The following is a 43,173-nucleotide window of genomic DNA, read 5'->3' as shown; positions in this document are numbered from 1 at the left end:
GGTCCGCCGGTCCCGCCGGCGCGGCGGGGGGGCCGCGCTGCTGGCGAACAAGGCGACGGTGCGCTTCGATATCCTGGAATCCGAAAAGCGCCCGGTGAACGCCGCCGCCGACCACACCGAAGTCAAGGCGGTGACCTCCGTGACGGTGCGGGAATCGCCGACCAAAACCGCGACGTTGCTGTTCGATCCCAACCATTCCTGGAACGAGCGTATCCTTGCAGAGCAGTTCCGCTATTGAGCCGGCACAGCGAAATTGTTTCGATTAAAGCGTGTCGCGCTGAAACGAATTCAGGCGACACGCTTTAAGTCTCTGTTTTGATGCATGTCGTTGTCCCAGAACCGCTGCACACTTCTGGGCGACATGCTTTAAGTCACTGTTTTGATGCATGTCGTTGTCCCAGAACCGCTGCACACTTCTGGGCGACATGCATTAAGCATCGCGATTAAGGTTACGTGCTCACAATCGCCGGTTTTCCGGCCGTTTCTGTTGACAAATCGCGGACTTGCGCCTAACTGCAAGCCCGATCTTGCAGACGCGCGGCGCCTGCCGCAACACGTGTTGCGATTTTCCTAAACCAGCCAAAGACATCAAACACTTGTCCTCAGACGCCACGACCGCTCAAGAAGCGTTGACCTTTTCGGACCTCGGCCTTTCGCCGAAGGTCCTTTCCGCAGTCACCGATGCCGGCTACACCAAGCCGACGCCGATCCAGGCTGGCGCGATCCCGCATGCGCTGCTCGGCAAGGATGTGCTGGGCATTGCCCAGACCGGCACGGGCAAAACCGCCTCCTTCGTGCTGCCGATGTTGACGCGGCTGGAAAAGGGCCGGGCACGGGCTCGCATGCCGCGCACGCTGATCCTCGAGCCGACGCGCGAGCTCGCCGCCCAGGTCGAAGAAAACTTCGTCAAATACGGCAAGAACCACAAGCTCAACATCGCATTGCTTATCGGCGGCGTCTCCTTCGACGAGCAGGACAAGAAGCTCGAGCGCGGCGCCGATGTGCTGATTGCCACGCCGGGCCGTCTGCTTGACCACCGCGAACGCGGCAAGCTCTTGCTCAACGGCGTCGAGATCCTGGTCATCGACGAGGCCGACCGCATGCTCGACATGGGCTTCATCCCCGATATCGAGCGCATCTGCGAGATGATCCCGTTCACGCGCCAGACGCTGTTCTTCTCGGCGACGATGCCGCCGGAGATCACCAAGCTGACGGAAAAATTCCTGCATGCGCCGGTGCGCGTCGAGGTATCCAAGGCTGCCTCCACCGCCACCAGCATCACGCAGCGGCTGGTGAAGTCCGGGTCCAAGCCGTGGGAGAAGCGTGAGACGCTGCGCAGCCTGATGAAGGCCGAAGACGCCGATCTGAAGAACGCCATTATCTTCTGCAACCGCAAGGTCGAAGTGTCGGAGCTTTTCCGCTCGCTCTTGAAATATGACTTCGACGCCGGCGCGTTGCATGGCGACATGGACCAGCGCGCACGCATGCAGATGCTCGCCAATTTCCGCGACGGCAAGCTGCGCTACCTCGTGGCCTCCGACGTCGCCGCGCGCGGCCTCGACATTCCCGATGTCAGCCACGTCTTCAACTACGACGTGCCGATCCACGCCGAGGACTATGTCCACCGCATCGGTCGCACCGGCCGCGCCGGGCGCTCCGGCAAGTCGTTCACCATCGCCACCCGCTCCGACACCAAATATGTCGATGCCATCGAAAGGCTGATCGGCGCCAAGATCGAGTGGCATGACGGCGACCTGTCGACGGTGACCGAAAGCGAGGGCGAGGATTCGCCGCGCCGCGGCCGTGGCGCGCCGCGCCGGGCCGGCCGCAAGGACGAGGACCGCAAGGGCCGCGGCAAGAGAGACCGCCACACCAAGCCAGACACGGACGTAGCGCCGGAGGCGATCGCCGACGCGCAGCCGGCGGCCGAAGTCGCCGACATTGCAGAGCGGCGCGCCCGCAAGGATGCGATCCGCTCCGAGAACGAGCGCAAGGGCACAAGCAGTCGAAACGATTTTGGCAATCGCAACGACTCCAGCAATCGCAACGAGCAGCGTGGCGATGCCCGTCCGCCGCGCGACCAGAACCGCCCTGCCCGTCATCGCCGAGAAGAGGACGACGGCACCGTCGGCTTCGGCGACGATGTGCCTGCCTTCATGCGGATCGTCGCAAAGGTCTGAACTCCGATCGATGCAGCAGACATGAAAACGGCCCCTTGAGGGCCGTTTCTTTTTTCACTGCTTCGCCCGAGGGATCAGCCTCCTACATCGGTCCGGGCATCATCTTGGTCGGTTTTTCCAGCATCGGAAACTCGGCCTTGCTGCATTTCACGTTCGGATTGGTCGGGCTGAACATGCCGTTGGGGTTGTCCCTGAAAAGCCAGGCGTGCAGATCGTAGTGGACGAACTCCCTCGGGATGAGCGGATAGTGCCCTTCCATCGGACCCATGAATTTCTGCCCGAACAAGGATGGAGCCTCCTTGGTGTCCGGCGTCAGCGGCATCAGCCACTCCACGCCGACAAGTTTCAGGCCCTTCTTGGTCGGCTCGTAGATGAGGACGTTGGGTTTCATCGGGTCGAGCGGCTTGCCGATGCTGGGCACGTTGACGAAATGGATGCCCATGGCGCCCTTCGGATAATACATCGCTCCGGCGACCTTCTCGCCCGCGTAGTGGACGCAGCCGACGGTCGACAGATAAAGGTCGCGGACCGCCGCGGTATAGTCTTCATACTTGGCCAATGATTTCTTCAAGGCCTCGATGTCGGCCTTGTTTGCGTCTTCAGCCCGGGCCGTGCCGGCGCCGAACGACGCGCCGAGAAGGCCAGCCAAAACAAGGACGCCGCAACGCCCAAGGCGAACTGCTCTTGTCATGCATTCCTCCCAGATATTTCATCTGGCCGTGCAAGACCGAGGCGGGAAATGCTGATTGCGCGGCCAGTTGTACCGCCTCATCCCCTCTGGAACGGCACTGATGCTAGTCCTTTCGATCACTGCGGGAAAGCAGTGATTTAGACCTAGCTAATTTTCTTTTGAAAACGACACGCTGGCCCGTGTTCGCACAAACGAAAACGGCCCCGCGCGGGGCCGTCTTGCAACTCCATTCGCCGACCTGATCAGGTGAGCGGCGAGAGCTGGATCTCGACGCGCCGGTTCTGCTCGCGGCCCTGGGCCGTCGCATTGGAGGCGATCGGGCGCGTCTTGCCGAAACCGGTAACGGCGAAGCGGCGCTGATCGACGCCCTGGCCGGCCAGGTAATTGGCAACGGCGAGCGCGCGGCGCTGCGACAGATCGAAATTGTGCTGGTCGCCACCGGTCGAATCGGTGTGGCCGAAGACGTCGACGGTGGTCTGGCGGAACTTCTTCAGCACCAGCGCCACCGAGTTCAGCACCGGATAGAAGCCAGGCTTCACCGCATCCTGGTCGACATTGAAGGTGATGTCGGACGGCATGTTGAGGATGATCTGGTCGCCGCTGCGGGTGACGCTGACGCCGGTGCCCTGCAACTGACGGCGCAGCTCGGCCTCGTTCTGGTCCATGGTCGCGCCGATCGCGCCGCCGGCCAGCGCGCCGATGCCGGCGCCGATCAAGGCGTTGCGGCGGTCGTTGCCGCCGGCGAGCAGACCGAGGCTGGCGCCTGCCAGCGCGCCGAGGCCGGCGCCGGCCGCCGTGTTCGAGATCTTCTGGTCGCCGGTATAGGGGTCGGTGGTGGTGCAGGCGCTCACCAGCAGAGCCGTCGCCACGGCGACGAGCACGGTCTTCTTCATGAAATTGATCCCTCTCAATTCGCGGCCGCGCGGCCGCGCCAAATCAGCCCTTCCGGAAGCCTTGTAGCACGAAATGCGGCGAAAAACGGAACAGGAAAACGGCGGAAAAATGCTTCATCTGCAATGGTTGCGGCCGGCATCCCTCGCACCGATGCCGGCTACCAAAGATTCTTGCCGTCGATCACCACCACCTCAACCTTGTCGAGGTCGAAATCATCGAACAGGCGGGAATTGACGCTGATCTTGGGATTGTCGAAATCCGGCTTGCCGGTCGACCAGTCCGGCGTTTCGGTGAAGGTGCCGCAGCCACAGGTGGCGCAAAAGCCGTGTTTGACGGTTTTTGAACCCCATTGGTAGAAGGCCACGTTTCCGGGCGGGCTGGTTAGCTTGAATTGCGAAGGCACATAGTAGGCCCAGAGCGACCCGCGCTTGGAGCAGAACGAACATGTGCATTGCGTCACCGTCTGCGGCGCTTCAGAAACCTCGAACGTCGTCGCCTTGCAGTGGCAGCTTCCCTTGATGGTCATCGATCACCTCTCCATTGTCCGCCGCCACGCCGGATCCCCTAGCGGCAACGCAACATAAAGAAGCGATCCTGACAACTGTCTGTCAGCAGCTTCGGCAGATATCCTGCCGCGATTTCAGGACCTCGCGCTAGGCCGCCCGGTCCTAGTAAGAAGGCGGCGGCACGAACAGGCAAATGGTCCTGCCGGCATCGAGCCCGGCCTGGTGCGCGCACCAGTGATATTCGCCGTCCGGCGAATTCCTGATGCGCTTGTCGCTGTAGGCGACGACTTCGCCGGTGCCTTGTATGACGTAGCCCTCGGGCCGCTCGCTGATCGACGACTGCGGCACTTCCTTGCAGTCGTAATTGGCGCAGCAGGCAAAGGGATAGCTCCAGCCTTGCGGGAGCGCTGCCGTCGGCTTGGCGTCATGGGCGAAGGCCGGCATGGCCAGCATCGCGACGGCACCGGTCGCAAACAGGGACAATAGCAGTCGGCCAGGCGGTCGAGCGGCTTGGGCCGAACTTAATGTGGCAGAAGACATCGAAGCGTTCCTTTCGAGCATCAAGCGTTTTCGCTTGCCCGTTCCCGGAACGTGTCTTCCCAGTGGCCGGATCGTCTCGCAGTTATGCCGCGTCCGGCCATAAATGCTTTTGTATCACAGCGGCGAGGCTGCGCTGATTCCTTGGTCGGCGCAATAACCCGCCGATTGAGCACTCCAGGCAATCCGCGACCGGTCACAAACGGGATTGCGGCAACGGACGTTCCGGCCACTCAGCCGGGAACATGCTCATCATACTGCGGCAGGTCGTCGGTGATTGTGAACCAGTTCGCCTTGGAGCCGACAAAGATGTGAGCGCTCGGCCGGATGGCCGGCTCGTCCACGAGTGTTCCCATCGGCACATGAACATAGGCGCCGTCGCGCACCAGCGAATAGAGCAGCGAGCCGCATTGCCCGCAATGTGCGTCGTGGCCGCTAGAGTCGCCGTAGATCAGCAGCCGGTCGTCGCCAGCGGTCAGGCGAAATTTGTCACGCTCGATGCCGGCGAAAGGCTTGAAGGCCGAGCCCGTCGTGCGACGGCAGTTGGAGCAATGGCAGTTCGCTGCGTAAGCGAATTCATCCGCCACCTCGTAGGTAACCGCGCCGCAAAAGCATTTTCCGACAAGCTTGCGCGTCACCGGCGCCTCCTTCATGCGACGCCGGGATACTCTAATCGAGGTCCGCCACCGCTTCGCCGGCGCCGCCCTCGATGCGATGCGACAGCGAGGCTTCCATGAACTCGTCGAGGTCGCCGTCGAGCACACTCGATGGCGAGGTGCTTTCGACGCCGGTGCGCAAGTCCTTCACGAGCTGGTAGGGCTGCAGCACATAGGAGCGGATCTGGTGGCCCCAGCCGATGTCGCTCTTCGAGGCCTCGGTGGCGTTGGCGACCGCTTCGCGCTTCTTCAGCTCTTCCTCGTAGAGGCGAGAGCGCAGCATTTCCCAGGCCTTGGCGCGGTTCTTGTGCTGCGACCGCTCGGCCTGGCAGGCCACCGCGATGCCGGTCGCCAGATGGGTGATGCGCACAGCGGAATCGGTGGTGTTGACGTGCTGGCCGCCCGAACCAGACGAGCGATAGGTGTCGATGCGCACGTCGGATTCCGAGACATCGATCTCTATCTTGTCGTCGACGACAGGATAGACCCAGACGCTGGAGAAGGATGTGTGGCGGCGCGCATTGCTGTCATAGGGCGAGATGCGCACCAGGCGGTGCACGCCGGACTCGGTCTTCAGCCAGCCATATGCGTTGTGGCCCTTGATCAGCACCGTGGCCGACTTGATGCCCGCCTCTTCACCGTCATGGACTTCCAGCACCTCGACCTTGAAGCGGCGGCGTTCGGCCCAGCGCGTATACATGCGCAACAGCATCGAGGCCCAGTCCTGGCTTTCGGTGCCGCCGGCGCCGGCATGGATTTCGAGATAGGTGTCGTTGGCGTCGGCCTCGCCCGACAGCAGCGTCTCGACCTGGCGGGCCTTGGCTTCGCCCTGCATCGAACGCAGCGCGGCTTCAGCCTCGGCGATAATGCCGGTGTCGCCCTCTTCCTCGCCAAGTTCGATCAGGCCGATATTGTCTTCCAGTGCCTGCGTCATTCCCTTGACGGCGGCAATGCCGTCTTCAAGCTCCTGGCGCTCGCGCATCAGTTTCTGCGCTTCGATCGGGTCGTTCCAGAGGCTGGAATCCTCGGCGCGCGAGTTCAGGTATTCAAGCCGCTTTACAGCCTGATCCCAGTCAAAGATGCCTCCTCAGCAGGGTTATCGCCTGCCTGATCTCGTCGACAATGTTGAGCGTTTCCGCGCGCATGGCTGTTGGTTCTGTCCTGTTCTTTTCGGTCTTTTCGGATAAGGCGCGATACATAGGCACGGCATCGCCGCCTGTAAAGCGAAATGGGCCGGCGCTTGTTGCCGGCCCATTCCGCGAAATAACGATACGTCAGTAGAGCCCGCCGCCGCCGCTCTGGATGGCCTGGTTGGCTTGTGGCGACAACGGCCCGCCGGCGCCGTTGGAGCCGTCCGCGCCCATGCCGATCACCCAGTAGCTGTCGGCCGGGCCGGTGCCGGGCTTGAACGCCTCGATGATGGTGTTGGGATCGCCTTCGGCGGCGCGCATGCCGGTCTTGCGGTTGATGGCGATGAGCTTCATGCCCTCCGGAACCTGGAAGTCGGTGTTGGGCTTGCCGTCGAGCGCGACGCGCATGAAATCCTTGAAGATCGGGGCCGCGAGGCCGCCACCGGTGGCGCCATGGCCAAGGCCGCGCGGCGTGTCGTAGCCCATGTAGAGGCCGACGACGAGGTTGGGCGTGAAGCCGATGAACCAGGCGTCCTTCTCGTCATTGGTGGTACCGGTCTTGCCGGCGATGTGGCGGCCGAGCTCTCCGATGGTGGCGCCGGTGCCGCGCTGCACGACGCCTTCCATCATCGAAGTGATCTGGTAGGCGGTCATCGGGTCGAGCACCTGCTCGGAATTGTCGACCAGTTCCGGCTCTGGCTGGTTCTTCCATTCGGTGGCGTTGCAGCCTTCGCAGCCGCGCTCGTCCTGCTTGAACACGGTCTTGCCGTAGCGGTCCTGGATGCGGTCGATCAGCGAGGGTTTGATCGACTTGCCGCCGTTGGCCATGATCGAATAGGCCGAGACCATGCGCATGACCGTGGTTTCGCCCGAGCCCAGCGCCATCGGCAGATAAGGCGCCAGATGGTCGTAGACGCCGAAGCGTTCGGCATATTCGACGACCAGCTTCATGCCCATGTCGTTGGCGAGCCGCACCGTCATCAGATTGCGCGACTTTTCGATGCCGGAACGCAGCGTGGCCGGGCCGGCGACCGTGCCGTCATAGTTCTTCGGCGTCCAGGTCGTGTTGCCGCTTTGGATGGTGATCGGACCGTCCATGATCACCGAGGCCGGCGTATAGCCGTTGTCCAGCGCCGCCGAATAGACGATCGGCTTGAACGAGGAGCCGGGCTGGCGCATCGCCTGGGTGGCGCGGTTGAACTCCGACTGGGCGTAGGAGAAGCCGCCAACCATCGCCAGCACGCGACCGGTATGCGGATCCATGGCGACGAGCCCGCCTTCGACCTCCGGCACCTGGCGCAGCATATAGGTGTTGTCGGAACCTTCGTTCTTCTGCACAAAGACGACGTCGCCAGGCTCCAGCACCTCGGCCGGAGACTTCGCCCTGACGGACTTGCCGTTGACGAAGTGGCGCATGGCAAAGCTCATGTCGTCCTTGCTGACGGTGCCCTGGACACGCTCCTTGACGAGATCGCCGGAAATCTGCCGCCCCGGCTGCAGGCCGATGGTCAGGCCGGCATCCGAGCTGTCCAGCACGACGGCCAGCGTCCATTCCGGGACATCCTCGAGGCCTTTGACGTTGCCGAGCGGCACGCCCCAGTCGCCGGAGACGTCGATATGCGTCACCGGTCCACGATAGCCGCGCAGCATGTCGTATTTCAGCAGGCCGTTCTGCAACGACTTGCGGGCGATGAGCTGGATTTTAGGATCGAGCGTCGTGCGCACCGACAGGCCGCCCTCATAGAGCGCGTTCTCGCCGTAGCGGGCAATGATCTGGCGGCGGACTTCCTCGGTGAAATACTCGCCGGCGAACAAATACGACCCATTGCGGCGCGGCTTCACGCCGAGCGGCTCGGCCTTGGCCTTGTCGCCTTCCTCGCGAGTGACGTAGCCGTTCTCGACCATCTGGTCGATGACCCAGTTACGGCGCTCTATGGCGCGGTCGGCATGCTTGAAGGGATGGTAGTTGTTCGGGCCTTTCGGCAACGAGGCGAGATAGGCGGCCTCGGCAACCGTCAGTTCGTTGACCGACTTGTCGAAATAGGTGAGCGCAGCACCCGCGACGCCGTAAGCGCCGAAGCCGAAGAAGATTTCGTTAAGGTAGAGCTCGAGGATGCGGTCCTTGGAATAGGCCTGCTCGATGCGGAAGGCCAGGATCATCTCCTTGATCTTGCGCTCATAGGTCTGGTCCGAGGTGAGCAGGAAGTTCTTCGCCACCTGCTGGGTGATGGTCGAAGCGCCGACCTGGCGCCGGCCGGAACCGAGATTCTGCAAATTGACGATGATGGCGCGGCCGAGGCCGGTGATGTCGATGCCCGGATGGTTGTAGAAATTCTTGTCCTCGGCCGACATGAAAGCGGCCTTGACGCGATCGGGGATCGCCTGGATCGGCAAATAGAGGCGCCGCTCGCGCGCGTATTCGGCCATCAGCGAGCCATCCGAGGCGTGGATGCGCGTCGTTACCGGCGGCTCGTATTTGGCCAGCACCTCATAGTCGGGCAGGTCCTTCGCCACATGGCTGATATAGATGGCAACGCCGGCAGCCACCAGCAGCGCCAGCGTGGTGCCGATGCCGAAGAAATAGCCGATGAGACGAATCATGCCCGCTCCAGTCCGAGGTTCGGGATTTTCCTAAACGAAGCCGCTTGCCGCGCAAGCTTCCCGGAGCGGTCCCAATCCGCAATGGAAGAGCATTGTCGCGACCATGTGGACAAAATACGGCAGCGCCGGATTTCAGGACTCGGTCCTGTCGATAATAGCGCCGTGTGTTGTCGTCGTGCAACGCCTGCTTGTGGTTGTAGGCGGCTGGCGGTTGTAGCCGGCTGCGCTTCGGTCAGCCGCCGGTGGCGGTCCCCGTCTTCGCCGAAGCGAACAGGGCGACCGCATTGGTGATCGACTGGGCGGCCTTGCCGCGCCAATCGGCGTTGAGCAATTGCGCCTCGTCCTTGGCGTTGGACAGATAGCCGAGCTCGACCAGGACCGACGGCACATCCGGCGCCTTGAGCACCCTGAAGCCCGCGGAACGCTGCGGATTGTTGATCAAGCCGACATTGGTCGACAGCTGGCCGACCAGCGTGTGGGCGAAGCTCATCGAGAAATTGTGGGTTTCGCGACGGATCAGGTCGATCAGGATGTCGGTGACTTCCTTGTCGTCGTCCTTGATCTTCATGCCGGCGAACTGGTCGGACAGGTTTTCGCGATCGGCAAGCGCCTGGGCTTCGGGATCGGACGCCTTGTCGGAAAGCGTGTAGACCGTGGCGCCGCGAAGGCCCTTGACGGCAATCGTGTCCGCATGGATCGAGATCAACAGATCGGCCTCATGCTGGCGGGCGATCCGGACGCGGTCGTCGAGTGTGAGATATACATCCGTGTCGCGCGTCATGAACACGTCGTATTTCCCAACCGCGGCCAGCTTGTCGCGAAGTTCCGTGGCAAAAGCGAGCGTGACGTTCTTTTCGATCGTGCCGGCAGCGCTTTCGGCGCCGCCGTCGACGCCGCCATGACCCGGATCGATGACGACTGTGAAGCGGTGGCCGGGCGCCGAGATCGGCCCGGTGCCGACCCGCTCGCCCTTGTCGGTGGACACGGTCGAACCGGTGGTCAGCGACTGGTTGGCCAAAGCTTCGTCGAATTCGCGCTCGGAAGCGGCCGAGATGTCGATGGCGATGCGATAGCCGCTGCCGTCATCGTTCTTGAGCACGTCCAGCTTGTCGACGGCGAACGGTCCCTTGCCGGTGAGGATGATCCGCGATGCCTCCCCCTGATCGCCGTAGCGGACGGCCCGCACCAGACCGCGCGGCTTCACGTCCTTGGCGTCGAGCGCGAATCGCGTGTGCGGGAGATCGACGACAAGGCGATTGGGACCGCGCAGCAGGAACCATTTGAGGTCCGGCTCGCGATCGAAATTGATGACGATGCGCATCTTTGTGGCGTCGCCCGCCATCTTGTAGCCGGTCGCGCCGAGCATGGCATCCGCATGCGAAACAGCGGCAAGACCAAGGAGCAGCGTGAGCGCGAGGAGGGCCGAGGCAATGAACCTGAGCCGCCCTGCGGCGCCACGCCCCTTGTCTGCGCTGCCTGCCAGTCCCATCTCTAATCCGTCGCTCCCGTTTGGCGCATGGCGCCGGGTCTTTTTGCAGTGTGCCTGTAACGCCGCCAATTCGATTAACGATTGGTATGCAGAGAAGGTTAACCAAGCCTTTCAGCGAGTGAATTTGGCAGCCGACCTTCCGTTGCGGAAGCGCTTTTTGCCGGCATCCGAAATCGGGGTTGCCTTCCATTCCGCCAAATCATAAAAGCGACGTTGGATCACTGCAATCCTGGGACCGCCCGCCTCAACAGTTTCCTGTAAAGGTCGGATGCAAAGGCGGGTTCTCGCTTCCGGGCTCAGGTGATCGCGACGATTTTCGCAGGCGTGCTCCCGTGGCGGGGGAATCGCTTGCGTGAGGGAAACGGCCGGGTCGACCCGTGCCGGCTCTGTATGAGCAAACAAGCTGGTCCGGCTCCGCCCGGGCTTTGGTTCAAAAGGTCTGCTGGGTGCCGATGGCTTCAAGCGCAATCATGGGAAGGTCCGCATCAAACCGCGCCACAATGGCTGCGGGCGGCACCTCCATCGCGCTGAAGCGGCGGCCGGCGGACATTCAATTATCCGGCAAGCACTCATTTACAGGCGCACAGCGGCGGGTTTTGCCTCGCCAGCTGCGGCTGTCGGCTGCCGGCAGGAAACAAGATAATGCCGAACAAAATGCTGATAGACGCCTCCCACCAGGAGGAAACACGCGTTGTTGTCGTTCGCGGTAACCGCATCGAAGAATTCGACTTTGAATCCCAGGACAAGAAGCAGCTCAAAGGAAACATCTACCTCGCCCGCGTAACCCGCGTCGAACCTTCCCTCCAGGCAGCCTTTGTCGAATATGGCGGCAACCGTCACGGTTTTCTCGCCTTCAGTGAAATTCACCCCGATTACTACCAGATCCCGGTCGCCGACCGTCAGGCCCTGCTGCGCGCCGAAGCGCAGGAGGCCGAGGATGAGGACGACGAGGAAGCCGCCGAGGCCGGCGAGGAGCAGCAGGCCCGCGATCGCGGCGGCCGGCGCAACCGTCGGCGCGGCGGCAAGAACCGCGACCGCGGCGATCACAAGCGCGACGCGGAAGCCGCCGCTTCCGCTGGGAACAGCGAAGGGCCGGCCGAAGCGGCCGCGGCGGACGAAACCGCCGATGAAGCTGCCGACGGCTCGCAAGTAGCCGTCGAAGCCGTTGACGTCGAAGCCGCATCGGATGCGGCTGACGAAGGCCAGCCGGCCGTGGTTCAGTCGGACAACGAGACCCTTGCCGAAGATCACGATGCCAGCGAAGGCGACGAGGACAAAGGCTCCGAAGGCGGTCCGACCTCGATCGCCGCCAGCATCGAGGGCGATGTGATTTCCGAGGCCGTGCCGCAGGCCGAGGCCGCCAGCGAAGCCCCCGCCGGCGATGAAGCCGCGCCCAGCGACAACGATCGCGGCATGCTGGAGGAGGTCTCGTCCTCGCATTCCGACGAGCACGAGGTCGAATCCGTCGGCGCCGAGGACGCGCTGGAAGAAATCCGCAACCGCCGCAAGCCGGTGCGCCGCCAGTACAAGATCCAGGAGGTCATCAAGCGCCGGCAGATCCTGCTGGTGCAGGTGGTCAAGGAAGAGCGCGGCAACAAGGGCGCGGCGCTTACCACCTATCTGTCGCTTGCCGGCCGCTATTCGGTACTGATGCCGAACACGGCGCGCGGCGGCGGCATTTCGCGAAAGATCACCAACGCGCAGGACCGCAAGCGGCTGAAGGAAGTGGTCGCCGACCTCGAAGTGCCGCAAGGCATGGGCGTCATCCTGCGCACCGCCGGCGAAAGCCGCACCAAGGCCGAGATCAAGCGCGACTACGAATATCTGATGCGGCTTTGGGAGAATGTCCGCAACCTGACGCTGCAGTCGACGGCCCCTGCCCTGGTCTATGAGGAAGGCAGCCTGATCAAGCGCTCGGTGCGCGACCTCTACAACAAGGACATCGACGAGATCCTGGTCTCTGGCGAAGACGGCTATCGCGAGGCCAAGGACTTCATGCGCATGCTGATGCCGAGCCATGCCAAAGTGGTTCAGCCGTTCCGCGATACGACACCGATCTTCGTGCGCAACGGCATCGAGGCGCAGCTCGACCGCATGCTGCAGCCGCAGGTGACGCTGAAGAGCGGCGGCTACATCATCATCAACCAGACCGAGGCGCTGGTTTCGATCGACGTCAACTCCGGCCGCTCCACCAAGGAGCACTCGATCGAGGAGACCGCGCTCCACACCAATCTGGAGGCGGCCGAGGAAGTCGCGCGCCAGTTGAGGCTGCGCGACCTTGCCGGCCTCATCGTCATCGACTTCATCGACATGGAGGAGAACCGCAACAACCGCGCGGTCGAAAAGCGGCTCAAGGATCACCTCAAGAACGACCGCGCGCGCATCCAGGTCGGCCGTATCTCGCATTTCGGCCTGATGGAGATGTCGCGCCAGCGCATCCGCGCCAGCGTACTGGAATCGACCATGAAGCCCTGCCCGCATTGCGGCGGCACCGGCCATGTTCGCTCCGATTCGTCGGTCGCGCTGATGGTGGTACGGGCGATCGAGGAGTTCCTGCTCAAGGATTCGCGCAGCCACATCATCGTGCGTACCCCGTCCGTCACAGCCCTCTATGTGCTCAACCACAAGCGCTCGACACTGGTCGAGCTCGAAGCGCGCTTCGGGCTGACGATCACCATCGAGGCGGACGAGACGCTCGGCACCCAGCATTACGCGATCTTCCGCGGCGCCATCGCCGAGAAGCCGGAAGGTTTCGTCGAGGTGCGCAGCCTGCCGGCCTATGTCGAGCCGGAAGAGCCCGAGGACGAAATCGTCGTCGAGGAAGAGGAAGACGACGTTGTAGTGCAGGCCGAGCAGCCGCGTCACCCGCAGCAGGGCCAGCATCAGCAGCGGTCCGAGGATGGCGAAGGCCGCAGGCGCCGAAAGCGCCGTCGCCGGCGTGGCGGCAGGGATCGCGACCGCGAGCACGGTGACGACGCAGCGGCCGCGCCGACGCTGGCTGAAGCCGGCGAAGCGGACGATGAAGCTACGGATGAGACCGCTCAGGACGTGACGGCCGGTGGTGAAGCTGCCGCGGCCGAGACCGAGGATGGCGCCAACAAGAAGCGCCGGCGCGGCAAGCGCGGCGGCAAGCGCAACCGTCGCGAGGACGAGGCTGCGGAGGCCGGTGCCGGCGATGCGGTCGGCGACGCCGAAGGTGAAGCCACCGAGAACGGTGACGACGCCGGCGAGCCGGCGGCGTCAGCCGCGCCCGAGCAACCTGCCACTCCCGTCGCGGCCAACGACGATGCCGAGGTGGCCGAAAAGCCGAAGAAGCCACGTCGTTCGAGAGCGAAGAAGGCAGCCGAGGAAACGGTGGCCGAGACGGTCTCCGAACCTGTCACGGAAGTTGCGCCGGTGGTTGCAGAGCCCGAGCCGGCGGCTGTCGCCGCGTCCGAGGTGGAGCCGGTCGCCAACGCGCATCCGACGCGGCGCAAGCCGCAGTCGATCGACGCGCCGGTCGTTCCCGTCGTGTCCTCGACCGTCTCCGACGAGGCCAAGACCGAGGACAAGCCGAAGCGCGCCGGCTGGTGGCAGCGTAAGGGCTTCTTCTGAGATCTCTGAGTTATCAGACTGATTTCAAAGCAAAATCCCGCGCATACGGCGCGGGATTTTTCGTTTTGAACATGGCCGAGTTAAACGCGATGAACCCATGCTTCTCCTGCTAGCGCAGTTTCAGCACCTCGCCGTCTCTGTAAACCAAAGAGGCTTGGCGATTGGCTGCCATGTGGGTGCGGGCAAACTTGCGGCAGCGTTCGTCTGTGTTGATCTGGCGCTCAACCCAACGTCGCCAAAGAGGATCGGATAAGGCGATACGTTCCGCTTCAAGAAGGCTCACGCCATGGCGGGCGCGCACCTCCTTGATATGCAGTATCCAACGATCTCGATCTTCCATGGCCGCCTCCTCCGCGCCTCTCTCACATCCTATGGCGCGAGCATCGGAAGCGCAGGAAGCCGCCATTTGCAGGCCGGCCTCACCTGAATATCGACTTGCCTTAAGGTGCGAAGATTGACCAGCCCATCATCCGGGCAAGCTTCTCCAGAGCGATCGAGCCGAGCTTGGAATTGCCGTTCTCATTGAGGCCGGGCGACCAGACCGCCAGCGAGGCGACGCCCGGCACGATGCCCAGAATGCCGCCGCCGACACCGCTTTTGCCCGGGATGCCGACGCGGAAGGCGAAATCGCCGGAGCCGTCATAGTGGCCGCAGGTCAGCATCAGCGCGCCGATGCGGCGTGCGCGTTCGGCCGACACCACGGAATGGCCCGTCGCCGGGTTCCTGCCGCCATTGGCAAGGAAACGTCCGGCCATGGCGAGCTGCCTGCAGCTCATGGCGACGGCGCAATGATGGAAATAGACACCCAATGCCAGCTCCGGCTGATGATGGAGATTGCCGAAGGATTTCATATAGTTGGCCAGAGCGAAGTTGCGGTAGCCGGTGGCGCGTTCCGACGCCGCGACCTCACGGTCGATGATGATCGTATCGTCGTCGGCGAGGAATTGGATAAAGCGCAGGATCTCGCCGATCGCCTCGCGCGGCTGATGGCCGGCGAGCAGCACGTCGGAGACGACGATGGCGCCGGCGTTGATGAACGGATTGCGCGGAATGCCGTTCTCGTGCTCGAGCTGGACGATCGAGTTGAACGGATTGCCGGACGGTTCGCGTCCGACCCGCTGCCAGAGCGCGTCGCCGATCTTGCCGAGCGCCAGCGTCAGCGTGAAAACTTTCGACACGCTCTGGATCGAAAACGGCTGATCGGCATCGCCTGCCAGGATGACGCGGCCGTCATTGGTCACGGCCGCGATGCCGAATTTCTGCGGATCGACCTTGCCGAGCTGCGGGATATAGCTGGCGACACTGCCGCGATCGGTGCGCGCCGCCATTTCGGCGGCGACTTCGGCCAGGGCTTGCTCGAGTTCCGGCATGGCGACTATCTCAGCCAGCGTTCGATGCGAGCCAGAGCCTCGACCATGTCGTCATGGCTGCCGGCATAGGAAAAGCGCATGGTCCTGTGCCCCTGCAGCGGATCGAAGTCGCGGCCGGGCGTTGCCGCGACATGCGCCTCGGCAAGCATCTCGCGGGCGAAGGCCATGCTGTCATTGGTATGCCGGGTGACATCGCAGAAGGCATAGAAGGCGCCGTCCATGGGTGCGGCAAGCGGGAAGCCGAGTTCAGGCAGGCGCTTCATCAAGAGATCGCGGTTCCAGGCGTAGCGCGCCTTCACGGTCTCCAGTTCGGCCGTGGCCTTGAAGGCCTCGATTGCTGCGACCTGCGACAGTTCGGGCGGCGAGATGTAGAGGCTCTGGGCGATCCGCTCGACCGGCCGCACAAGCTGATCTGGCAGCACCATCCAGCCGATGCGCCAGCCGGTCATGCAATAGTATTTCGAGAAGGAATTGATCGCCGTCACCCCGGCGCCATAGGAAAGCGCACTGGTATCGGGCGCGGCATAGGCCAGCCGGTGGTAGATCTCGTCCGAGATCACGGCGATGCCGAGATCCTCGGCCGTCTTCACCAGCGCCGCAAGCTCATCGGCCGGAATGACCGCGCCGGTCGGATTGGCCGGGCTGGCGAACAGCACGCCCTTCAACGGTTTTTCGCCGTGCGCGGCCTTGAGGTGCTCGGCATGCAGATAGGCGTCCGTGCCAAGCTCGATCTCGACGATCTCGATGCCGAGCGCGACCATGATGTTGCGGTAGGCCGGATAGCCGGGCGCGGCGATGGCGACGCGGTCGCCGGGATCGAACATCGCCAGGAAGGCGAGATTGAAGGCGGCGGAGGACCCGGTCGTGACGGCGATGCGGGCCGGCGCGACGTCGAGCCCGTAATGCTCGCCGTAATGCGCCGCGATCGCCTTGCGCAGATCGGCTAGGCCGAGAGCGTCGGTGTAGCCGATACGGCCGTGCTTGAGCGCGGCGGCCGCCGCCTCGCGCACACCAACCGGCGCCGGGTCCGACGGCTGGCCGACCGCCATCGACACCACGGACGCGCCCGTCGCCTTCAGCCGGTTGGCCTCCGCCAGAATATCCATGGCATGGAACGGCTCGACCTCGCCGCGGCGTGAAAGCGAAACCACCATTTGACCTCTCGTCCAGCCTGATTTCCCGGCGCAATTGCGACAGAAAACCGCCGCCTGTTCTTTGGGAATAGCTTGGCGTTTGGCGGCCGCGCCGCACAAATGCCCGATTGATGTGGGGATCACAAGCGCGCAGGAAGTTATCGGCGCCGACTTTTCATCTTTCGCCCGCTCGTCTACCAGTGGACCTATGTTGAGCCGACCCGGACCATCGATTGGCAGATCGACGACATTGAGGCGAACCGCAAGCGGATTTGCCACGCTGCTGCTTGCCGCCGCCGTTGCCGTATCGAACTCGGTCAGCGCCTTCGCGCAAGGCGTGCCGGTGGTGCGCGACGCTGAGATCGAGGCGCTGGTGCGCGATTATGCGCGGCCGATCTTCAAAGCGGCGGGGCTTGCCAATGACGGCATCGACATCGTGCTGGTCAACGACCAAAGCTTCAACGCCTTCGTCACTGGCCGGCGCCTGTTCATCAACACCGGCGCGCTGGCGACGGCCGAAACGCCGAACGAGATCATCGGCGTCATCGCGCATGAGGCCGGCCACATCGCCGGCGGCCACCAGCAGAAGCTGCGCGACCAGCTCGACCGCGCCAAGACCATGGCCATCATCGCCACGCTGCTCGGCGCCGGCGCCATCGTTGCCGGCGCAACCACCAACAGCAAGGGCCTGGCGGGCGCCGGCATGGGCGTCGCGGCCGGCGGCGGCGAGATGGCGCAGCGCTCGATCCTCGCCTATCAGCGCACCGAAGAGATCACCGCCGACCGCTCGGCCATCACCTATCTCAACGCCACTGGCCAGTCCGGCATGGGCATGCTGAAGACCTTCGGCCGCTTCCAGAGCGCACTGTCGCTGGCCGGCACCCAGATCGACCCCTACCGCATCAGCCATCCGATGCCGCAGGAGCGCATCGCCAACCTCGAAGTGCTGGTCAAGCAGAGCCCCTATGTGGCGAATGTCGACGCTCCGGCGCTGCAGCAGCGGCATGACATGATGCGCATCAAGATCGCCGCCTATATGCAGGGCCAGGCGGCCGTTGCACGACTGATGCGCAAGAACCCGGCCAGCCTCGCCTCGCGCTATGGCGACGCGCAGCAGACCTATCTCTTCGGCAATCCCGGCGCGGCGCTGGTCAAGACGGCAGCGCTGATCAAGGAGCAGCCGAAGAACCCCTACTTCCAAGAGTTGCGCGGCGATATCCTGATGAAGGCCAATAAGCCCAAGGATGCCGCGGACGCATATGCCAAGGCGGTCAGCCTCGATCCGGCGCGATCTGGACTGCTTCTGGTTTCATCCGGTCAGGCGCTGATGGCGGTCGGAACCCCCGATTCGTTGAAGAAGGCGGTGGTCCAGCTCAACAACGGCGTAGGGCGGGACAAGGAAAATTCCCAGGCCTATCGTTTCCTGGCTCAGGCTTATGGCGAACTTGGCGATATCCCGGCCGCCGACCTTGCCACCGCCGAGGGCCACTACTATGCCGGCGACTACAAGAATGCGAAAATCTTCGCCATGCGCGCTCAACAGAAATTGAAGCGTGGCGAGCCCCGTTGGGTGCGCGCGCAGGATATTATTAACTACACGCCTTCAAACAAGCTCAAGTGAACCTCCCGGACGCTGGCGGCGACCAAGGCGGACCGGAACAGGCAAAAGGACCGACGATCATGAACAAGGCAATCCTGCTTGGCGGCGCGGGCGTGGCGGTAGCGCTCGGCATGCTGGCGTTCGGCTTCGTGGCGGGCAGCCCGCAGGCGGCGAAAGCCGATACGGCGCAAGTCGTCCAGGTCGCGTCCGCCGACACCAAAGTCTCCGCCGACACCAAGGTCGACCGCAAGGAAGTCGAAGGCATCATCCGTGACTATCTCTTGAAGAACCCGGAGGTTCTGCTTGAAGTGCAGGACGCCCTCGAGGCCAAGCAGAAGGAAGAGCAGCGGCTCGCAGCGCTCGGGGTTATCAAGGACGCCAAGGACGAGATCTTCAACTCCACCTTCGACGGTGTCGTCGGTAACCCGAAGGGCAAGCTCACCATCGTCGAGTTCTACGATTACAATTGCGGCTTCTGCAAGCGCGCCATCGACGACATGCAGGCGCTGACCAAGGCCGATCCGGAGTTGCGTTTCGTGCTGAAGGAATTCCCGATCCTCAGCCCGGATTCGCAGAAGGCGAGCGTCGTGTCGATGGCGTTCCACCTGATGCACCCGGAGAAGTACGGCCAGTTCCACACCGCGCTGCTCGGCGGCCAGGGCCGCGCCACTGAATCCACCGCCATCAAGCTGGCGGTGTCGCTCGGCGCAGACGAGGCTGCGCTGCGCGAGAAGATGAAGGATCCGAGCATCGCCGAGGCGCTGTCGCGCACCTATGATCTCGCCACCAAGCTGTCGATCACCGGCACCCCGTCCTATGTGGTCGGCAACGAGGTTATCTTCGGCGCGCTCGGCCAAGAGGTTCTGGCGCAGAAGATCGAGCAGGCGAAAACCGCGCTCTGAGCACCGCCACCTCCGCAACAGGCGGTTTTGCGCCTGTTGTGGACAGCAAAAGAACGCACTTGCGCTCTTTTCGCAGGCGGCTATGCCCATTATAGAGGCCCAGTGCGGCGGCTTGGGCCGGCGCGAACAAGGTCGGCATATTGAAAACGATTTTCGTCCTCAACGGTCCCAATCTCAATGCGCTCGGCAAGCGCGAGCCGGGGATTTATGGCGGCAAGACGCTTGCGGCCATCGCCGAGGACTGCAAGGCGGCCGGCGCGGCGCTGGGACTAGAGATCGATTTTCGCCAGTCCAATCATGAAGGCGATCTGGTCGACTGGATCCAGGAGGCCGGCGAAAAGGCTGCCGGCATCGTCATCAATCCCGGCGCCTACAGCCACACCTCGATCGCCATCCATGACGCCATCCGCGCCGCGGCACCCCTGCCCGTCGCGGAAGTCCATCTTTCCAACATCCATGCGCGGGAACCCTTCCGCCATGTCTCGATGGTCGCGCCGGTCGCTGTCGGCATGATCTGCGGGTTCGGGCCGCTCGGCTACACGCTCGCGCTGCAAGCGCTGGCGGCACGGCTGTGACCGGCCCCCAAACAGAAGGCTCGAAAATGTCCATAAAGAAGACCGGTGTTGACCAGCAGCTGATCCGCGATCTGGCGGGCATCCTGAACGATACCAACCTGACCGAGATCGAGGTCGAGCTCGGCGATCTCAAGGTCCGCGTGTCGCGTCAGTCGCAGGCCGTCCATGCGGTCGCCGCGCCGCTGCCAGCCATTGCCGCGGCCCCGGTCGCAGCGGCAGCCCAGCCGGCGGTGGCCGCAGCCGCCGATCCGTCCAAGAACGCCGTGCCCTCGCCGATGGTCGGCACCGCCTATCTCGCCCCCTCGCCCGACGCCAAGGCCTTCATCGAGGTTGGCCAGAAGGTCAAGGAAGGCCAGACGCTGCTCATCATCGAAGCGATGAAGACGATGAACCAGATCCCCTCGCCCCGCGCCGGCACGGTGACGGCGATCCTGATCGAGGACGCCCAGCCGGTCGAATACGGTATGCCGCTGGTGGTCATCGAGTAAGCCGGGAACAGCCAAGAGATGTTCCAGAAAATCCTCATCGCCAATCGCGGCGAAATCGCCCTTCGGGTGCTGCGCGCCTGCAAAGAGCTCGGCATCCAGACGGTGGTGGTGCATTCGACCGCAGATTCCGACGCCATGCATGTCAGGCTTGCCGACGAGAGCGTCTGCATCGGCCCGCCGCCCTCGCGCGAGAGCTATCTCAACATCCATCAGATCGTCGCGGCCTGCGAGATCACCGGGGCTGACGCCGTGCATCCGGGCTACGGCTTCTTGTCGGAAAACGCCAAGTTCGCCGACATCCTGGCCGCTCACAACATCACTTTCATCGGCCCGTCGGGCGACCATATCCGCATCATGGGCGACAAGATCGAGGCCAAGCGAACGGCAAAGCGGCTCGGCATTCCGGTCGTGCCCGGCTCCGACGGCGCGATCAGCGACGACAAGGAAGCCAAGCGCGTCGCCGCCGAGATCGGCTACCCGGTGATCATCAAGGCCTCGGCCGGCGGCGGTGGCCGCGGCATGAAGGTGGCGCACAGCGAAGCCGATCTCGAGGTCGCGCTGCAGACGGCGAAGTCGGAAGCGGGCGCCGCCTTCGGCGACGACGCCGTCTATATCGAGAAATACCTGCAGAAGCCGCGCCATATCGAGGTGCAGGTGTTCGGCGACGGCGCCGGCCAAGGCGTGCATTTCGGCGAGCGCGACTGCTCGCTGCAGCGCCGCCACCAGAAGGTCTGGGAGGAAGCCAATTCGCCGGCGCTGAATGCCGAGGAACGCTCGCGCATCGGCGGCATCTGCGCCAAGGCGATCGCCGATCTCGGCTATTCGGGCGCCGGCACGATCGAGTTCCTCTACGAGAATGGCGAGTTCTATTTCATCGAGATGAACACGCGCCTGCAGGTCGAGCATCCGGTGACGGAAGCCATCACAGGCATCGACCTGGTGCATGAGCAGATCCGTGTCGCTTCGGGCGGCGGGCTGTCGGTGCGGCAGGAAGACATCAAGTTCAACGGCCACGCCATCGAGTGCCGCATCAACGCCGAGGATCCGCGCACCTTCACGCCCTCACCCGGCACGATCACGCATTTCCACACGCCGGGCGGCCTCGGCATCCGCGTCGATTCCGGCGTCTATTCGGGCTACAAGATCCCGCCCTATTACGACAGCCTGATCGGCAAGCTGATCGTGCATGGCCGCAACCGCGTCGAATGCATGATGCGGCTGCGCCGCGCGCTCGACGAATTTGTCGTCGACGGCATCAAGACGACGCTGCCGCTGTTCCGCGACCTGGTCGGCAATCCCGATATCGCCAATGGCGACTACGATATCCACTGGCTGGAAAAGTATCTGGCCAAAGAGGAATAGGCTGTCGCTATAATGCCGCGATGACCCGCCCCTACGCACCCGGCTATCGCATCCCGACCGACCTGTTGCTGAAGGCCTATGCTTCCGGTGTCTTTCCGATGGCCGAAAGCGCCAGCGACCCGGAAGTGTTCTGGGTGCGGCCGGAAACGCGCGGCATCATCCCGCTCAACGCCTTCCACACGCCGCGCAGCCTGAAGAAAACCATCCGCAGGCACGCATTTGACGTCCGCTACGATTTCGACTTCGAGGCGACGATCGACGGCTGCGCGGAAAAGCGCGAGGAACGCCGCTCGACCTGGATCAACGCGCCGATCCGCGAAGCCTATGTCGAGCTTTACCGGCTCGGCCATTGCCACTCGGTCGAGGCATGGCGCGAGGAACGGCTGGTCGGCGGTCTCTACGGCGTGTCGCTGGGGCGCGTGTTCTTCGGCGAAAGCATGTTCGCGCGCGAAACCGACGCCTCGAAAACCTGCCTCTTCCATCTCGTCGAACGCTTGAAGGGGCGCGGCTTCGCGCTGCTCGACACGCAGTTCACCACCGACCACCTGAAACGCTTCGGCGCCGTAGACGTGCCGCGCGGCCAGTACGAGAAGATGCTGGCCGAGGCGCTGAAGGGCGAAGCCGTCTTCTACCCTTAGAGCGCTTCCCTTAGAGCGCTTCACCGTTTCATGGAAACGGCGGGCGGAAAATCGCTACACACTTTTCCTGGAATTGCTCTGGGCCTGCGCCTCGATCGGCGTCTGCGAATGGAACATCATCTTCCAGCCATCGGCGCGATGGACGTAACCGGTACTGACCAGCGCCGCGTAAGGCTCGCCGTCGTCACGCGTCGCATGAGCCTCATAGGTCAGCATGACGATGTCGCTGCCTGGTTCGACCATCCCCTTCACCTTGATGTCGAGGTCGCGCCATTTGTTCGGCTTGGTGGCAGTCTCGGCCAGATCGGCGTTGGTCATCGCCTGCGCCACCTTCGGGAAAGCGACAAGGCATTCAACGTCGGCATTGGCTTCGTAATACGCTGAATCCCCGGTCCAGAAGCCCCTCTCGAGATCGAGGAGCTCTTTCTTGTTGGCGGTGATCGGCTTCTTGTTGGTCATCGCGGAATCCTCCTCGCATTCGCCGAATTAGGAACGGCTAAAGCGCGAGCAGGTTCCGGGATCAGTTGGTGTTGGCGGGTTCGTCGTCCGTCGCGTCCGGGCTCGCGTCGGCCGGAGCCGCGTCCGCCGGCTGGGGCGCGATCGCTTTCGGCTTGGCGGCGGGAGCCGCCGGCTTTGCCGTATCGGCCTTGGCGGCGGTCGGCGCTGGCACATCCGACTTCTGCTTGCAGCCCTTCAGCCAGACGTCATAGACGGCGTGCTCGACGGCGTTGAGGCCGGGACTTTCGGCAAACATCCAGCCGGTAAAGATGCGGCGGATCTTGCGGTCGAGCGTGATCTCGTCGACCTCGACGAAGGAATCGGTCTTGGGTTGCTCGGTGTCGGGCCGCGAGTAGCAGACGCGCGGCGTCACCTGCAGCGCGCCGAACTGCACCGTCTCGTCGATATAAACATCGAATGTGATGATGCGGCCGGTGATCTTGTCGATGCCGGCGAACTCGGCCACCGGATTGGTTATGCGATCCGAGGTCGATGGCGCTGGGGCCGGCTCCTGGGCCGCGGCAGACGCTACCGTGCAAGCGACGGCAGAAGCTGCGAACGCCGCCAATGCGGCCATCGGGATCTGGCGGAGGATGCTCATGCAAGGATACCGGTGGTTGCGCCCGGGTGATTCTTCAATGCCCAAGGCTAATCATGGCTGCGATACCAACAAGCAGCTAAACGCCAATTGTGGCGACAAAGGACCGAAGCGACGCTGGATACGGATTAGGAACCGGGTGTCCAGGCGTCGTAATCGCCGGTGACCTGCGGACGATGCTGGTTGGTGAGGATCGAACCCTTCGGCCGGTATGCCGACGGCGACCCGGTCGGATTAGCCTGGTGCGGCTGCTGCCATTCGCGCGGCTTGTAGCTCTCAGCGACGGGAGCAGTGTCGACGCGATGATGGATCCAGCCATGCCAGCCCGGCGGGATCTTCGAGGCTTCCGAATAGTCGCGATAGATGACCCAGCGGCGGGTGCGGCCTTCCGAATCGACGCCGCCTTCGTAATAGACGTTGCCGGACTCGTCTTCGCCGACCTTCTTGCCGAAACGCCAGGTGTGGAGGCGGGTGCCGAGCGTCTGGCTGTTCCACCAGGTGAAAAACTGCAGCAGGAACGTTTTCATCCAAATCCTCACGGGCGGCAGCGGCTGCGCCTTGCACCTGCTTATGGCGTCACGGCACAGCGAAGGCAAGGGTTTTGCCATGGCGCCGATCCAAATGCTTCGTGCGCTAAATCGATGCAGTCAAGCGGACAACATCCGCTCGGCTTGCCAAGCGCTGCCTGTCTTTCTAAAGCTCGACCCGTCCTTTTCGGGCGCGCCTTGAGGGAGGGTGACGATTGGTTCCAGCCGCCGACAGCCGGATCAGTGCTGAGGATATCCGCCGCCGCAAGGGCGGCGTGCCGATCGTCTGCCTCACCGCCTACACCTATCCCGTCGCTCGCCTGCTCGATCCGCATGTCGACCTGCTGCTCGTCGGTGACAGCGTCGCCATGGTCCTGCATGGCCACGCCACGACGCTCGGGGCCTCGCAGGAGATGATGATCGCTCACGGCCAGGCGGTGATGCGCGGTTCGGCGAAAGCCTGCGTAGTGGTCGATATGCCGGCGGGCAGCTACGAGACGTCAGCCACGCAGGCCGTTGCGTCGGCGCGACGCATTTTTGAGGATACCGGCTGTCAGGCCGTGAAGCTCGAAGGCGGCGTCGACATGGCTGCGCAGATCGCCGCGATCGTCGCCGATGGCATCCCGGTCATGGGGCATATCGGCCTGCAGCCGCAATCGGTAGAAAAGGACGGCGGCTACAAGATCAAGGGCCGAACCGAGGAGAACATCCACGCCCTGCTTCGCGATGCCGAGGCGGTGGAAAAAGCCGGCGCTTTCGCGCTTGTCATCGAAGGCACGATGGAGGCCGTGGCGGCACAACTCACCCGTCACATCGCCATCCCGACCATCGGCATCGGCGCCAGCCGCGACTGCGATGGGCAGATCCTGGTCATCGACGACATGATCGGCCTGACAGTCGACCGCGTGCCGAAATTCGTAAAGCAATATGCCGATTTGCGCGGCGTCATCACCGATGCGGCGGCACGCTACGCCGAGGAGGTGCGCGGCCGCACCTTCCCCAGTCCCGATCACGTCTTCAGAGAAGCATCCGGCAGGAACGAAGCATGAGCGGACCGATCGTCGTCGACAGCGTCGCCGCGCTGCGCGCTCAGATCCGCGACTGGCGGCAGGCCGGCCAGCGCATCGCCATGGTGCCGACCATGGGCGCCTTGCATGACGGCCATATCTCGCTGGTCAGGATTGCGCTCGAGCGGGCCGAGCGCTGCGTCGTCTCGATTTTCGTCAACCCGACGCAGTTCGCGCCGACGGAGGATCTCGACAAATATCCGCGCCAACTCGCCCGCGATCTCGACCGACTGCGGGACGCAGGCGCGCATCTCGCTTTCACGCCGACAGTGGCGGAGATGTATCCGGCCGGCTTCGCCACCAAGATTTCGGTCGGCGGCCCCTCCTCCGGCCTCGAAACGGATTTTCGGCCGGCTTTTTTCGACGGCGTCGCCACCGTCGTGGCCAAGCTCTTCCTGCAAACCGCCCCCGACTGTGCGGTCTTCGGCGAGAAGGACTATCAGCAGCTTTGCGTCGTCCGGCAGCTCTGCCGCGATCTCGACCTGCCGGTCGAGATCGTCGGCGCGCCGACGGTTCGCGACGCGCATGGCCTCGCCATGTCGTCGCGCAATGCCTATCTCGGCGAGGCCGAGCTCGATATCGCGCGCAGGCTCAACGTCATTTTACGACGGACGGCAGCGGCGCTTGCGGCAGGCGCCGATGAAGCGCCGGCCGTTGCCGCCGCTGCCAAGGAGCTTGTCTCGGCCGGATTCCAACAGGTCGATTATGTAGCGGCCCGTCAGAGCGTTACGCTCCAACCCTGGCGGCGTGACCGCGATGGCCGCCTGCTGGCGGCAGCCTGGCTGGGCAAGACCAGGCTGATCGACAATGTGGAAATCGCCTCGGCCTGAGCGCCTACTCTTCCGACGGCATATGCAGATACATCGACTGGATGCCGACGCGGCCCGGCCCGGTGAAGCGGTTGACTACGAAATTCATGGCGGCGCCGAAGAAGCCGCTGGAAAGCTTGTCGATCCTTGTATCCATCCGCACCGAAGCGTCCTTGAACAGCCAGCCGCCGGGCTCGATGTCGATGGTCTCGCCGGGCGCCAGCACCTTCTCGAAGACATTGCCGTAGCCGTGCAGCCAGACGATGCCGTCGCCGGTTTCGCCGCGGAAACGGTCGATGAAGAAGCCGCTCTGGCCGAACAGCATCGTGCCCAGCCCGCGCACGCGCTCGAACGTGTAGTCGACGCTGGCGGTGGCGGCGAGAAACTGATGCTCGCGCACCTGGATCTCCTCGCCGCGCCGGAGGTGGATCGGCACGATATGGCCCGGCCCGTCACGGCTGAAGGCGATGATGCCCGGGCCGGAGGCCTCGGTGACGAATATCTGCATGCCGGCGATCATGCGCTTGAGTGCGCCTTTCAGCGATTTCAGGCCGATGGTGATCGAGGTGTTCTTCCAGAGCAGGATGTGGTGCTCGAAATAGACCGGCATGTTGGTGACATCGACCGACAGCACCGGCACCAGTTCACCGGCGACGTGATAGGTCACGCCACCAAAGGTCTCGTCCGACACTTCGGTCGGCGTCAGTTCCGGCAAGCTCGGCATGGTTGTTCCCCCTCGGCGAGCGGCGCGCCGCGCCTCGTGGCGGGTGCGAACGCTGCGGGAAACAGGTTTGATCGGGCGGATCGGCGCGATCAAATCAAAACCGCGCGATGATATAGGGGCATGCGCGCTAGCGATCTAGCCTAAACGCTTCTCCAGAACGAGCGCCGGCAATCCCGAATTGCCGCCGCAATCGGCGGTGCTGCCCGCCGACCGGAACCCGTTCGCCTCGTAGAAGGCAACGGCGCGCGTGTTTTTCTCTTCCACTTCCAGCCGGATGCGGCGGGCTTCCGGAAAGCTCTCGATCACCTCATCGAGAAGCATGCCGCCGATGCCTCGCCCTTGCAGGGAGGGCAGCACATAGAGCTGCTTCAGCATGAGCAACTCACCGCCATCGATCGCCTCGGCAAAGGCGACGCCACCGATGCGCTTGCCGTCGTCGGCGACGAGAAACTCGCCGTTCGGCTTTGTCAGCCGCGCCTTGAGCGAAGCGACCGAGTGCCATTCGTCGGTGATCTCGGTGACCTTTTCGGCGCCGTAGATGGCGTCATAGGTCGCGTGCCAGGTCTCGACCAGCAGCGTTCGGATGGCTGCAAGGTCGCGCTCGCCGGCGGTGCGGACGAACATCGCCTACTCGATGCCGAGCTTGGCCTTGACGAGGTCGTTGACCGCCTGCGGGTTGGCCTTGCCGCCCGTCGCCTTCATCACCTGGCCGACGAACCAGCCGGCCATGGTCGGCTTGGCGCGCGCCTGCTCGGCCTTATCGGGGTTGGCGGCGATCACCTCGTCGACCGCCTTCTCGATGGCACCGGTGTCGGTGACCTGCTCCATGCCACGGCTCTCGACGAGCTGGCGCGGGTCGCCGCCTTCGCTCCAGACGATCTCGAACAGATCCTTGGCGATCTTGCCGGAGATGGTGCCTTCCTTGATCAGGTCGAGCACGGCGCCCAGCTGCTCGGGCGAAACCGGAGCGTTTTCAATGTCTTTGCCGGCCTTGTTGAGCTGGCCCAGCAGATCGTTGATGACCCAGTTGGCGGCGAGCTTGCCGTCGCGCCCGGCCGCCACCTTCTCGAAATAATCGGCAATCGGCTTTTCCGAAACCAGGACCGAGGCGTCATAGGCCGAAAGTCCAAGCACATCGACCAGCCGCGCCTTCTTGTCGTCGGGCAGTTCCGGCAGGTTTTTCGCCAGCGCGTCGACATAGGCCTGGTCGAACTCCAGCGGCAAAAGGTCGGGGTCCGGGAAGTAGCGGTAGTCATGCGCCTCTTCCTTGGAGCGCATCGAGCGCGTCTCGCCCTTGACGGCGTCGAACAGGCGGGTTTCCTGGTCGATCTTGCCGCCGTCCTCCAGGATGGCGATCTGGCGGCGTGCCTCATAGTCGATAGCCTGGCCGATGAAGCGGATCGAGTTCATGTTCTTGATCTCGCAGCGCGTGCCGAACTCGCCACCGGGCCGGCGTACCGACACGTTGACGTCGGCGCGCATCGAGCCTTCGTCCATATTGCCGTCGCAGGTGCCGAGATAGCGCATGATCGAGCGCAGCTTCGTCACATAGGCCTTGGCTTCGTCGGCCGAACGGATGTCGGGCTTGGAGACGATCTCCATCAGCGCCACGCCGGAGCGGTTGAGGTCGACATAGGACATGGTCGGGTGCTGGTCGTGCATCGACTTGCCGGCATCCTGTTCCAGATGCAGGCGCTCGATGCCGACCTCGATGTCCTCGAACTCGCCCAGGCGGTCGGGGCCGACCGAGACGATCACCTTGCCCTCGCCGACGATCGGCTGCTTGAACTGCGAGATCTGGTAGCCCTGCGGCAGATCCGGATAAAAATAGTTCTTCCGGTCGAAGACCGACTTGTGGTTGATCGCGGCCTTCAGGCCGAGCCCGGTGCGGATCGCCTGCCTGACGCATTCCTCGTTGATGACCGGCAGCATGCCGGGCATCGCCGCGTCGACCAGGCTGACATTGGCATTGGGCGCGGCGCCGAACGAGGTCGAGGCGCCCGAGAACAGTTTTGCTTCCGAGATCACTTGCGCATGCACTTCGAGCCCGATGATGATCTCCCAGTCGCCGGTGGCGCCGGGGATCAGCCGTTTTGCGTCGGGGGTGCGGGTGTCGATGATGCTCATGGAGGCCTGCGTACTGTGAATTCGCGAATATGCGTGAACGCATAATTTGGTGTGCAACTTCGCTAGTGCAAACTGCCTTGCGAGACAAGCCTAACGAGACAAGCGCAAAGCCGCGCTCTGGCCTTTTGCGGCGCTTTGGCCTATAGGACCGCCCATCCCAATGGAGAGTGGATGTCCACTTACGCTCAGTCCCGCTGAAGCCCTGACCTCGTAAGAGGCGGGGCAGAAAAACCTGAAACCCCGTGCCGCGAAGCCTCGCGGCGGTGGCCTTTGTTGTTTTTCCCGGGACTCACTCCAATGGACATTTCGCGCACAGAACAGCGCATCCTGCACCTGCTAGCGCAAGGCGGGCGCATCGAAATCGAAAAGAACGAGAGCAGGAAGATCGCCACGGTCCAATGCCTGACCCGCGACGGCTGGCATTATCCGGGCCTAGATCTCGACCTGTTTCGAAAATTGAGGCGGAAGAAAGCGGTTTCGTCGTCGGATGGCGGCCCTTACCGCATCACTCGGCGCGGACTGCAGCTCGTCCGCGCCGAACTCGACAATCGCTAAAACCGAAGCCGCCGGCCGAGACGCCGGCGGCATTTTCGCGCTGCTCAAGCAGTCGCGATGTATTGCTTGATCTCCTCGGCTTCGCGCTCGACATCCTCGATGCGGCGCTTGACCACGTCGCCGATCGAGACGATGCCGTCGAGCAGCCCGTCCTTCTCGACCGGCAGGTGGCGAAAGCGGCCCCTGGTCATGATCTCCATGACCTCGTTGACGGTGTGATTTTCGTTGCAGATCTTGACCTTGGGCGTCATGGCCGAACGCACGGCGATATCGAGCGCGGCCGCGCCCTCCTTGGCAACCACGCGCACGATGTCGCGCTCCGAAAGGATGCCGACGATCTTGCGGTCGCCGTTGGTGATGACGAGCGCGCCGACCCTGTGCTCGGCCAGCATGCGGATGGCTTCGCTCAGCTTCTCGTTGGGCCCGAGCGTGAACACGTCATGGCCCTTGCTTTCCAGAATTGCTTTAACAGTCATGGCGTCCTCCTCAGCGTTGCTCGCCGGTTCCTACCCTCGACCGGCTTTTTTTCAGCTCCAGCGCCTTGGAAGAGACGCCAGGTGCCTGGGCAACATCGTGCGCCGTCAATGGTTGCATTTCAAGTGCGCGGCAACGCTATGCCACAGGCAGCGGACGGTCGAAGAACCGCAGGCCGAAGAAGCCGGCGATCAGGCCACCGATGTGAGCCTCCCAGGCGACCTGGCCATCGACGCCCGGCGCAAAGCCGGCCAGGCCGATGGCGAGATTGGTGACCATGAGAATGCCGAGAAAGACCATGACGCGGCGCGAGCGCAGCGCGAGCATCACCGGCAGCGGCTCGCCGACGAAGGCCGACCTGCCGGACCAGCGGTCGACATGGAAGCCGTAGCGCGCCGCCGCACCCATCATGCCGGAAATGGCGCCGGATGCGCCGACGAGCGGCGCCTCGCCATGCGGATGCAGCGCCCAGAACAGCCCGACAGAGGCCAATCCGGTCGCCGCGTAGAACAGCAGGAAGCGAAACGAGCCAATGCGATAGGCGAGCGGCGAACCGAAAGCGGCAAGCCAGATCATGTTGACGGCGATATGGGCAAGGCCCCCATGCATGAAGGCATAGGTGAAGGGACGCGTGAACAGGAACCAGTCGAAGCCGTACTGGCCGGTGTATAAAACCGGGATAAAGGCGCCATCGTAGAGCAGCGTCATGTTCTGCGTATCGTTCAAGACATACTGCTGCAGCAGATAAACGATCGCGCAGACGCCGATCACCGCCAGCACCGCCGGCGGCAGGTTGAAGACCGGCTCGCGGCGCCGCTCTTGTTCCTCTTCCGGCTGCGGCTCCGCCGGCTGCATCTTGGCTTCAGGAGGGGTTACCGGTTCGCTCATGCATCCTGCAATCGACTGGAATTTGGATTCGGGCGATGTAGATCACGGCCCGGCCGGCGAGCAAACAGCGAATCGCCGCAATGGCCGAGCGAAGGGCCCGAATCAAAAAAAGGGCGAATCAAAAAGAAGGCCGTCCAGGTGTCCCCCTGAACGGCCGGTCGAGCCCCACGCTCCCCATAAACTCGTGACTGAAGTGCTGCCGGTCATTGCGAAAACGACCGTTTTGGAGTGATTTCGGTGTGCCACAGGCTTCCTTGCCTCGCAACGTAAACCATTCGTTAACCTTAACGACCCCGAAGCGTGAACAAACGTTAACGATACTGGCACGCATCCTGCTCCGCACCGCATGAAGGTCATCGGAGGGCGCCCTGTCTGTCCGCCGATGGGACACACAAGACAGACTGCGCGGAGCGGAATGGACATGAACGAGAACGGATCGATCACGCTGTTCCAATATTGGAACCAGTTGCGTGACGGCCGCCCGGCACCGAAGCGATCGGAAGTGGAGCCGGCCGATATCAAGTCGCTACTGGCCGACACGTTCATCCTGGAGCGCGACACGCGTGGCGAGGCGGTTTTCCGGCTGGCCGGCACGCGGCTCTGCGCCTGCTATGGCCGCGAGCTCAAGGGCTTCTCTTTCCCCTCGCTCTGGCGCGAAAAAGATCAGCGGCTGGTATCACGGCTCATGTTTGGCGTTTTCGAACAGAAATCCGTGCTTTTGCTGACTTATGAAGGGTTCAGCCGCAACGGCCGCTCGATGAAGTTCGAACTGCTTGCGCTGCCGCTCGACGGCGGCGCGGAGAACCCGCGCTGCCTCGGCATCATCAGCGCCGCGGAGAGACCGTTCTGGCTCGGCGCGGATCCTCTGGCCGATGCCCTCATCGATTCGATCCGCGTCATCGACCCGAGCAAGGAGCCGATGTTCCTCAAAAACCGGCCTGCGATCGACGTTCCTTCGCTGGTTCCGACCGAATTCGATCCGCCTGAAACGATCTCGGAACTCGGCCGCGCGCGCCGCATCCGGCACCTCGTCGTTTTCGATGGCGGGCGTCACGAATAGACTGTCTGGCGGCGGCTTTTGCTCCCGTCTTCGGTCGGCTTTTCAGGCCTTCGCCGACCTCTCGGCTTTAGGTATCAACGGCCAATTTTTCCCGTTTGTTAACCTGCTTCGCGGTAAGTTTGCGCTCGAAATTCCTCGCATCGGCGCGCGGAATGCCAACGGGGTGTAGCCAGCATGAGGTCAGCGGCGGTAGATTACGCACCGTCACGAGCTGAGCGGCGCAACTTCCAGCGTGTCCAAGTCAAGATCTACGGACGCTTCATGCTGGAAGACCGCACCGAGCATCCATGCCAGGTGATCGACATGTCGCCCGGCAACGTCGCCTTGCGCGCCGAACGCATCGGCATGCCTGGCGAAAAGATCATCGCCTATATCGACCATATCGGTCGTATCGAAGGCGTGGTGACGCGCACATCGCAAGACGGTTTCGCCATGACCGTCATTGCGTCCGACCGCAAGAAGGACAAGCTCGCCGCGCAGCTTACCTGGCTCGCCAACAAGCACGAGCTTGACCTGCCGGAAGACCGCCGCCACGAGCGCGTGGCGCCGCGCAATCCGATGAGCGTTCTGCAGCTTATCGACGGACGCCAGTATCAATGCCGCATCATCGACCTGTCGCTTTCGGGCGCGGCGATCGAGATCGACGTCAAGCCGGCGATCGGGATCCAGGTCATGCTGGGCACGATGCGCGGCCAGGTGGTGCGCCATTTCGAGGATGGCGTCGCCATCGAGTTCGCAGTCATCCAGCGGCCGGAAACGCTCGACCAGGAATTCAACGCGCCGCGTTCCTGAAGCATCTGTCTTTATGCTCGACCCGAACCGGCCGCCCGCGGCCGGTTTTTTGTTGCCTTGCCGCAGGCTGGAAGTTCTCGAATCTCAATAAACTCAAATCCTGATAGTTCAAATTTTATGCTTATTCGACCGGCGTTTTACTCAATGTCTACTTCGGGTTTTTGCGTCAAATAAATCCCATCGTGGCACAGTCTTCTCGAACGGGGAGACTACAACAATGAAAATGACGAGGGGCAAGCTGTTGCTCTTGGCAATGGCAATGCAGCTTTCCGCCTGGGGAACGGCGAACGCTGGACCGACCTTCATGCACACCGGCGGCCGCACCACCCAGCCGGTCGGCCATTACGATTTCTGCCAGCGCATTCCGGCCGAGTGCAACCAGCGCACGCCCAAGGGTGCGCCGGTCGAGCTGACGCGCAAGCTGTGGGCGACGATCATCAACGTCAACAATTCCGTCAACACCCGCATCAAACCGAAGACGGACCTGGAAAACTACGGCGTCGAGGAATACTGGGCCTATCCCGACAACGGCTTTGGCGACTGCGAGGATTATGGGCTGGAGAAGCGCCGCGAGTTGATGGCCGCGGGCGTGCCGGCCGGCGATCTCTTGATGACCGTGGTGCGCCAGCCCAATGGCGACGGCCATGCGGTGCTGACGGTGCACACCAGCCTCGGAGATTTCATTCTCGACAATCTCGAGCCGAAAGTGCTCGCCTGGAACGACACGGTCTACACCTACCTCAAACGTCAATCGACCGAGAATTCGGGTGTTTGGGTCACGATCAACGACGGACGCGACGACGCCGTCGCCAGCGTCCGCTAAGGCGTCGAAGCCGTCAGTCCAGAACTGCGCAGTCGTTCGGGGACACGATCTGCGCGAAAAAGTTAAGCACGTCGCCTTGGTGCGACGCGCTTAGGGAGAAAGCCCGGTCGAGTCCCCACCCTCCCCGTCCCCAACGACCGGGTTTAGGAGCCGGCCCCTGTCCCCGGGGCCGGCTCCGCTGTTTCTGGCTAAGCTTAGTGAAGGCCGTCGATCAGTTCGATGCCGAGGAAGCGTCACTGGCTCGGAGGCTTCCGGATCGGCACGGATGGGAGCAGTATTGCTCGTCCTTTTGCGGATGAAGGCAATGCTGGAAATCCCTGACGACCGCTGCGAGCAGGCAAAGTTGTTCAGAGCCATCGACGACGCCTTCAAGGCCGGTGACTTCGACGCTCTGAGTGCAGCCCTCGGCGGCGCGCCGCGCTGGTTCGACGAGAGGATGCCGTTCGAGCTCGGCCTCGGGCACCCGCTGGAGTCCGCGATCTACTGGAGCCCGAGCAGCTTCGTCGCCACGCTGCTCGATGCCGGCTCGGATCCGAATTATCAGGATCCCGGCGGGTTTCCCTCGATCATTGCCGCGCTTTCAACGGAGCGGCCGGACCGGCTGGAACTCATCCGCATCCTGCTCGACCACGGCGCCGATCCAAACATGCGCGGCGTGAACGACTGGACGCCACTCCACTACGCGGTGTGCCAGCGCGACGCCGAAGCGATCCGCCTGCTGCTTGCCTCCGGCGCCGACGCGCTGCTCAGGACACGCATTGACGACTACGAAACCGCGCTCGAGGGCGCGGAGAAGGCCGGCTTCGAACAGGGCGCTTCCCTGCTTCGCGGGGCCGCAGGCAAAGGCGGCGCCTGATGCAAGTCGGCAAGATGCGGGAAGCGAGCGGCTACACCGACTTGAGCTTGGCCTTGAAGCGCTTGGCGTTGGCAACATAGTGCGCGGCCGAGACGCGAAGCCGTTCGATCGCCGCCTCGTCCAGCGTGCGGATCACTTTGGCTGGCGAGCCGACGATCAGCGAATTGTCCGGAAAAACCTTGTTCTCCGTCACCAGCGCGCCTGCGCCGACCAGCGAGTTGTTGCCGATCCTGGCGCCGTTCAGCACGATGGCGCCCATGCCGATCAGGCTGTTGTCGCCGATCGTGCAGCCATGCAGCAGGGCGCGGTGGCCGATCGTGCAGCCCTGGCCGATGGTCAGCGGGAAACCGGGGTCGGTGTGCATGATCGTATGTTCCTGCACATTGGTGTCGGCGCCGATCGCAATGGGCTCACCATCGCCGCGGATGACGACGCCGAACCAGAAGCCGGCGTTGCGGCCGATCCTGAGATTGCCGATCAGCGTGGCGTCGGGCGCGATCCAGTTCGTGTCGGCATCCTCGAACTCGGGCGCGTTTCCGTCGATCGCATAGAGCGGCATTGTCTGATCTCCGATTCGTTTGAAGCTGGGAAGTTGGCCGAGCCTAAAGCATGGCGCGCGAAAGTGCGCGGCTGTTTCCGAAACAGGATATGCCTGGAATCAAACTGAACCGGTAGCCCAGGAGGCGATGGCGACAAGCACGATACCGAGCGCCAGCGACCAGGCGACGGCCGTGCAGCCGCAGGACAACAGCGCCAGCAGGCCGATGCGGCCCTCGCGCCGGGCGGCCAGGGCCTCGTTGGCGAGCATGAACGGGCCGGCGCAAGCCGTTGCGCCGAGCGAGCGCAGAACAAAGGCCGGAGAGACATAGGGCTCGGCAAAAGCAAGCCGGCGGCCGCAGATCAGCTCCATGGCCGATCCCGCCAGTCCGCAAGCGGTCAGGCCGACCGCGAAAGCGTAGACAGCAAGCATCACGAGCTCCATCTTTACCATCCGTTTACCATGAGACCGCACAGTCGTGCCAACGCGCTGCAAGAGCCATGCCGCGTTTTATGTGCCGCCTGTGGACAGGCGAGCGGATCGGGGAATCGCTGATGAGACAGGCAAGCGTCGCCGAGAACCCGGACTTCCAGGTCATCGACTCGACCTTCATGAAGCGGGTCTTTTACGTCTTCGCGGCGCTGGCGCTGCTTTCGGTGGCCATCAGCCTCGGCGGCAAATCGCTGGGGCGCTCGATCGCCATGGCCGGCTACACCGATGACACGACCCTGCGCCAGGTCGTCATGGGCAACAATGTGATCGCCGTGCCGGCAAACTTCATCCGCTTCGAGCAGGCTCGGCGCGACGGCATTGCCTCGCGGCTCGATCTCTATCTGCGCTATCCCGAGATGGACGGCTACAGCACGGCAGCGCGCGACGACTTCAACCACGCCACAACCAAGAAGATTATCTTCCTGTCGTTCGAGCCGCGCATGATGTCGCGCGACATGAGCGGCCGTTTCGCGCCGATCTACAGCGCGCTGATCGAAAAGCCTGGAACGCCCGGTCCCGGCGGCACGACGATCTACGCCTTCAGCGAAAAATCAGGCTATCTGAACGAGGTGCTGGCTGTCGCCGAGCGGGCCGGCAAGGATCCGTTCGTCGCCCGCTGCCTCAGCGGCCCGAGCGCCGAGGAGTCGCTCGCGCCCTGCGAGCGCGATATCCAGGTCGGCGACGAGCTCAGCGTCACCTATCGCTTTCCGCGCGAGCTACTGGGTAGCTGGCAGGCACTCGATGCTGCGATTGCCGCCAAGGTGGCAGGAATCCTGAAGCCAGGGCATTAGCGGCTGGCTCAACGCTTCTGCGTCAAGGGCGTCAAAACACCGTCTGGCATCGCGCTGACAAGGCGCGCTAAAGATCGAGCATGACGCCAGCCTATCTCACCTTCGATCAAGCCAGCCGCCGCCTGCGGCTCGACCCGCATGAGCCGACCTTCGTGCAGAATCCGTATGAGGCCTATGCCTTCTTGCATGGCGCAGCGAACGCCTTCTTCTGGGACAATTACGGGTTCTGGTGTTTCGGCGGCTTCGACGACGTCAGCCGCCTCTTGCGTGACCGCCGCTTCGGCCGCCAGAATCCGGCAGGCATTCCCGACAGCCGCGGCATCGGCAACGACCGGTCGCATCTTGCCGCTTTCGACGGCATCGAGGCCAATTCGATGCTGGAGCTCGAGCCGCCGGTGCACACCAGGCTCAGGACGCTGGTCAACCGCGCCTTCGTCTCGCGCCAGGTCGAGCGACTGAGGCCGCGCATCGAGGCGCTGGCCAATGAGCTGATCGACCGCTTCGAACCGGGGAGCGTCGACCTCCTGCCCGCCTATGCCTCGCCTTTGCCGATCACCATCATCGCCGAAATGCTCGGCGTCCCGGTCGAGATGGGGCCGCAACTGCTCGACTGGTCGCATCATATGGTCGCCATGTACACCCATGGCCGCACGCGCGAGACCGAGGACGCGGCCAACCGCGCCGCGCGCGAATTTTCCGATTTCCTGCGCGGCTATGTCGCCGAGCGGCGCAAGAAACCCGGCGACGACCTGCTGTCGCTGCTGATCGAGGCGCAAGACAATGGCCAAAAACTGTCGGAGGACGAGCTGGTTTCCTCGACTATCCTTCTGCTCAATGCCGGCCACGAGGCGACCGTGCACCAGACCGGGAATGCCGTGAGATCGATCCTCGCGCAAGGCGGCGATCCACGCAGCTTCTTCGGGACGCCGGAGGCCAACGCCGCCACGGTCGAGGAATGCCTGCGCTTCGATGCGCCGCTGCATATGTTCCTGCGCTATGCCTATGAAGAGATGGAGTGGAAGCCGGGCATTCTGCTCCAGCCCGGCGACAAGATCGCGCTGCTGCTCGGTATGGCCAATCATGATCCGCTGGCCTTCGCCGGGCCTGACACTTTCAACGCGTCCCGCACCGACCAGAAGAACGTATCCTTCGGCGCCGGCATTCATTTCTGCATCGGCGCGCCGCTGGCGCGGCTGGAATTGCAGGTGTCGCTGAAGACGCTGTTCGACCGGCTGCCGAAGCTGCAGTTCGCCGGCGAGCCGCGCTTTCGCGACACCTACCATTTCCATGGGCTGGAAGCGCTCACCGTTAGCTTCTGACCCGCAACAATCCAGAGAGCCCGGAAAATGAGATTCGCCTTTCTACAGGAGCCGCCCTTCTGCTTCACCGATGCATCTGGGAAACTCGACGGCTGCGACGCCATGCTGGCCGAGAAGATCTGCGCGATGTCCGGAACGACGGCTTTCACGCCCATCGAGGCTGAATTCGCCGAATTGCTGCCGGGACTGGCCGACGGCCGCTGGGACGTGACGACCGGGCTTTTCATCTCCGAAGAGCGCGGCAAGCTGGTGGACTTCAGCCGCCCGATCTGGTCGCTGCCCGACGGGTTGATGGTCGCGAGCGGCAACCCGCTCGACCTTGACGGCTATCGCTCTCTTGCAGGCCATCCCTCGGCGAGGCTTGGCGTGATATCGGACCAGATCCAGCATCGGACGGCCCTGCAGAACGGCATGCCGCCCGAGCGGATCAAGGTGTTCGCCACGCAGGCCGAAGCGGCGGAGGCGGTGGCTGCCGGCATGGTGCAAGCCTATGCCAGCGTTGCCATGGCGCATCGCGGCTATATCGCGCGGCGATCGGATGCAATGCTCGATGTCATCGACGTTCCCGCGTCCGAACGGTTGCCGGCCGCTGGTGCCTTTGCGGTCGCCAAAGGCAACGACGCATTGAGACGGCGTGTCGACGACTGTCTGGGTAGCCTGCTTGGAAGCCGGTGGCACCGCGACCTGATGGCCGGCTTTGGATTCTCCGAAGCGGATGTCGACCGGCTGCTGTAAAGCAATTCCAGGAAAAGTGTGACCGGTTTTACGTCCGGAATTGCATAGAAAAAACAAATTGATAGAGCGGTTCGCCGTTTCCGCGAAACGGTGAAACGATCTATCCCCCGGCAAGGACCCGCTTCAGAGCTTGATCACATATTCCTTGCGGGTCGTCTCCAGCACTTCCCAGCTGCCCTTGAAACCAGGCCTCAGGACAAAGCTGTCGCCGGCTTTGACGGTGCGCGCCGCGCCGCCGTCCTCGGCGATCACCGAAACACCGGACAGGATGTGGCAGAACTCCCATTCGTCGTAAGAGATGCGCCATTTGCCGGGAGTCGCTTCCCAGATGCCGGCATAGAGGCCGCCGTCGCGCTCCTCGACATTCCAGGTGCGGAATTTCGGATCGCCCGAAATCACCCGATCCGGAGCCGGCGCGCCGGATTCGGGCTCGATGCCGTCAGTCGATATTGTCAGGTAATTCGTGGGCAGGATCAGCCTCCAACAAGTGAGTAGTGAGTGGAATTACTCTGCCGGCTCGCTAGTCACTACTGACTACCGACTACTCACTACTTCTCCTCAGACCTTGGCCAGCGCCTGTTCGAGGTCGGCGACGATGTCGTTGACGTCCTCGATGCCGATCGACAGCCGCACCGTGTCCGGGCCGGCGCCGGCCTTGACCTTCTGCTCGTCGGACAGTTGGCGGTGCGTGGTCGAGGCCGGGTGGATGACCAACGACTTGGTGTCGCCGACATTGGCGAGATGCGAGAACAGTTCCAGCGCCTCGACGAATTTGACGCCAGCCTCGTAGCCGCCCTTGAGGCCGAAGGTGAAGACGGCGCCGGCGCCCTGCGGCGAATATTTCTTCTGCAGCGCATTGTTCTTGTCTCCGGGCAGGCCGGGATAGTTCACCCAGGCAACCTTGGGATGGTTGGAAAGCCAGCCGGCGACGCTCGCGGCGTTGTCGCAATGGCGCTGCATGCGCAGCGGCAGCGTTTCCAGGCCGGTGAGGATCAGGAAGGCGTTGAAGGGCGAGATGGCCGGACCGAGGTCGCGCAGGCCGAGCACGCGCGCGGCGATGGCGAAGGCGAAGTTACCAAAGGTCTCGTGCAGCACCAGGCCGCCATATTCGGGCCGCGGCTCCGACAGCATCGGATACTTGCCCGATTTCGACCAGTCGAAGGTGCCGCCGTCGATGAGGGCGCCGCCGATCGAATTGCCGTGGCCGCCGATGAACTTGGTCAGCGAGTGCACGACGATGTCGGCGCCGTGCTCGATGGGCCGCACCAGATAGGGCGAGGCCAGCGTGTTGTCGACGATCAGCGGCAGGCCGTGCTTGCGGGCGATGTCGCCGATCTTCTCGATGTCGACGAAGATGCCGCCCGGATTGGCCAGGCTCTCGATGAAGATCGCCTTGGTCTTATCGTCGATCTGGCTCTCGAAGGTCGAGGGGTCGTTGGTGTCGGCCCAGCGCACCTCCCAGCCGTAATTCTTGAAGGCGTGGCCGAACTGGTTGATCGAGCCGCCATAGAGTTTCGTCGCGGAGACGAAATTGTCGCCCGGCCGTAGCAGATTGTGGAAGACCAGAACCTGAGCGGCATGGCCGGAGGCGGCGGCAAGTGCGGCCGTGCCGCCTTCGAGTGCGGCAAGCCGCTCCTCGAGCACCGCCTGGGTCGGGTTCATGATGCGGGTGTAAATGTTGCCGAAGGCTTTCAGGCCGAACAGCGAGGCAGCATGGTCGGCATCATCGAAGACATAGGAGGTCGTCTGGTAGATCGGCGTGGCGCGCGCGCCCGTCGCCGGATCCGGCTTGGCGCCGGCGTGAACCGCGAGCGTGTTGAAACCGGGTGTACGGGTCATCGAAACCTCCCTCTCCTAACCTTTTGGAAAATCGCCGGGCATTGTTGGCGAAGCGCGATGGCGAATGCAAAGAAGAAAATACCTTTCGGCGAACGATCCGCAAGGAACGCTCGGGAAAATCCGTTTCTTCCCGGAATAATTTTGCGTCGCCGAAACCGAGCCTATTTCTGCCGCACGCCGAAGCTCTGAAAACCCTGCCGCATCAAAGGCTTTTTCGACGACAGCACACCGGAATTGACGCCGGTCCAGCCGATTTCGCCGGACAGCTTGCCATATTCGATCTTCGGGCAGCGGTTCATCACCACTTTGATGCCGGCGGCCTCGGCGCGGGCCGCCGCCTCGTCGTGGCGCACGCTGAGCTGCATCCAGACGACTTTCGGCAGCGGATCGAGTTGCAGCACCTGATCGATGATGCCGGGCACCGCCGCCGAGCCGCGAAAGATGTCGACCATGTCGACCGGCTGCGGCAGGTCGGCCAGGCTGGCATAGACGGTGCGGCCGAGGATCTCCTTACCGGCATGGCCCGGATTGATCGGGAAAACCGAGAAGCCCTTGGCGATCAGATATTTAAGCACGAAGTAGCTCGGCCGCACGTCGTTGGGCGAGGCGCCGACCATGGCGATGGTCTTCACCGAATTGAGGATGCCGGCGATATAGGCGTTGTCGTAGCTGTCGTGATTCATGGTTCGTCCTCATACTGCGCTTCGGCGAGAAAGGCAGCCGGGTCGCTGCAGAAGTCGCGCATCATGCGAAAATGGTCGGTGTCCTGAAAATCGATCGGATCGAGCCCGAAGCGGCTGATGCGGAAGAGGCGCGCGTTTGGACAGGCCATCAGAAGTGGCGAATGCGTGGCCATGATCACCTGCGCGATGCCGGATTGCTCCATGCGCTGGAGCAGTTTCAAAAGCTCGATCTGACGCGTCGGCGACAGCGCGCTTTCGGGCTCGTCGAGGATGTAGATACCCTGCCGGCGGCAGCGCTCCTCGAAGAAGCGGATAAAACCTTCGCCATGCGACCAGGAGAGGAAATCCGGCGGCGGCGGTTTGAACGGATCTTCGAGCGCAACCTTATCGAGGTAACGAGCGACCGAGTAGAAGGATTCGGCGCGGAAGAACCAGCCGGCGGTGACCTTCGGCAGCCAATGCGCGCGAAATGTGTCGGCCAGCGACGCGCCGCTCTTGTCGATGGCGATGGAATGGTCGACTGGACGATAGCCCTTGCCGCCGCCGGCTTCATCATAACCGGCCAAAGCGCCGATCGCTTCGAGCAGCGTGGATTTGCCGGTGCCGTTCTCGCCGACAATGATGGTAATCGCAGCCGGAAACTCGAACTCGAATTCGCGGTCGCGGAAGAGCGGCAGGTTCCAGGGATATTGATCCCAGTCGGCGACCCGCGACGGGTCGAGCAGGATGCGCTTGAGATACGGCGCTTTCAGCCGCGTCAGTTGCTTTCGGGCAGCCACGACGCACCTTCATCGATGGAAAAGCGTGGCACCATTGGCAGGCCGACTACTCGTCAGCCCATTCCGGCTTGCGCTTGCCGATGAAGGCGCCGATGCCTTCCTCGGCGTCGCGCGCCAGCATGTTCTCGACCATGACGCGGCCGGTATAGGCATAGGCGTCGGCCAGCCCCATCTCGGCCTGCGCGTAAAAGGCTTCCTTGCCGGTCCTGACGACCAAAGAGGATTTGGAAGCAATGGTTTGCGCGTATTTGTTGACAACCTGATTCAGATATTCGCGCGGCACGATGCGGTTGATCAGGCCGAACTCCTTGGCGGTCGCGGCGTCGATCGTCTCGCCAGTCAGAAGCATTTCCATCGCCTGCTTGCGCGAGACGTTGCGCGACAGCGCCACCATCGGCGTCGAGCAGAACAAGCCGATGTTGACGCCGGGCGTGCAGAAGCTCGCCTCATGCGAGGCAATGGCAAGGTCGCAGCTGGCGACCAGTTGCAGGCCGGCGGCGGTGGCAAGGCCGTCGACTTCGGCGATCACCGGCTTCGGATGGCGCACGATCGTCTGCATCAAAGTCGCGCAGGCGGCGAATGTCTGTTCGAAAAAGGCCTTGCCGCGGTCCGGCTCGGCGCGGTGAGCGGTCATCTCCTTGAGGTCATGGCCGGCGCAGAACACTTTTCCGGAGGCCGCCAGGATGATGACGCGCACGGATTTGTCGTCCTTTGCGCGATCGAGTTCGGCCTGAAGCGCCGCCATCGTCGCCAGCGACAGCGCATTGGCCGGCGGGCTGGCAAGCGTGAGGCGCAAGACGCCCTTGTCCTGGCTGACAAGGACAGGGCCGTCGGCGACGGCGGGCTTGATGGCGACGACTTCAGCCACTTCAAAAAACCTCTCGGTCGGCGCCCGCGGCGCATGGAGCAACAGAACTAGCATGCTGCCGGTTGAAGAACAGCCGCGAGGCGTGTTTTCTCCATCGCACCGTTTGGTCCAGGCCTACAGCCTGCCATCTCATATAGGACGCCGCCCATGCCCGCCCAAAGCAATCTGAAGCCAATGCTCGACGCGGCGGAAGTCAATGCGCTGATGGCAAGCGTCTATCCGCAGCTCAACGATAACTTCACCGCCTATGAGGCGATCGAGGTGTTTCCGGGCGGCTGCACGGTGCGGCTCAATGCCGATGAACGGCATCTGCGTCCCGGCGGCACGGTCTCGGGTCCGTCGCTGTTCACGCTGGCCGATATCGGCGGCTATGTCTGCGTGCTCAGCCACGCCGGGCCGGATGCGCTCTCGGTGACGACCAATCTCAACATCAATTTCGTCCGCAAGGCCGAGGCCGGGCCGATCGACGGCCATTGCCGCATCCTCAAGCTCGGCAAAAGCCTGATGATGTTCGACATCGACATCGTTGCCGGTCCGGACGGGCACACAGTGGCGCACGCAACGGGAACCTATTCGATCCCGCCGAAGCGCGCCGATGTGGTAAAATAATACCGTATCACTAACCCATTGTTTTTACAGACTTTTGCGCACTATGATACTTTTCGGCTGCCTTGACGCCTCTGGCGCCCTCGCCTATAAGCCCTGCCGAAGCAGCGGCCCGCAATGGCCGCCGTTTTGTTATTGGCGGGGTGGCATAGCCGCTCTGCCAATCCAAGCAACAAGAAACGCCTTTCCATCCCTCACGGATTGGAAGGTCAACCTGAGAGCAAAACCATGGCTACCTTTTCGCAGAAGCCTGCGGATGTGGTGAAGAAGTGGGTGCTGATCGACGCCGAGGGTCTCGTCGTCGGTCGTCTGGCCACCGTCATCGCTAATCATCTGCGCGGCAAGCACAAGCCCACCTTTACCCCGCATGTCGATGATG

46 protein-coding genes and 1 pseudogene (1 of these 47 running past the window's edge) are annotated in these 43,173 nt (G+C 63.1%); 21 read left to right on the top strand and 26 right to left on the bottom strand.

Annotated features, from left to right (window positions below):
- Both FJ988_RS20950 and FJ988_RS20940 read left to right on the top strand, forming a co-directional pair.
- Nucleotides 1-238, top strand: a pseudogene (locus FJ988_RS20950) (NAD kinase); the annotation flags it as partial.
- 358 nt (nucleotides 239-596) lie between these two features.
- Nucleotides 597-2,180 carry a DEAD/DEAH box helicase gene (locus tag FJ988_RS20940; RefSeq protein WP_181183622.1) on the top strand — a complete coding sequence of 528 codons (1,584 nt, stop codon included), beginning with the start codon at nucleotides 597-599 and terminating at the stop codon, nucleotides 2,178-2,180.
- 82 nt (nucleotides 2,181-2,262) lie between these two features.
- Here the strand turns inward: FJ988_RS20940 and FJ988_RS20935 are convergent, their stop codons facing one another.
- The 8 genes from FJ988_RS20935 to FJ988_RS20900 all read right to left on the bottom strand — a co-directional run bounded on the left by FJ988_RS20935 (nucleotide 2,263) and on the right by FJ988_RS20900 (nucleotide 10,684).
- A complete protein-coding gene (locus FJ988_RS20935; RefSeq protein WP_140820244.1) occupies nucleotides 2,263-2,871 on the bottom strand; it encodes a hypothetical protein in 609 nt (202 codons plus the stop codon).
- Nucleotides 2,872-3,113: 242 nt separating this feature from the next.
- Nucleotides 3,114-3,764 (bottom strand): OmpA family protein, encoded by a 651-nt coding sequence (locus FJ988_RS20930; protein ID WP_140820243.1) that lies wholly within the window; start codon nucleotides 3,762-3,764, stop codon nucleotides 3,114-3,116.
- A gap of 158 nt (nucleotides 3,765-3,922) precedes the next feature.
- Nucleotides 3,923-4,291: a GFA family protein gene (locus tag FJ988_RS20925; protein ID WP_140820242.1), complete on the bottom strand. Its 369-nt coding sequence runs from the start codon at nucleotides 4,289-4,291 to the stop codon at nucleotides 3,923-3,925.
- Nucleotides 4,292-4,433: 142 nt separating this feature from the next.
- Nucleotides 4,434-4,811, bottom strand: a complete 378-nt coding sequence (locus tag FJ988_RS20920; RefSeq protein ID WP_140820241.1) for a hypothetical protein — start codon at nucleotides 4,809-4,811, stop codon at nucleotides 4,434-4,436.
- Nucleotides 4,812-5,041: 230 nt separating this feature from the next.
- Nucleotides 5,042-5,446, bottom strand: a complete 405-nt coding sequence (locus FJ988_RS20915; protein ID WP_140820240.1) for a GFA family protein — start codon at nucleotides 5,444-5,446, stop codon at nucleotides 5,042-5,044.
- A gap of 31 nt (nucleotides 5,447-5,477) precedes the next feature.
- A protein-coding gene (prfB, locus tag FJ988_RS20910) for a peptide chain release factor 2 (protein ID WP_140820239.1) occupies nucleotides 5,478-6,609 on the bottom strand; the annotation gives its coding sequence in 2 pieces (ribosomal slippage) (nucleotides 5,478-6,542 and nucleotides 6,544-6,609; 1,131 coding nt in all).
- 129 nt (nucleotides 6,610-6,738) lie between these two features.
- Nucleotides 6,739-9,195, bottom strand: a complete 2,457-nt coding sequence (locus FJ988_RS20905; protein WP_140820238.1) for a penicillin-binding protein 1A — start codon at nucleotides 9,193-9,195, stop codon at nucleotides 6,739-6,741.
- Between the two features lie 232 nt (nucleotides 9,196-9,427).
- Complete coding sequence (locus FJ988_RS20900; protein ID WP_140820237.1) at nucleotides 9,428-10,684, bottom strand: N-acetylmuramoyl-L-alanine amidase; 1,257 nt, start codon at nucleotides 10,682-10,684, stop codon at nucleotides 9,428-9,430.
- Between the two features lie 642 nt (nucleotides 10,685-11,326).
- Between FJ988_RS20900 and FJ988_RS20895 the strand changes: the two genes are divergently transcribed.
- Nucleotides 11,327-14,278, top strand: a complete 2,952-nt coding sequence (locus FJ988_RS20895) for a ribonuclease E/G (protein WP_140820236.1) — start codon at nucleotides 11,327-11,329, stop codon at nucleotides 14,276-14,278.
- A gap of 109 nt (nucleotides 14,279-14,387) precedes the next feature.
- Here FJ988_RS20895 and FJ988_RS20890 read toward each other — a convergent pair whose 3' ends face one another.
- The 3 genes from FJ988_RS20890 to FJ988_RS20880 all read right to left on the bottom strand — a co-directional run bounded on the left by FJ988_RS20890 (nucleotide 14,388) and on the right by FJ988_RS20880 (nucleotide 16,802).
- Nucleotides 14,388-14,618, bottom strand: coding sequence for a hypothetical protein (locus FJ988_RS20890; protein WP_140820235.1), 231 nt, complete (start codon nucleotides 14,616-14,618; stop codon nucleotides 14,388-14,390).
- A gap of 100 nt (nucleotides 14,619-14,718) precedes the next feature.
- Nucleotides 14,719-15,648 carry a glutaminase gene (locus FJ988_RS20885; RefSeq protein ID WP_140820234.1) on the bottom strand — a complete coding sequence of 310 codons (930 nt, stop codon included), beginning with the start codon at nucleotides 15,646-15,648 and terminating at the stop codon, nucleotides 14,719-14,721.
- A gap of 5 nt (nucleotides 15,649-15,653) precedes the next feature.
- Entirely contained in the window at nucleotides 15,654-16,802 is a 1,149-nt protein-coding gene (locus FJ988_RS20880) for a pyridoxal phosphate-dependent aminotransferase (RefSeq protein WP_140820233.1), read from the bottom strand.
- Between the two features lie 187 nt (nucleotides 16,803-16,989).
- On the opposite strand from FJ988_RS20880, the gene FJ988_RS20875 reads away from it, so the two are divergent.
- The 6 genes from FJ988_RS20875 to aat all read left to right on the top strand — a co-directional run bounded on the left by FJ988_RS20875 (nucleotide 16,990) and on the right by aat (nucleotide 22,346).
- The gene (locus FJ988_RS20875; RefSeq protein ID WP_140820232.1) at nucleotides 16,990-18,402 is read left to right on the top strand and encodes a M48 family metalloprotease; all 1,413 of its coding nucleotides are present in this window, start codon (nucleotides 16,990-16,992) and stop codon (nucleotides 18,400-18,402) included.
- 59 nt (nucleotides 18,403-18,461) lie between these two features.
- Nucleotides 18,462-19,283, top strand: coding sequence for a DsbA family protein (locus FJ988_RS20870; RefSeq protein ID WP_140820231.1), 822 nt, complete (start codon nucleotides 18,462-18,464; stop codon nucleotides 19,281-19,283).
- 140 nt (nucleotides 19,284-19,423) lie between these two features.
- Nucleotides 19,424-19,858 carry a type II 3-dehydroquinate dehydratase gene (gene aroQ / locus FJ988_RS20865; protein WP_140820230.1) on the top strand — a complete coding sequence of 145 codons (435 nt, stop codon included), beginning with the start codon at nucleotides 19,424-19,426 and terminating at the stop codon, nucleotides 19,856-19,858.
- 26 nt (nucleotides 19,859-19,884) lie between these two features.
- Nucleotides 19,885-20,346 (top strand): acetyl-CoA carboxylase biotin carboxyl carrier protein, encoded by a 462-nt coding sequence (accB, locus tag FJ988_RS20860; RefSeq protein WP_140820229.1) that lies wholly within the window; start codon nucleotides 19,885-19,887, stop codon nucleotides 20,344-20,346.
- Nucleotides 20,347-20,364: 18 nt separating this feature from the next.
- Nucleotides 20,365-21,708: an acetyl-CoA carboxylase biotin carboxylase subunit gene (accC, locus tag FJ988_RS20855; RefSeq protein ID WP_140820228.1), complete on the top strand. Its 1,344-nt coding sequence runs from the start codon at nucleotides 20,365-20,367 to the stop codon at nucleotides 21,706-21,708.
- A 20-nt stretch (nucleotides 21,709-21,728) separates the two neighbouring features.
- A complete protein-coding gene (aat, locus tag FJ988_RS20850) occupies nucleotides 21,729-22,346 on the top strand; it encodes a leucyl/phenylalanyl-tRNA--protein transferase (RefSeq protein WP_140820227.1) in 618 nt (205 codons plus the stop codon).
- Between the two features lie 54 nt (nucleotides 22,347-22,400).
- On the opposite strand, the gene FJ988_RS20845 is transcribed toward aat, so the two are convergent.
- The 3 genes from FJ988_RS20845 to FJ988_RS20835 all read right to left on the bottom strand — a co-directional run bounded on the left by FJ988_RS20845 (nucleotide 22,401) and on the right by FJ988_RS20835 (nucleotide 23,969).
- Nucleotides 22,401-22,805 carry a hypothetical protein gene (locus tag FJ988_RS20845; RefSeq protein WP_140820226.1) on the bottom strand — a complete coding sequence of 135 codons (405 nt, stop codon included), beginning with the start codon at nucleotides 22,803-22,805 and terminating at the stop codon, nucleotides 22,401-22,403.
- A gap of 61 nt (nucleotides 22,806-22,866) precedes the next feature.
- On the bottom strand, nucleotides 22,867-23,445 hold the full coding sequence (locus tag FJ988_RS20840) for a DUF2155 domain-containing protein (RefSeq protein ID WP_181183620.1): 579 nt from the start codon (nucleotides 23,443-23,445) through the stop codon (nucleotides 22,867-22,869).
- A 125-nt stretch (nucleotides 23,446-23,570) separates the two neighbouring features.
- Nucleotides 23,571-23,969, bottom strand: coding sequence for an NADH:ubiquinone oxidoreductase subunit NDUFA12 (locus tag FJ988_RS20835; RefSeq protein ID WP_140820225.1), 399 nt, complete (start codon nucleotides 23,967-23,969; stop codon nucleotides 23,571-23,573).
- Between the two features lie 215 nt (nucleotides 23,970-24,184).
- Between FJ988_RS20835 and panB the strand changes: the two genes are divergently transcribed.
- Together panB and panC are read left to right on the top strand one after the other, a co-directional pair.
- Nucleotides 24,185-25,018, top strand: coding sequence for a 3-methyl-2-oxobutanoate hydroxymethyltransferase (panB, locus tag FJ988_RS20830; RefSeq protein WP_140820224.1), 834 nt, complete (start codon nucleotides 24,185-24,187; stop codon nucleotides 25,016-25,018).
- Complete coding sequence (gene panC / locus FJ988_RS20825) at nucleotides 25,015-25,866, top strand: pantoate--beta-alanine ligase (RefSeq protein WP_140820223.1); 852 nt, start codon at nucleotides 25,015-25,017, stop codon at nucleotides 25,864-25,866. The genes panB and panC overlap by 4 nt, the downstream gene beginning before the upstream one ends.
- 4 nt (nucleotides 25,867-25,870) lie before the next feature.
- Here panC and FJ988_RS20820 read toward each other — a convergent pair whose 3' ends face one another.
- The 3 genes from FJ988_RS20820 to gatB all read right to left on the bottom strand — a co-directional run bounded on the left by FJ988_RS20820 (nucleotide 25,871) and on the right by gatB (nucleotide 28,696).
- The gene (locus FJ988_RS20820; protein WP_140820222.1) at nucleotides 25,871-26,569 is read right to left on the bottom strand and encodes an AIM24 family protein; all 699 of its coding nucleotides are present in this window, start codon (nucleotides 26,567-26,569) and stop codon (nucleotides 25,871-25,873) included.
- A 135-nt stretch (nucleotides 26,570-26,704) separates the two neighbouring features.
- Nucleotides 26,705-27,193, bottom strand: coding sequence for a GNAT family N-acetyltransferase (locus tag FJ988_RS20815; RefSeq protein ID WP_140820221.1), 489 nt, complete (start codon nucleotides 27,191-27,193; stop codon nucleotides 26,705-26,707).
- 3 nt (nucleotides 27,194-27,196) lie between these two features.
- Nucleotides 27,197-28,696 carry an Asp-tRNA(Asn)/Glu-tRNA(Gln) amidotransferase subunit GatB gene (gatB, locus tag FJ988_RS20810; RefSeq protein ID WP_140820220.1) on the bottom strand — a complete coding sequence of 500 codons (1,500 nt, stop codon included), beginning with the start codon at nucleotides 28,694-28,696 and terminating at the stop codon, nucleotides 27,197-27,199.
- 297 nt (nucleotides 28,697-28,993) lie between these two features.
- Between gatB and FJ988_RS20805 the strand changes: the two genes are divergently transcribed.
- Nucleotides 28,994-29,251 (top strand): YjhX family toxin, encoded by a 258-nt coding sequence (locus FJ988_RS20805; protein ID WP_140820219.1) that lies wholly within the window; start codon nucleotides 28,994-28,996, stop codon nucleotides 29,249-29,251.
- A 44-nt stretch (nucleotides 29,252-29,295) separates the two neighbouring features.
- Here FJ988_RS20805 and FJ988_RS20800 read toward each other — a convergent pair whose 3' ends face one another.
- On the bottom strand, nucleotides 29,296-29,727 hold the full coding sequence (locus FJ988_RS20800) for a CBS domain-containing protein (protein ID WP_140820218.1): 432 nt from the start codon (nucleotides 29,725-29,727) through the stop codon (nucleotides 29,296-29,298).
- Nucleotides 29,728-29,863: 136 nt separating this feature from the next.
- The gene (locus tag FJ988_RS20795; protein WP_140820217.1) at nucleotides 29,864-30,613 is read right to left on the bottom strand and encodes a rhomboid family intramembrane serine protease; all 750 of its coding nucleotides are present in this window, start codon (nucleotides 30,611-30,613) and stop codon (nucleotides 29,864-29,866) included.
- 421 nt (nucleotides 30,614-31,034) lie between these two features.
- Between FJ988_RS20795 and FJ988_RS20790 the strand changes: the two genes are divergently transcribed.
- From FJ988_RS20790 to FJ988_RS20775, 4 genes are all read left to right on the top strand, one after another.
- Nucleotides 31,035-31,673: a PAS domain-containing protein gene (locus tag FJ988_RS20790; RefSeq protein WP_140820216.1), complete on the top strand. Its 639-nt coding sequence runs from the start codon at nucleotides 31,035-31,037 to the stop codon at nucleotides 31,671-31,673.
- A 174-nt stretch (nucleotides 31,674-31,847) separates the two neighbouring features.
- On the top strand, nucleotides 31,848-32,465 hold the full coding sequence (locus FJ988_RS20785) for a PilZ domain-containing protein (RefSeq protein WP_140820215.1): 618 nt from the start codon (nucleotides 31,848-31,850) through the stop codon (nucleotides 32,463-32,465).
- 217 nt (nucleotides 32,466-32,682) lie between these two features.
- The gene (locus FJ988_RS20780; protein WP_140820214.1) at nucleotides 32,683-33,288 is read left to right on the top strand and encodes a transglutaminase-like cysteine peptidase; all 606 of its coding nucleotides are present in this window, start codon (nucleotides 32,683-32,685) and stop codon (nucleotides 33,286-33,288) included.
- A gap of 304 nt (nucleotides 33,289-33,592) precedes the next feature.
- Nucleotides 33,593-34,144, top strand: a complete 552-nt coding sequence (locus FJ988_RS20775; RefSeq protein ID WP_140820213.1) for an ankyrin repeat domain-containing protein — start codon at nucleotides 33,593-33,595, stop codon at nucleotides 34,142-34,144.
- A 31-nt stretch (nucleotides 34,145-34,175) separates the two neighbouring features.
- Here FJ988_RS20775 and FJ988_RS20770 read toward each other — a convergent pair whose 3' ends face one another.
- Nucleotides 34,176-34,703, bottom strand: a complete 528-nt coding sequence (locus tag FJ988_RS20770) for a gamma carbonic anhydrase family protein (RefSeq protein WP_140820212.1) — start codon at nucleotides 34,701-34,703, stop codon at nucleotides 34,176-34,178.
- Between the two features lie 99 nt (nucleotides 34,704-34,802).
- Nucleotides 34,803-35,114, bottom strand: coding sequence for a DUF6949 family protein (locus FJ988_RS20765; RefSeq protein ID WP_246688621.1), 312 nt, complete (start codon nucleotides 35,112-35,114; stop codon nucleotides 34,803-34,805).
- A 122-nt stretch (nucleotides 35,115-35,236) separates the two neighbouring features.
- Here FJ988_RS20765 and FJ988_RS20760 point away from each other — a divergent pair, with 122 nt between their 5' ends.
- From FJ988_RS20760 to FJ988_RS20750, 3 genes are all read left to right on the top strand, one after another.
- The gene (locus FJ988_RS20760) at nucleotides 35,237-35,965 is read left to right on the top strand and encodes a hypothetical protein (RefSeq protein WP_140820210.1); all 729 of its coding nucleotides are present in this window, start codon (nucleotides 35,237-35,239) and stop codon (nucleotides 35,963-35,965) included.
- 80 nt (nucleotides 35,966-36,045) lie between these two features.
- Nucleotides 36,046-37,284 (top strand): cytochrome P450, encoded by a 1,239-nt coding sequence (locus tag FJ988_RS20755; protein WP_140820209.1) that lies wholly within the window; start codon nucleotides 36,046-36,048, stop codon nucleotides 37,282-37,284.
- A 27-nt stretch (nucleotides 37,285-37,311) separates the two neighbouring features.
- On the top strand, nucleotides 37,312-38,019 hold the full coding sequence (locus FJ988_RS20750; protein WP_140820208.1) for a transporter substrate-binding domain-containing protein: 708 nt from the start codon (nucleotides 37,312-37,314) through the stop codon (nucleotides 38,017-38,019).
- A 123-nt stretch (nucleotides 38,020-38,142) separates the two neighbouring features.
- On the opposite strand, the gene FJ988_RS20745 is transcribed toward FJ988_RS20750, so the two are convergent.
- From FJ988_RS20745 to FJ988_RS20725, 5 genes are all read right to left on the bottom strand, one after another.
- Nucleotides 38,143-38,490 carry a cupin domain-containing protein gene (locus FJ988_RS20745; RefSeq protein WP_407067762.1) on the bottom strand — a complete coding sequence of 116 codons (348 nt, stop codon included), beginning with the start codon at nucleotides 38,488-38,490 and terminating at the stop codon, nucleotides 38,143-38,145.
- A gap of 87 nt (nucleotides 38,491-38,577) precedes the next feature.
- Entirely contained in the window at nucleotides 38,578-39,858 is a 1,281-nt protein-coding gene (locus FJ988_RS20740) for an O-acetylhomoserine aminocarboxypropyltransferase (protein ID WP_140820206.1), read from the bottom strand.
- A gap of 161 nt (nucleotides 39,859-40,019) precedes the next feature.
- The gene (locus tag FJ988_RS20735) at nucleotides 40,020-40,541 is read right to left on the bottom strand and encodes a CoA-binding protein (protein ID WP_140820205.1); all 522 of its coding nucleotides are present in this window, start codon (nucleotides 40,539-40,541) and stop codon (nucleotides 40,020-40,022) included.
- The gene (locus FJ988_RS20730; RefSeq protein WP_140820204.1) at nucleotides 40,538-41,320 is read right to left on the bottom strand and encodes an AAA family ATPase; all 783 of its coding nucleotides are present in this window, start codon (nucleotides 41,318-41,320) and stop codon (nucleotides 40,538-40,540) included. The genes FJ988_RS20735 and FJ988_RS20730 overlap by 4 nt, the downstream gene beginning before the upstream one ends.
- 46 nt (nucleotides 41,321-41,366) lie before the next feature.
- Nucleotides 41,367-42,188 (bottom strand): enoyl-CoA hydratase, encoded by an 822-nt coding sequence (locus FJ988_RS20725; RefSeq protein WP_140820203.1) that lies wholly within the window; start codon nucleotides 42,186-42,188, stop codon nucleotides 41,367-41,369.
- Between the two features lie 147 nt (nucleotides 42,189-42,335).
- Between FJ988_RS20725 and FJ988_RS20720 the strand changes: the two genes are divergently transcribed.
- The gene (locus FJ988_RS20720; RefSeq protein WP_140820202.1) at nucleotides 42,336-42,797 is read left to right on the top strand and encodes a PaaI family thioesterase; all 462 of its coding nucleotides are present in this window, start codon (nucleotides 42,336-42,338) and stop codon (nucleotides 42,795-42,797) included.
- Between the two features lie 225 nt (nucleotides 42,798-43,022).
- Nucleotides 43,023-43,173: the 5' end (the start) of a 50S ribosomal protein L13 gene (rplM, locus tag FJ988_RS20715; RefSeq protein ID WP_140820201.1), read on the top strand. Its footprint extends 314 nt past the window's final position; only the first 151 of its 465 coding nucleotides appear in the window; the start codon lies at nucleotides 43,023-43,025; the stop codon falls past the right edge of the window.

The organism is Mesorhizobium sp. CU3 (assembly GCF_006442965.1).
Classification (GTDB): domain Bacteria; phylum Pseudomonadota; class Alphaproteobacteria; order Rhizobiales; family Rhizobiaceae; genus Mesorhizobium.
Note: the sequence above shows the minus strand (reverse complement) of the source record. Positions and strands in the feature narration are given on the sequence as shown.

Coding starts and splice junctions, on each gene's coding strand:
- FJ988_RS20900 (WP_140820237.1), bottom strand. CDS start 10,684: ATGGGACTGGCAGGCAGCGCAGACAAGGGGCGTGGCGCCGCAGGGCGG.
- FJ988_RS20815 (WP_140820221.1), bottom strand. CDS start 27,193: ATGTTCGTCCGCACCGCCGGCGAGCGCGACCTTGCAGCCATCCGAACG.
- FJ988_RS20930 (WP_140820243.1), bottom strand. CDS start 3,764: ATGAAGAAGACCGTGCTCGTCGCCGTGGCGACGGCTCTGCTGGTGAGC.
- FJ988_RS20925 (WP_140820242.1), bottom strand. CDS start 4,291: ATGACCATCAAGGGAAGCTGCCACTGCAAGGCGACGACGTTCGAGGTT.
- accC (WP_140820228.1), top strand. CDS start 20,365: ATGTTCCAGAAAATCCTCATCGCCAATCGCGGCGAAATCGCCCTTCGG.
- FJ988_RS20760 (WP_140820210.1), top strand. CDS start 35,237: ATGAGACAGGCAAGCGTCGCCGAGAACCCGGACTTCCAGGTCATCGAC.
- FJ988_RS20750 (WP_140820208.1), top strand. CDS start 37,312: ATGAGATTCGCCTTTCTACAGGAGCCGCCCTTCTGCTTCACCGATGCA.
- FJ988_RS20755 (WP_140820209.1), top strand. CDS start 36,046: ATGACGCCAGCCTATCTCACCTTCGATCAAGCCAGCCGCCGCCTGCGG.
- gatB (WP_140820220.1), bottom strand. CDS start 28,696: ATGAGCATCATCGACACCCGCACCCCCGACGCAAAACGGCTGATCCCC.
- FJ988_RS20780 (WP_140820214.1), top strand. CDS start 32,683: ATGAAAATGACGAGGGGCAAGCTGTTGCTCTTGGCAATGGCAATGCAG.
- FJ988_RS20845 (WP_140820226.1), bottom strand. CDS start 22,805: ATGACCAACAAGAAGCCGATCACCGCCAACAAGAAAGAGCTCCTCGAT.
- FJ988_RS20800 (WP_140820218.1), bottom strand. CDS start 29,727: ATGACTGTTAAAGCAATTCTGGAAAGCAAGGGCCATGACGTGTTCACG.
- FJ988_RS20820 (WP_140820222.1), bottom strand. CDS start 26,569: ATGCCGAGCTTGCCGGAACTGACGCCGACCGAAGTGTCGGACGAGACC.
- panC (WP_140820223.1), top strand. CDS start 25,015: ATGAGCGGACCGATCGTCGTCGACAGCGTCGCCGCGCTGCGCGCTCAG.
- FJ988_RS20935 (WP_140820244.1), bottom strand. CDS start 2,871: ATGACAAGAGCAGTTCGCCTTGGGCGTTGCGGCGTCCTTGTTTTGGCT.
- FJ988_RS20840 (WP_181183620.1), bottom strand. CDS start 23,445: ATGAGCATCCTCCGCCAGATCCCGATGGCCGCATTGGCGGCGTTCGCA.
- FJ988_RS20735 (WP_140820205.1), bottom strand. CDS start 40,541: ATGAATCACGACAGCTACGACAACGCCTATATCGCCGGCATCCTCAAT.
- FJ988_RS20795 (WP_140820217.1), bottom strand. CDS start 30,613: ATGAGCGAACCGGTAACCCCTCCTGAAGCCAAGATGCAGCCGGCGGAG.
- accB (WP_140820229.1), top strand. CDS start 19,885: ATGTCCATAAAGAAGACCGGTGTTGACCAGCAGCTGATCCGCGATCTG.
- FJ988_RS20740 (WP_140820206.1), bottom strand. CDS start 39,858: ATGACCCGTACACCCGGTTTCAACACGCTCGCGGTTCACGCCGGCGCC.
- FJ988_RS20790 (WP_140820216.1), top strand. CDS start 31,035: ATGAACGAGAACGGATCGATCACGCTGTTCCAATATTGGAACCAGTTG.
- FJ988_RS20885 (WP_140820234.1), bottom strand. CDS start 15,648: ATGCCGGAACTCGAGCAAGCCCTGGCCGAAGTCGCCGCCGAAATGGCG.
- aat (WP_140820227.1), top strand. CDS start 21,729: ATGACCCGCCCCTACGCACCCGGCTATCGCATCCCGACCGACCTGTTG.
- FJ988_RS20895 (WP_140820236.1), top strand. CDS start 11,327: ATGCCGAACAAAATGCTGATAGACGCCTCCCACCAGGAGGAAACACGC.
- FJ988_RS20875 (WP_140820232.1), top strand. CDS start 16,990: ATGTTGAGCCGACCCGGACCATCGATTGGCAGATCGACGACATTGAGG.
- FJ988_RS20880 (WP_140820233.1), bottom strand. CDS start 16,802: ATGGTGGTTTCGCTTTCACGCCGCGGCGAGGTCGAGCCGTTCCATGCC.
- FJ988_RS20890 (WP_140820235.1), bottom strand. CDS start 14,618: ATGGAAGATCGAGATCGTTGGATACTGCATATCAAGGAGGTGCGCGCC.
- FJ988_RS20905 (WP_140820238.1), bottom strand. CDS start 9,195: ATGATTCGTCTCATCGGCTATTTCTTCGGCATCGGCACCACGCTGGCG.
- FJ988_RS20835 (WP_140820225.1), bottom strand. CDS start 23,969: ATGAAAACGTTCCTGCTGCAGTTTTTCACCTGGTGGAACAGCCAGACG.
- FJ988_RS20765 (WP_246688621.1), bottom strand. CDS start 35,114: ATGCTTGCTGTCTACGCTTTCGCGGTCGGCCTGACCGCTTGCGGACTG.
- FJ988_RS20920 (WP_140820241.1), bottom strand. CDS start 4,811: ATGTCTTCTGCCACATTAAGTTCGGCCCAAGCCGCTCGACCGCCTGGC.
- FJ988_RS20805 (WP_140820219.1), top strand. CDS start 28,994: ATGGACATTTCGCGCACAGAACAGCGCATCCTGCACCTGCTAGCGCAA.
- FJ988_RS20785 (WP_140820215.1), top strand. CDS start 31,848: ATGAGGTCAGCGGCGGTAGATTACGCACCGTCACGAGCTGAGCGGCGC.
- FJ988_RS20870 (WP_140820231.1), top strand. CDS start 18,462: ATGAACAAGGCAATCCTGCTTGGCGGCGCGGGCGTGGCGGTAGCGCTC.
- FJ988_RS20775 (WP_140820213.1), top strand. CDS start 33,593: ATGCTGGAAATCCCTGACGACCGCTGCGAGCAGGCAAAGTTGTTCAGA.
- FJ988_RS20720 (WP_140820202.1), top strand. CDS start 42,336: ATGCCCGCCCAAAGCAATCTGAAGCCAATGCTCGACGCGGCGGAAGTC.
- FJ988_RS20770 (WP_140820212.1), bottom strand. CDS start 34,703: ATGCCGCTCTATGCGATCGACGGAAACGCGCCCGAGTTCGAGGATGCC.